Origin of the sequence: Ideonella sp. (assembly GCF_036277275.1) — a bacterium.
Lineage (GTDB): Bacteria > Pseudomonadota > Gammaproteobacteria > Burkholderiales > Burkholderiaceae_C > Ideonella.
In genome coordinates, this window is the sequence record NZ_DASUNH010000003.1 from 1 (window position 1) to 55,688 (window position 55,688).

General features: G+C 67.4%; 54 protein-coding genes, 4 tRNA genes and 1 pseudogene. 18 read left to right on the forward strand and 41 right to left on the reverse strand.

Translation table 11 applies throughout. The features are described 5' to 3' along the window. From VFY73_RS00345 to trpE, 19 genes and pseudogenes are all read right to left on the reverse strand, one after another. Positions 1-1,502, reverse strand: a pseudogene (locus VFY73_RS00345) (DNA-directed RNA polymerase subunit beta'); the annotation flags it as partial. An 80-nt stretch (positions 1,503-1,582) separates the two neighbouring features. Further along, positions 1,583-5,704: a DNA-directed RNA polymerase subunit beta gene (rpoB, locus tag VFY73_RS00350; RefSeq protein WP_329715909.1), complete on the reverse strand. Its 4,122-nt coding sequence runs from the start codon at positions 5,702-5,704 to the stop codon at positions 1,583-1,585. A 277-nt stretch (positions 5,705-5,981) separates the two neighbouring features. Continuing rightward, positions 5,982-6,359 (reverse strand): 50S ribosomal protein L7/L12, encoded by a 378-nt coding sequence (gene rplL, locus VFY73_RS00355; protein WP_329715910.1) that lies wholly within the window; start codon positions 6,357-6,359, stop codon positions 5,982-5,984. A 56-nt stretch (positions 6,360-6,415) separates the two neighbouring features. Then, the gene (gene rplJ / locus VFY73_RS00360) at positions 6,416-6,943 is read right to left on the reverse strand and encodes a 50S ribosomal protein L10 (RefSeq protein WP_329715911.1); all 528 of its coding nucleotides are present in this window, start codon (positions 6,941-6,943) and stop codon (positions 6,416-6,418) included. Positions 6,944-7,254: 311 nt separating this feature from the next. Next, the gene (rplA, locus tag VFY73_RS00365; RefSeq protein ID WP_329715912.1) at positions 7,255-7,965 is read right to left on the reverse strand and encodes a 50S ribosomal protein L1; all 711 of its coding nucleotides are present in this window, start codon (positions 7,963-7,965) and stop codon (positions 7,255-7,257) included. Then, positions 7,965-8,396 (reverse strand): 50S ribosomal protein L11, encoded by a 432-nt coding sequence (gene rplK / locus VFY73_RS00370; protein ID WP_329715913.1) that lies wholly within the window; start codon positions 8,394-8,396, stop codon positions 7,965-7,967. Before rplK ends, rplA begins: the two co-directional genes overlap by 1 nt. 160 nt (positions 8,397-8,556) lie before the next feature. After that, the gene (gene nusG, locus VFY73_RS00375) at positions 8,557-9,138 is read right to left on the reverse strand and encodes a transcription termination/antitermination protein NusG (RefSeq protein WP_329715914.1); all 582 of its coding nucleotides are present in this window, start codon (positions 9,136-9,138) and stop codon (positions 8,557-8,559) included. Positions 9,139-9,167: 29 nt separating this feature from the next. Then, positions 9,168-9,554, reverse strand: coding sequence for a preprotein translocase subunit SecE (gene secE / locus VFY73_RS00380; RefSeq protein WP_329715915.1), 387 nt, complete (start codon positions 9,552-9,554; stop codon positions 9,168-9,170). Positions 9,555-9,789: 235 nt separating this feature from the next. Then, a tRNA-Trp gene (locus VFY73_RS00385) sits at positions 9,790-9,865 on the reverse strand. A 34-nt stretch (positions 9,866-9,899) separates the two neighbouring features. Further along, positions 9,900-11,090, reverse strand: a complete 1,191-nt coding sequence (gene tuf, locus VFY73_RS00390) for an elongation factor Tu (RefSeq protein ID WP_329715916.1) — start codon at positions 11,088-11,090, stop codon at positions 9,900-9,902. 52 nt (positions 11,091-11,142) lie between these two features. Next, positions 11,143-11,217 (reverse strand) — tRNA-Thr (locus VFY73_RS00395). 91 nt (positions 11,218-11,308) lie between these two features. Then, positions 11,309-11,382: transfer RNA gene (locus VFY73_RS00400), tRNA-Gly, on the reverse strand. 86 nt (positions 11,383-11,468) lie between these two features. Next, positions 11,469-11,554 (reverse strand) — tRNA-Tyr (locus VFY73_RS00405). Positions 11,555-11,607: 53 nt separating this feature from the next. Further along, entirely contained in the window at positions 11,608-12,363 is a 756-nt protein-coding gene (locus VFY73_RS00410) for a uracil-DNA glycosylase (RefSeq protein ID WP_329715917.1), read from the reverse strand. Between the two features lies 1 nt (position 12,364). Then, positions 12,365-13,162, reverse strand: coding sequence for an indole-3-glycerol phosphate synthase TrpC (gene trpC / locus VFY73_RS00415; protein ID WP_329715918.1), 798 nt, complete (start codon positions 13,160-13,162; stop codon positions 12,365-12,367). Next, entirely contained in the window at positions 13,159-14,196 is a 1,038-nt protein-coding gene (gene trpD / locus VFY73_RS00420; protein WP_329715919.1) for an anthranilate phosphoribosyltransferase, read from the reverse strand. Before trpD ends, trpC begins: the two co-directional genes overlap by 4 nt. A gap of 5 nt (positions 14,197-14,201) precedes the next feature. Further along, complete coding sequence (ltaE, locus tag VFY73_RS00425; RefSeq protein WP_329715920.1) at positions 14,202-15,269, reverse strand: low-specificity L-threonine aldolase; 1,068 nt, start codon at positions 15,267-15,269, stop codon at positions 14,202-14,204. Further along, the gene (locus VFY73_RS00430; RefSeq protein ID WP_329715921.1) at positions 15,266-15,865 is read right to left on the reverse strand and encodes an aminodeoxychorismate/anthranilate synthase component II; all 600 of its coding nucleotides are present in this window, start codon (positions 15,863-15,865) and stop codon (positions 15,266-15,268) included. Before VFY73_RS00430 ends, ltaE begins: the two co-directional genes overlap by 4 nt. A gap of 1 nt (position 15,866) precedes the next feature. Beyond that, positions 15,867-17,342, reverse strand: coding sequence for an anthranilate synthase component I (gene trpE, locus VFY73_RS00435; protein WP_329715922.1), 1,476 nt, complete (start codon positions 17,340-17,342; stop codon positions 15,867-15,869). Positions 17,343-17,777: 435 nt separating this feature from the next. Here trpE and VFY73_RS00440 point away from each other — a divergent pair, with 435 nt between their 5' ends. Together VFY73_RS00440 and VFY73_RS00445 are read left to right on the forward strand one after the other, a co-directional pair. Next, positions 17,778-18,368, forward strand: coding sequence for a chalcone isomerase family protein (locus VFY73_RS00440; RefSeq protein WP_329715923.1), 591 nt, complete (start codon positions 17,778-17,780; stop codon positions 18,366-18,368). A gap of 175 nt (positions 18,369-18,543) precedes the next feature. Continuing rightward, positions 18,544-19,341, forward strand: coding sequence for a TonB family protein (locus VFY73_RS00445; RefSeq protein ID WP_329715924.1), 798 nt, complete (start codon positions 18,544-18,546; stop codon positions 19,339-19,341). A gap of 23 nt (positions 19,342-19,364) precedes the next feature. Here the strand turns inward: VFY73_RS00445 and gph are convergent, their stop codons facing one another. Together gph and rpe are read right to left on the reverse strand one after the other, a co-directional pair. After that, positions 19,365-20,042: a phosphoglycolate phosphatase gene (gene gph, locus VFY73_RS00450; RefSeq protein WP_329715925.1), complete on the reverse strand. Its 678-nt coding sequence runs from the start codon at positions 20,040-20,042 to the stop codon at positions 19,365-19,367. Further along, positions 20,039-20,722, reverse strand: a complete 684-nt coding sequence (gene rpe / locus VFY73_RS00455; RefSeq protein ID WP_329715926.1) for a ribulose-phosphate 3-epimerase — start codon at positions 20,720-20,722, stop codon at positions 20,039-20,041. The genes gph and rpe overlap by 4 nt, the downstream gene beginning before the upstream one ends. Positions 20,723-20,793: 71 nt before the next feature. Here rpe and apaG point away from each other — a divergent pair, with 71 nt between their 5' ends. Continuing rightward, positions 20,794-21,168 carry a Co2+/Mg2+ efflux protein ApaG gene (apaG, locus tag VFY73_RS00460; protein ID WP_329715927.1) on the forward strand — a complete coding sequence of 125 codons (375 nt, stop codon included), beginning with the start codon at positions 20,794-20,796 and terminating at the stop codon, positions 21,166-21,168. Continuing rightward, a complete protein-coding gene (locus VFY73_RS00465; protein ID WP_329715928.1) occupies positions 21,168-23,234 on the forward strand; it encodes a site-specific recombinase in 2,067 nt (688 codons plus the stop codon). The genes apaG and VFY73_RS00465 overlap by 1 nt, the downstream gene beginning before the upstream one ends. On the opposite strand, the gene VFY73_RS00470 is transcribed toward VFY73_RS00465, so the two are convergent. Next, positions 23,235-23,384, reverse strand: a complete 150-nt coding sequence (locus VFY73_RS00470) for a hypothetical protein (RefSeq protein ID WP_329715929.1) — start codon at positions 23,382-23,384, stop codon at positions 23,235-23,237. It abuts the gene before it with no gap. Here VFY73_RS00470 and VFY73_RS00475 point away from each other — a divergent pair. Further along, complete coding sequence (locus VFY73_RS00475) at positions 23,383-24,609, forward strand: murein transglycosylase A (protein WP_329715930.1); 1,227 nt, start codon at positions 23,383-23,385, stop codon at positions 24,607-24,609. The two genes, VFY73_RS00470 and VFY73_RS00475, sit on opposite strands and share 2 nt — an antisense overlap. Positions 24,610-24,727: 118 nt before the next feature. Here VFY73_RS00475 and VFY73_RS00480 read toward each other — a convergent pair whose 3' ends face one another. The 8 genes from VFY73_RS00480 to VFY73_RS00515 form a co-directional block, all read right to left on the reverse strand. Next, the gene (locus VFY73_RS00480; protein WP_329715931.1) at positions 24,728-25,339 is read right to left on the reverse strand and encodes a hypothetical protein; all 612 of its coding nucleotides are present in this window, start codon (positions 25,337-25,339) and stop codon (positions 24,728-24,730) included. After that, the gene (locus VFY73_RS00485) at positions 25,336-25,809 is read right to left on the reverse strand and encodes a BON domain-containing protein (protein ID WP_329715932.1); all 474 of its coding nucleotides are present in this window, start codon (positions 25,807-25,809) and stop codon (positions 25,336-25,338) included. Before VFY73_RS00485 ends, VFY73_RS00480 begins: the two co-directional genes overlap by 4 nt. Before the next feature lie 33 nt (positions 25,810-25,842). Continuing rightward, positions 25,843-26,625: an ABC transporter ATP-binding protein gene (locus VFY73_RS00490; protein WP_329715933.1), complete on the reverse strand. Its 783-nt coding sequence runs from the start codon at positions 26,623-26,625 to the stop codon at positions 25,843-25,845. A gap of 6 nt (positions 26,626-26,631) precedes the next feature. Then, positions 26,632-27,768 (reverse strand): succinylglutamate desuccinylase/aspartoacylase family protein, encoded by a 1,137-nt coding sequence (locus VFY73_RS00495; protein ID WP_329715934.1) that lies wholly within the window; start codon positions 27,766-27,768, stop codon positions 26,632-26,634. Positions 27,769-27,780: 12 nt separating this feature from the next. Beyond that, on the reverse strand, positions 27,781-28,470 hold the full coding sequence (locus VFY73_RS00500) for an ABC transporter permease (RefSeq protein ID WP_329715935.1): 690 nt from the start codon (positions 28,468-28,470) through the stop codon (positions 27,781-27,783). Positions 28,471-28,485: 15 nt separating this feature from the next. After that, positions 28,486-29,172 (reverse strand): ABC transporter permease, encoded by a 687-nt coding sequence (locus VFY73_RS00505; RefSeq protein ID WP_329715936.1) that lies wholly within the window; start codon positions 29,170-29,172, stop codon positions 28,486-28,488. A gap of 59 nt (positions 29,173-29,231) precedes the next feature. Further along, the gene (locus tag VFY73_RS00510) at positions 29,232-30,029 is read right to left on the reverse strand and encodes an ABC transporter substrate-binding protein (RefSeq protein ID WP_329715937.1); all 798 of its coding nucleotides are present in this window, start codon (positions 30,027-30,029) and stop codon (positions 29,232-29,234) included. Positions 30,030-30,100: 71 nt separating this feature from the next. Continuing rightward, positions 30,101-31,507, reverse strand: coding sequence for a cyanophycinase (locus VFY73_RS00515; protein WP_329715938.1), 1,407 nt, complete (start codon positions 31,505-31,507; stop codon positions 30,101-30,103). Positions 31,508-31,770: 263 nt separating this feature from the next. On the opposite strand from VFY73_RS00515, the gene VFY73_RS00520 reads away from it, so the two are divergent. From VFY73_RS00520 to VFY73_RS00530, 3 genes are read left to right on the forward strand one after another with little or no spacing between them, the layout of a single operon-like run. Next, positions 31,771-34,599, forward strand: coding sequence for a TonB-dependent receptor (locus VFY73_RS00520; protein ID WP_329715939.1), 2,829 nt, complete (start codon positions 31,771-31,773; stop codon positions 34,597-34,599). Positions 34,600-34,635: 36 nt separating this feature from the next. Next, positions 34,636-35,310, forward strand: coding sequence for a pyridoxamine 5'-phosphate oxidase family protein (locus VFY73_RS00525; protein ID WP_414654352.1), 675 nt, complete (start codon positions 34,636-34,638; stop codon positions 35,308-35,310). A 20-nt stretch (positions 35,311-35,330) separates the two neighbouring features. Continuing rightward, complete coding sequence (locus VFY73_RS00530; protein WP_329715941.1) at positions 35,331-36,242, forward strand: AraC family transcriptional regulator; 912 nt, start codon at positions 35,331-35,333, stop codon at positions 36,240-36,242. Here the strand turns inward: VFY73_RS00530 and VFY73_RS00535 are convergent. Then, positions 36,178-37,089 carry a LysR family transcriptional regulator ArgP gene (locus tag VFY73_RS00535; RefSeq protein WP_329715942.1) on the reverse strand — a complete coding sequence of 304 codons (912 nt, stop codon included), beginning with the start codon at positions 37,087-37,089 and terminating at the stop codon, positions 36,178-36,180. The two genes, VFY73_RS00530 and VFY73_RS00535, sit on opposite strands and share 65 nt — an antisense overlap. Before the next feature lie 151 nt (positions 37,090-37,240). Between VFY73_RS00535 and VFY73_RS00540 the strand changes: the two genes are divergently transcribed. From VFY73_RS00540 to VFY73_RS00565, 6 genes are all read left to right on the forward strand, one after another. Then, positions 37,241-37,894 carry a LysE/ArgO family amino acid transporter gene (locus VFY73_RS00540; protein WP_329715943.1) on the forward strand — a complete coding sequence of 218 codons (654 nt, stop codon included), beginning with the start codon at positions 37,241-37,243 and terminating at the stop codon, positions 37,892-37,894. Between the two features lie 55 nt (positions 37,895-37,949). Then, positions 37,950-38,918 carry a DMT family transporter gene (locus VFY73_RS00545; RefSeq protein WP_329715944.1) on the forward strand — a complete coding sequence of 323 codons (969 nt, stop codon included), beginning with the start codon at positions 37,950-37,952 and terminating at the stop codon, positions 38,916-38,918. 93 nt (positions 38,919-39,011) lie between these two features. After that, entirely contained in the window at positions 39,012-39,518 is a 507-nt protein-coding gene (locus VFY73_RS00550; RefSeq protein WP_329715945.1) for a hypothetical protein, read from the forward strand. Between the two features lies 1 nt (position 39,519). Further along, positions 39,520-40,194 (forward strand): PspA/IM30 family protein, encoded by a 675-nt coding sequence (locus VFY73_RS00555; RefSeq protein ID WP_329715946.1) that lies wholly within the window; start codon positions 39,520-39,522, stop codon positions 40,192-40,194. 13 nt (positions 40,195-40,207) lie between these two features. Continuing rightward, positions 40,208-40,843 (forward strand): YqiJ family protein, encoded by a 636-nt coding sequence (locus VFY73_RS00560; protein WP_329715947.1) that lies wholly within the window; start codon positions 40,208-40,210, stop codon positions 40,841-40,843. Positions 40,844-40,883: 40 nt separating this feature from the next. Beyond that, positions 40,884-42,581 (forward strand): flotillin family protein, encoded by a 1,698-nt coding sequence (locus VFY73_RS00565; protein ID WP_329715948.1) that lies wholly within the window; start codon positions 40,884-40,886, stop codon positions 42,579-42,581. 7 nt (positions 42,582-42,588) lie between these two features. Here VFY73_RS00565 and VFY73_RS00570 read toward each other — a convergent pair whose 3' ends face one another. Continuing rightward, positions 42,589-42,936 (reverse strand): diguanylate cyclase, encoded by a 348-nt coding sequence (locus tag VFY73_RS00570; RefSeq protein ID WP_329715949.1) that lies wholly within the window; start codon positions 42,934-42,936, stop codon positions 42,589-42,591. Between the two features lie 173 nt (positions 42,937-43,109). Here VFY73_RS00570 and VFY73_RS00575 point away from each other — a divergent pair, with 173 nt between their 5' ends. After that, the gene (locus VFY73_RS00575; protein ID WP_329715950.1) at positions 43,110-44,381 is read left to right on the forward strand and encodes an amino acid deaminase; all 1,272 of its coding nucleotides are present in this window, start codon (positions 43,110-43,112) and stop codon (positions 44,379-44,381) included. A 38-nt stretch (positions 44,382-44,419) separates the two neighbouring features. Here VFY73_RS00575 and VFY73_RS00580 read toward each other — a convergent pair whose 3' ends face one another. The 5 genes from VFY73_RS00580 to alaC all read right to left on the reverse strand — a co-directional run bounded on the left by VFY73_RS00580 (position 44,420) and on the right by alaC (position 49,576). Then, positions 44,420-46,063 (reverse strand): right-handed parallel beta-helix repeat-containing protein, encoded by a 1,644-nt coding sequence (locus tag VFY73_RS00580; RefSeq protein WP_329715951.1) that lies wholly within the window; start codon positions 46,061-46,063, stop codon positions 44,420-44,422. Between the two features lie 93 nt (positions 46,064-46,156). Next, a complete protein-coding gene (locus VFY73_RS00585) occupies positions 46,157-46,933 on the reverse strand; it encodes an expansin EXLX1 family cellulose-binding protein (protein WP_329715952.1) in 777 nt (258 codons plus the stop codon). A gap of 195 nt (positions 46,934-47,128) precedes the next feature. Continuing rightward, complete coding sequence (locus VFY73_RS00590) at positions 47,129-47,782, reverse strand: hypothetical protein (RefSeq protein ID WP_329715953.1); 654 nt, start codon at positions 47,780-47,782, stop codon at positions 47,129-47,131. 118 nt (positions 47,783-47,900) lie between these two features. Then, positions 47,901-48,356, reverse strand: coding sequence for a TIGR02594 family protein (locus VFY73_RS00595; protein ID WP_329715954.1), 456 nt, complete (start codon positions 48,354-48,356; stop codon positions 47,901-47,903). A gap of 11 nt (positions 48,357-48,367) precedes the next feature. Beyond that, a complete protein-coding gene (alaC, locus tag VFY73_RS00600; RefSeq protein ID WP_329715955.1) occupies positions 48,368-49,576 on the reverse strand; it encodes an alanine transaminase in 1,209 nt (402 codons plus the stop codon). 219 nt (positions 49,577-49,795) lie between these two features. On the opposite strand from alaC, the gene VFY73_RS00605 reads away from it, so the two are divergent. From VFY73_RS00605 to VFY73_RS00615, 3 genes are read left to right on the forward strand one after another with little or no spacing between them, the layout of a single operon-like run. Next, entirely contained in the window at positions 49,796-50,098 is a 303-nt protein-coding gene (locus VFY73_RS00605) for a DUF2892 domain-containing protein (protein ID WP_329715956.1), read from the forward strand. Continuing rightward, positions 50,098-50,625, forward strand: a complete 528-nt coding sequence (locus VFY73_RS00610; RefSeq protein WP_329715957.1) for an RNA polymerase sigma factor — start codon at positions 50,098-50,100, stop codon at positions 50,623-50,625. Before VFY73_RS00605 ends, VFY73_RS00610 begins: the two co-directional genes overlap by 1 nt. Positions 50,626-50,641: 16 nt before the next feature. Next, a complete protein-coding gene (locus VFY73_RS00615; RefSeq protein ID WP_329715958.1) occupies positions 50,642-51,394 on the forward strand; it encodes a 5'-methylthioadenosine/adenosylhomocysteine nucleosidase in 753 nt (250 codons plus the stop codon). A gap of 59 nt (positions 51,395-51,453) precedes the next feature. On the opposite strand, the gene VFY73_RS00620 is transcribed toward VFY73_RS00615, so the two are convergent. The 4 genes from VFY73_RS00620 to VFY73_RS00635 all read right to left on the reverse strand — a co-directional run bounded on the left by VFY73_RS00620 (position 51,454) and on the right by VFY73_RS00635 (position 55,491). Continuing rightward, positions 51,454-52,317 (reverse strand): hypothetical protein, encoded by an 864-nt coding sequence (locus VFY73_RS00620; protein WP_329715959.1) that lies wholly within the window; start codon positions 52,315-52,317, stop codon positions 51,454-51,456. A gap of 26 nt (positions 52,318-52,343) precedes the next feature. Then, entirely contained in the window at positions 52,344-52,787 is a 444-nt protein-coding gene (locus VFY73_RS00625; protein ID WP_329715960.1) for a hypothetical protein, read from the reverse strand. A 45-nt stretch (positions 52,788-52,832) separates the two neighbouring features. After that, positions 52,833-54,632 carry an ATP-binding protein gene (locus VFY73_RS00630; RefSeq protein ID WP_329715961.1) on the reverse strand — a complete coding sequence of 600 codons (1,800 nt, stop codon included), beginning with the start codon at positions 54,630-54,632 and terminating at the stop codon, positions 52,833-52,835. Between the two features lie 145 nt (positions 54,633-54,777). Beyond that, positions 54,778-55,491 carry a PspA/IM30 family protein gene (locus VFY73_RS00635; protein ID WP_329715962.1) on the reverse strand — a complete coding sequence of 238 codons (714 nt, stop codon included), beginning with the start codon at positions 55,489-55,491 and terminating at the stop codon, positions 54,778-54,780. Between the last annotated feature and the right edge of the window lie 197 nt (positions 55,492-55,688).

The following is a 55,688-nucleotide window of genomic DNA, read 5'->3' on the forward strand; positions in this document are numbered from 1 at the left end:
GACGGCACGATCGACGGCTCGCCCGAGGCCGGGAAGAGCACGTTGTTCGAGGCCAGCATCAAGGTGCGGGCTTCCATCTGCGCTTCGATCGACAGCGGCACGTGGACAGCCATCTGGTCACCGTCGAAGTCGGCGTTGAACGCCGCGCAGACCAGCGGGTGCAGCTGGATCGCCTTGCCTTCGATCAGCACCGGCTCGAACGCCTGGATGCCCAGGCGGTGCAGCGTCGGCGCGCGGTTCAGCATGACCGGGTGTTCCTTGATGACTTCCTCAAGGATGTCCCAGACCACTGGTGTGCCCGATTCCACTTCCTTCTTTGCCGCCTTGATGGTGGTGGCGATGCCCATCGCCTCCAGGCGCGAGAAGATGAAGGGCTTGAACAGCTCCAGCGCCATCAGCTTGGGCAGGCCGCACTGGTGCAGCTTGAGCGTCGGGCCCACGGTGATGACCGAACGGCCCGAGTAGTCGACGCGCTTGCCCAGCAGGTTCTGGCGGAAACGGCCGCTCTTGCCCTTGATCATGTCGGCCAGCGACTTCAGCGCGCGCTTGTTCGCGCCGGTCATGGCCTTGCCGCGGCGGCCGTTGTCCAGCAGCGAGTCGACGGCCTCCTGCAGCATGCGCTTTTCGTTGCGCACGATGATTTCGGGGGCCTTCAGCTCCAGCAGACGGGCCAACCGGTTGTTCCGGTTGATGACGCGGCGGTACAGGTCGTTCAGGTCGGAGGTCGCGAAGCGGCCACCGTCCAGCGGCACCAGCGGGCGCAGGTCCGGCGGCAGCACCGGCAGCACGTCCATCACCATCCAGTGCGGCTTGATGCCCGACTTCTTGAAGGCCTCCATCACCTTCAGGCGCTTGGAGTTCTTCTTGACCTTCAGCTCCGAGCCGGTCATGTCGCCGCGCAGCTTCTCGATCTCGATGTCGAGGTCCATCTCCTCGAGCAGCTTCTTGATGCCCTCGGCACCCATCAGCGCGATGAACTCGTCACCGAATTCGGTGCGCTTGGCCTCGTAGTCGTCCTCGCTCATGATCGAGAACTTCTTCAGCGGCGTCATGCCCGGGTCGACGACCACGTAGGCTTCGAAGTACAGCACGCGCTCGATGTCGCGCAGCGTCATGTCGAGCACCAGGCCCAGGCGCGACGGCAGCGACTTCAGGAACCAGATGTGCGCGCACGGCGCGGCCAGGTCGATGTGGCCCATGCGCTCGCGGCGCACCTTGGTCTGGGTCACTTCGACGCCGCACTTCTCGCAGATCACACCGCGGTGCTTCAGGCGCTTGTACTTGCCGCACAGGCACTCGTAGTCCTTGATCGGACCGAAGATCTTGGCGCAGAACAGGCCATCACGTTCCGGCTTGAACGTCCGGTAGTTGATGGTTTCCGGCTTCTTCACCTCACCGAAGGACCACGACCGGATCTTCTCCGGAGACGCGAGGCCGATCTTGATGGCATCGAAATGCTCATCGGGGGTGAATTGCTTGAAAAGGTCCAGCAAGCCCTTCATGCATCTCTCCTAATAACTCGGTAACTATGTCGATACGGCGAACTTCACGGCAGGCCGCCCACGCGGGGCGACCGGGCCGATCAGTTCTTTTCCAACTCGATGTCGATACCGAGCGATCGAATTTCCTTGACCAGCACGTTGAACGACTCCGGCATGCCGGCGTCGATGGCGTGCTCGCCCTTGACGATGTTCTCGTACACCTTGGTGCGGCCGTTCACATCGTCGGACTTGACGGTCAGCATTTCCTGCAGCACGTAGCTCGCGCCATACGCTTCCAGGGCCCAGACTTCCATCTCACCGAAACGCTGACCACCGAACTGCGCCTTGCCGCCCAGCGGTTGCTGGGTGACGAGCGAGTACGGACCGGTCGAGCGGGCGTGCATCTTGTCGTCCACCAGGTGGTGCAGCTTCAGCACGTGCATGTAGCCCACGGTCACCGGACGCTCGAAAGCCTCGCCGGTGCGGCCGTCGTGCAGCGTGGCCTGGGTCCGCGTCGCGGTCAGGCCCTTGCGGGCGGCGATGTCGTCCGGGTAGGCCAGCCTCAGCATGCCGCGGATTTCTTCTTCCGCCGCACCGTCGAACACCGGCGTCGCGAAGGGCACGCCCTTCGACAATTCCTGAGCCATCTCGACCACTTCCTTGTCGGTCAAGTCACCCAGGCGTTCGGACTTGCCGCCGGACTTGTTGTAGAGCTCGTCCATGAACTTGCGCAGCTCGGCCACCGCCGATTGCTGCTGCAGCATGTCGCCCAGACGCTGGCCGATGCCCTTGCCGGCCCAGCCCAGGTGCACTTCGAGCACCTGCCCCACGTTCATGCGCGAAGGCACGCCCAGCGGGTTCAGCACGATGTCGCACGGCGTGCCATCGGCCATGTAGGGCATGTCTTCGATCGGGACGATCTTGGACACCACACCCTTGTTGCCGTGGCGGCCGGCCATCTTGTCGCCAGGCTGCAGGCGGCGCTTGACGGCCAGGTAGACCTTGACCATCTTCAGCACGCCGGCCTCGAGCTCGTCGCCCTGGGTCAGCTTCTTGCGCTTTTCTTCGAACGCAAGGTCGAAGCCGTGGCGGGTCTGCTCGAGCGAGTTCTTGATCGATTCGAGCTGGTTGGCCACTTCGTCTTCGGCCGGGCGCACGTCGAACCAGTGGTACTTGTCGATCGACGACAGGTAGGCCTTGTCGATCACGGTGCCCTTGGCGATCTTCTGCGGGCCGCCGTTGGCGACCTTGCCGTTCAGCAGCTTCTCGATCCGGTCGAAGGCGTCGGCCTCGACGATGCGCAGCTGGTCGTTCAGGTCCAGGCGGAAGCGCTTGAGCTCATCGTCGATGATCTGCTGGGCGCGCTTGTCGCGCTGGATGCCTTCACGGGTGAAGACCTGCACGTCGATGACGGTGCCCGAGGTGCCCTGGTCGACACGCAGCGAGGTGTCCTTCACGTCGGAGGCCTTCTCGCCGAAGATCGCGCGCAGCAGCTTTTCTTCCGGCGTCAGCGTCGTCTCGCCCTTGGGCGTGACCTTGCCGACCAGCACGTCGCCGGGGTTCACCTCGGCGCCGATATAGACGATGCCCGACTCGTCCAGGCGAGCCAGTTGCTGCTCGGACAGGTTCGGGATGTCGCGCGTGATTTCCTCGGCACCCAGCTTGGTGTCGCGCGCCTTGACCACGAGTTCCTCGATGTGGATCGAGGTGTAGCGGTCTTCGGCGACGACGCGTTCGCTGATCAGGATCGAGTCTTCGAAGTTGTAGCCGTTCCACGGCATGAACGCGACCAGCATGTTCTGGCCGAGCGCGAGCTCGCCCAGGTCGGTCGACGCACCGTCGGCCACCACGTCACCCGACGCCACCTTGTCGCCACGCTTGACGATGGCGCGCTGGTGGATGTTGGTGTTCTGGTTCGAACGCTGGTACTTGATCAGGTTGTAGATGTCGACGCCGACTTCGCCGGCGACGGTTTCGTCGTCGTTGACGCGGATCACCACGCGGTTGGTGTCGACATAGTCGACCACGCCGCCGCGGCGTGCCGTCACCACCGTGCCCGAGTCGACCGCGGCGACGCGCTCGACGCCGGTGCCGACCAGCGCCTTTTCGGGGCGCAGCGTCGGCACGGCCTGACGCTGCATGTTGGCGCCCATCAGCGCGCGGTTCGCATCGTCGTGCTCCAGGAACGGCACCAGCGAGGCCGCGACCGACACGATCTGCGTCGGCGCCACGTCCATGTACTGGATGCGTTCCGGCGAGGTCAGCACCGATTCGCCGTTCTCACGGGCCGACACCAGCTCGTCGATCAGCGCACCGTCGGCGCCCAGCGACGCGTTCGCCTGTGCGATGACGTACTTGCCTTCCTCGATCGCCGACAGGTAGTCGATCTGCATCGTCACCTTGCCGTCGGCCACGCGACGGTACGGCGTCTCGAGGAAGCCGTACTCGTTCAACTGCGCGTACAGCGCCAGCGAGTTGATCAGGCCGATGTTCGGGCCTTCCGGCGTTTCGATCGGGCAGACGCGGCCGTAGTGGGTCGGGTGCACGTCGCGCACTTCGAAGCCGGCACGCTCGCGGGTCAGACCACCCGGGCCCAGGGCCGAGACGCGACGCTTGTGCGTGATCTCGGACAGCGGGTTGGTCTGGTCCATGAACTGCGACAGCTGCGACGCACCGAAGAACTCCTTCAGCGCCGCAGAGATCGGCTTGGAGTTGATCAGGTCGTGCGGCATCAGCGCTTCGGTCTCGGCCTGGCCGAGGCGCTCCTTGACGGCCTTCTCGATACGAGCCAGGCCCGAGCGGTACTGGTTCTCGGCCAGTTCGCCGACGCAACGCACGCGGCGGTTGCCCAGGTGGTCGATGTCATCAACTTCGCCGCGGCCGTTGCGCAGCTCGACGAGGATCTTCACCACGTCGAGGATGTCCTCGTTGGACAGCGTCATCGGGCCTTCCGGCACGTCGCGGCCCACGCGGGCGTTGAACTTCATCCGGCCGACGCGCGACAGGTCGTAGGTGTCCGGGTTGTAGAACAGGCGGCCGAACAGCGCCTCGACGGCGTCTTCGGTCGGCGGCTCGCCGGGGCGCATCATGCGGTAGATCGCCACGCGCGCGGCCAACTGGTCGGCTGTCTCGTCCAGGCTCAGCGTCTGGCTGATGTAGGCGCCTTGGTCGAGTTCATTCGTGAACAGGCATGGCAGGTCCTTGATGCCAGCCGCGCGCAGCTTCTTCAGCAGCGCTTCGGTCAGCTCGTCGTTGGCCTTGGCGATGATCTCACCCGTGTCCGGGTCGACCATGTTGCGCGCGACGATGCGGCCGATCAGGAAGTCTTCCGGCACCGAGATATGGTTGGTGCCCGATTGCTCGAGCTGACGGGCGTGGCGCGCGGTGATGCGCTTGTCCTTCTCGACGACGACATTGCCCGACTTGTCGGTGATGTCGAAGCGGGCGACTTCGCCCTTCAGGCGCTCGGGCACGAACTCCAGCTGGGCGCCGGTGTCCATCAACCGGAACATGTCGTTGCTGAAGAAATGCGCGAGGATCGCTTCCGGGTTCAAGCCGATGGCCTTCAGCAGGATCGTCACCGGCATCTTGCGGCGGCGATCGACGCGGAAGTACAGCACGTCCTTCGGATCGAACTCGAAGTCCAGCCACGAGCCACGGTAGGGGATGATCCGGGCCGAGAACAGCAGCTTGCCCGACGAGTGCGTCTTGCCCTTGTCGTGCTCGAAAAACACGCCAGGCGAGCGGTGCAGCTGGCTGACGATGACACGCTCGGTGCCGTTGACGATGAACGAGCCGTAGTCGGTCATGAGCGGAACTTCGCCCATGTAGACCTCTTGCTCCTTGATCTCCTTGACGACCTTCGCCGGGTGCGATTCGCGGTCGTAGATGATCATCTGCAGCTTCGCGCGCACGGCGGCGGCGTAGGTCAGGCCACGCTGCTGGCACTCGCGCGTGTCGAACGCGGGGCGAGCAATGTTGAACTCGATGAACTTCATCTCCACGAACCCGTTGTGCGAAACAATCGGGAACGCGGACAGGAAGGCCGCTTGCAGCCCTTCGGGCTTGCGCTGTTGCGGCGGCACATCCTTTTGAAGGAAGGCGACATAGGATTCCCGCTGCATGGTCAGCAGATACGGGACGTTGAGAACGCTCTCACGCTTACCAAAGCTCTTGCGGATCCGCTTGCGCTCGGTATAGCTGTAGGGGGTTGCTTGCGCCATTGAAGACTCCGTGGTGAGGGTGCGCGCCGGCCGGTTGCACGCACCTCCTCGGGACGACTGGCTCTCGCAGGCCTTGCGCCTGAAAGCTTGGTGGCTGGCCACTACCAGCCGCTGGCGGACAACCCCGGCATTGCACCGGAGCCCGACCAAACCTGTTCTTCTGCAGTCGGATCAGAGAACACTGCCAAGCGTCAGGCCCGAAAGCCCCCGCTTGGCGCTGCTCTCCGGGGCACGGCCTCTTCTTTGCAGAGGGGCCATGCCACGAAGGGAAAGCGGCTTACTTCAGCTCGGCCTTGGCGCCGGCTTCGACCAGCTTCTTGACGGCGGCTTCGGCGTCGGCCTTGGCGATGGCTTCCTTGACGTTCTTCGGAGCGCCGTCGACCAGATCCTTGGCTTCCTTCAGGCCCAGGCCCGTCAGTTCGCGCACGGCCTTGATCACGCCGACCTTGTTCGCGCCGGCTTCCAGCAGCACGACGTTGAATTCGGTCTTCTCTTCAACGGCCGCAGCAGCAGCGCCGCCGCCACCTTGGGCCGGAGCGGCCATCGACGCGGCGGACACGCCGAACTTCTCTTCGATCGCCTTGACCAGGTCGTTCAGTTCCATGACGGACATGCTGTCCAGGGCGGTCAGGAAGGCGTCTTTATCGAATGCCATTTGAGTTACCTCGATGATTTCAGTGATTCAGTGATGTGGATGGAAGACGTGGCCGATCAGGCGGCAGCGGCTTCGGCGGGGGCAGCCGCTTCGGCGCCGCCACCCTTCTTCTCGGCCAGCGCGGCCAGCACGGCGGCGGTGCGCTGCACCGGCGACTTCAGCAAGCCAGCGATCTGCGACAGCAGCACTTCCTTGCTGGGAATCGCAGCCAGGGCCTTGACGCCATTGACGTCCAGGACCTTGCCGGCGTAGGCGCCAGCCTTGATGACCAGCTTGTCGTTGCTTTTGGCAAAGTCGGCGATGACTTTGGCCGCGGCGACGGCGTCTTCGGAAAAGCCGTAGATCAGCGGGCCGACCATGCTCTCCGACGCGACCTCGAACGGCGTGCCGGCAACGGCGCGACGGGCCAGGGTGTTCTTCAGCACGTGAAGGTACACACCCTTGGACCGCGCATCGACGCGCAGCTTGTTCAAGTTCTCGACGGTGAGGCCACGGTACTCGGCCATCGCCAGGGTCTGGGACTTGGCAGCTTGCGCCGACACGCCCTCGATCACGGCCGCCTTCTCGTTGCGGTTGAGACTCAAGGTCTACTCCTCACAGTGACGTGCCGAACAGGCCGAACGGCCCACCCGGCACAACGGGTTGCAGCGACCTTGCCGATTCCGAACGATGCTCCATGCACAACACACAAAACCTCTTTCGTCACGGCGGGGACGCCATCTGCGCTGGCGAAGACCGGAATCCTCATTAAGACGCCTCGACCGAAGTCGCGGCATCGCCAGCGGTCTTGGATGGCCCGCCGCTCGCTCCCGTGGGAGCGGGCGGCAGCCCACCAATTCATCGGGCTTGTCGGCGCGTCAAGACAATCGCGCCAGCCCTTTGTTCAATGTCCGGCTCAGGCGGCGGCGGGTGCCAGCGTCACCGAAGCGATTTCGACACGAGCGCCGATGCCCATCGTCGACGAAACAGCGACCTTGCGCAGGTAGATGCCCTTGCTCGACGCCGGCTTGTGCTTGTTCAGCGCTTCCAGCAGAGCGGCAAGGTTGCCGATCAGCTTGGCGTCGTCGAACGAGCGGCGACCGATCGTGCCGTGGATGATGCCGGCCTTGTCGACGCGGAACTGCACCTGGCCGGCCTTGGCGTTCTTCACCGCGGTAGCCACATCGGGCGTCACGGTGCCGACCTTCGGGTTCGGCATCAGGCCGCGCGGGCCCAGGATCTGGCCCAGCGTACCAACCACGCGCATCGTGTCCGGCGAAGCGATCACGACGTCGAAGTTGATGTTGCCGGCCTTGACCTGTTCGGCCAGGTCTTCCATGCCGACCACGTCGGCGCCGGCGGCTTTGGCTTCTTCAGCCTTGGCGCCTTGGGCGAACACGGCCACGCGCTTGGTCTTGCCGGTGCCGTTGGGCAGCACGACGGCGCCACGAACGACCTGGTCCGACTTCTTCGCATCGATGCCCAATTGCACGGCCACGTCGATGGATTCATCGAACTTGGCGGTGGCGCAGCTCTTGACGAGCGTCAGCGCGTCGGCGATCGGGTACAGCTTCAGGCTGTCGACCTTGCCCTGCAGGGCTTTGGCTTTCTTGGTCAGCTTGGCCATCACACGCCCTCCACGATCACGCCCATCGAACGGGCGGAACCGGCAATGATCTTCACCGCGCCATCGAGGTCAGCGGCGTTCAGGTCCTTCATCTTGGCCTTGGCGATGTCTTCCAGCTGAGCGCGGGTGATCTTGCCGACCTTGTTCAGGTGCGCCTTGTCCGAGCCCTTGCCCAGACCGATGGCCTTCTTGATCAGCACGGTCGCCGGCGGCGACTTCATGATGAAGGTGAAGGACTTGTCGGCGTAGGCCGTGATCACCACCGGCAGCATCAGGCCGGGTTCCATCCCTTGAGTCTGCGCGTTGAACGACTTGCAGAACTCCATGATGTTCAGGCCACGCTGACCCAGCGCGGGGCCGATCGGGGGCGACGGGTTGGCCTTGCCGGCCGGGACTTGCAGCTTGATAAAGCCGACGATTTTCTTTGCCATGATGGCTCCTCGAGTTCCAACGCTTCAGCAGGACATGCCCGCCTCGGCTCCTCGTCAAACGACCCGCTGTTGAAGCCTGCAAGCGCCGGGTCGGACACGCTTGCGGCGGAAACCTTCTGCCGTCAGGCCCGTAGGGCCTTCCGGCGAGAGGTGCGGTTCATCACACCTTCTCGACCTGCGAGAAATCCAGCTCGACCGGCGTCGCGCGGCCGAAGATGGTGACCGACACGCGGACCTTGGACTTCTCGTAGTTGACTTCCTCGATCGCGCCATTGAAATCGGTGAACGGACCTTCCTTGACCCGCACCAGTTCGCCGACCACCCACTCGACCTTGGGCCGGGGCTTCTCGATGCCTTCTTGCATCTGGTTGACGATCTTCATCACCTCGGCTTCCGAGATCGGGGCCGGGCGATTGCGCGCGCCGCCGACGAAGCCGGTGACCTTGCTGGTGTGCTTGACCAGGTGCCAGGTCTCGTCGTCCATCAGCATCTCGACCAGCACGTAGCCGGGGAAGAAGCGCCGCTCGGTGACGGCCTTTTTGCCGTTCTTCAGCTCGACGACTTCTTCGGTCGGCACCAGGATGCGACCGAACTTGGCCTGCATGCCGGCGCGGTCGATGCGCTCGCGCAGATTGCGCTCGACGGCCTTTTCCATGCCGGAGTAGGCGTGCACGACATACCAGCGCAGGCCGCTCGGGGCGGCGGCGCCGGTGTTCGCATCGGTGGCGGCGTGTTCGCTCATGCTTTTGTGACCCTCGTTCAGTTCGGCGTTCAGCGCTTCCAGCCCAGGATCAGGTCGTACAGCACCCATTCCAGGGTCTTGTCGGTGACCCACAGGAACAGCGCCATCACGACGACGAAGGCAAACACGTAGCCGGTCATCTGCCCGGCTTCCTTGCGGGTCGGCCAGACGACCTTCTTGACCTCGCGAACCGACTCGCGGCCGTAGGCGATCAGCTGGCGCCCGCTTTCGGAGCTGAAGTACACGCCCACCGCGGCACCGAGGCCGATCAGCAGCACGACCACGCGCAGCCACATGTCCTTCTGACCCAGCAGGTAGAAGGCCACCAGCGAGCCGATGAGCAGCGCCGCCGCGGCCGCCAGCTTGGCCTTGTCGGCCCCGGTAGTCACGGTTTGCACTTGAGGTTGGGTGGACATTGCTTTCACTTCGAACAGATCCGTTTATGGGCCCTGGGTTCACCCCGCGGCAAACGGGCCACCTTGGCACCGTTGATCGCGGCAGCCCCATCAGCAGCAAAGCCCGCTTAGGCGGTGGATCGCCTGCGGGCTGGCTTTTGGGGCCGGTTGCGTTGCGCCTTGACTTCGTGTTCTTGGCGCTTCGCTTGCAGTGTCAAACCGCGGTGATCGCCTCGTCAGGCATTCACACCGGGCTTGGCAGGGGCAGTAGGAATCGAACCTACAACCTTCGGTTTTGGAGACCGACGCTCTGCCAATTGAGCTATACCCCTCGGGCCTTTCCTTGAGTTCGTTGGCGTTGCTGACTTATTCGATGATCTTGGCCACGACGCCGGCGCCGACGGTGCGGCCACCTTCACGGATGGCGAAGCGCAGGCCTTCTTCCATCGCGATCGGGGCGATCAGCTTGACGGTGATGCTGACGTTGTCGCCCGGCATGACCATTTCCTTGTCCTTCGGCAGCTCGACCGCGCCGGTCACGTCCGTCGTGCGGAAGTAGAACTGCGGGCGGTAGTTGTTGAAGAACGGCGTGTGGCGGCCGCCTTCTTCCTTCGACAGAACATACACCTCGGCGGTGAAGTGCGTGTGCGGCTTGATCGAGCCCGGCTTGCACAGCACCTGGCCGCGCTCGACGTCTTCACGCTTGGTGCCGCGCAGCAGGATGCCCACGTTGTCGCCGGCCTGGCCCTGGTCCAGCAGCTTGCGGAACATTTCCACGCCGGTACAGGTGGTCTTCTGGGTCGCCTTGATGCCGACGATTTCGATTTCTTCGCCGACCTTGACCACGCCGCGCTCGATACGACCGGTCACGACGGTGCCGCGGCCGGAGATCGAGAACACGTCTTCGACGGGCATCAGGAAGGTGCCGTCGATGGCACGCTCAGGCGTCGGGATGTAGCTGTCCAGCGCATCGGCCAAGCGCATGATGGCTTGCTCGCCCAGGTCGCCCTTGTCGCCTTCCATCGCCAGCTTGGCCGAACCCTTGATGATCGGGGTGTCGTCGCCGGGGAAGTCGTACTTCGACAGCAGCTCGCGCACTTCCATTTCGACGAGCTCGAGCAGCTCGGCGTCGTCGACCATGTCGCACTTGTTCAGGAAGACGATGATGTAGGGCACGCCAACCTGGCGGGCCAGCAGGATGTGCTCGCGGGTCTGCGGCATCGGGCCGTCAGCGGCCGAGCACACCAGGATCGCGCCGTCCATCTGGGCAGCGCCGGTGATCATGTTCTTGACGTAGTCGGCGTGGCCCGGGCAGTCCACGTGCGCGTAGTGGCGGTTGGCCGTTTCGTACTCGACGTGCGCAGTGTTGATCGTGATGCCGCGTGCCTTTTCTTCCGGCGCCGCATCGATCTGGTCGTAGGCCTTGGCTTCACCGCCGAACTTGGTCGACAGCACCGTCGTGATCGCCGCCGTCAGCGTCGTCTTGCCATGGTCCACGTGACCAATCGTGCCCACGTTCACGTGCGGCTTGGTCCGTTCAAACTTGCCCTTTGCCATCTTGCGCTCCTGAGGCGTTCGAAATCAAAAACTGACTACACCGGTGAGGTGGTGGTGCCCATGGCGCGGATCGAACGCGCGACCTCTCCCTTACCAAGGGAGTGCTCTACCACTGAGCCACATGGGCATCGACACAGGATTGGGCGCATCGAACATCCACCCAGGCCTGTGGCGACATCACCGCCACTCAACCGTTGCCAACCTGAAGCCTTCTTCACTGGAGCGGGAGACGGGAATCGAACCCGCGTCATTAGCTTGGAAGGCTAAGGTTCTACCATTGAACTACTCCCGCCCGGCACGCCTGCCCAAGCCCATTCGCCTGGGTCAGCAACCGTCCGAGCCATCATCCAGGACTCGTTCTTCAAATTAGGTTCGCTGTGGTGGAGGAGGCTGGATTCGAACCAGCGTAGGCGTAAGCCAACAGATTTACAGTCTGCCCCCTTTAGCCACTCGGGCACCCCTCCGCAGCGAGCCTGAGAGTATAGCACGCTTCATGTGACGCGCGCGAGTCGCCCTTTCAGCTCGATTGGGCCGCGCCGTCAGCGCTTGACGCCAGCCAGTCGACTTCTATGCCTGCAGAGCGCAACGCACCCCAATGCCCACAACCGATGAAGGGCTGCGGCGGCCGGCGGGCGGACAGCGGCGACGGGTGGTTGGCACACAACAGCAGATGCCGGCCCGGCGCGACCCGTTCGATCAAGGGCGCCTTGGCCTGGGCATGGGCGCCCCACAACAGAAACGCCACCCGGCGCGGCTGCCGCGCCACCGCCTCGATCAAGGCGTCGGTCAACGCCTCCCAGCCGCGCTTGGCATGGCTGGCGGGCTGACCGTCCTCGACGGTCAGGCTGGTATTCAGCAGCAGCACGCCTTGACGGGCCCAATGGCCGAGGTGACCGTCGCGTGGCAAGGCATCGCCAAACTCCCGCTGCAGCTCGACGAAGATGTTGCGCAGGCTGGGCGGCAGCTTGACGCCCGGAGGGACCGAGAATGCCAAACCCTCGGCCTGGCCGGGGCCGTGGTACGGATCCTGCCCCAGGATCACGACACGCACGGAAGCCAACGGCGTCAGCGCCAGGGCCCGCAACGGGTCGGCCGGGTAGATCGTGGCACCGGTTTGTCGACGCTGCTCGACATGGGCGATCAGCGCGTGACCCGCCTGGCTGGCGCGCCAGACGTCGACCACCGGCCGCCAGTCGGCCGGAGCCTCGTCCAGCAACGCCGGCAGCGGGGTGCGCAGCCGGTTGTCTGCCGCGGCGGCGTCGAACAGGCCCATATCAGCCGAACAGCGATTGCAATGCCTGGCCCGGCTCCGGCGCACGCATGAAAGCCTCGCCGACCAGGAAGGCATGGACGCCCGCTGCCCGCATGCGCTGCACGTCCGCTGGCGCCAGGATCCCCGACTCGGTGACCAACAGCCGATCCGCCGGCACCTGGCCCAGCAGGCCCAAGGTCGTGTCCAGCGTGACCTCGAAGCTGCGCAAATCGCGGTTGTTGATGCCGACCAGCGGCGTTTTCAACCGCAGCGCACGCTCCAGCTCGTCGCCATCGTGCACTTCGACCAGCACGTCCAGGCCCAGTGCGAACGCCGCCGCTTCCAGGTCGGCCATCCGAGTGTCGTCCAGGCAGGCCGCGATCAGCAGGATGCAGTCGGCCCCCATCGCCCGCGCCTCGACCACCTGGTACTCGTCGACCATGAAGTCCTTGCGCAACACCGGCAACGCGCAGGCCCCGCGGGCCTGCTGCAGATAGGCCGCACAGCCCTGGAAGAACGGCTCGTCGGTCAGCACGCTCAGACAGGCCGCTCCATGGCGCTCGTAGCTGGCGGCGATCTCGGCCGGCACGAAGTGCTCGCGCAGCACGCCCTTGCTCGGACTGGCCTTCTTGACCTCGGCGATCACGGCGGGTGCTTGAGCCGCGAGCCTGGCCCGCAGCGCCGCCGCAAATCCACGCGTGTCGTGCCGCGCCTCAGCTTCGGCGCGCAGCGTCGCCAGCGGCCGCGCCGCCTGCGCCTTGGCCACTTCGTCGTGCTTGACTTCGACGATGCGGCGCAGGATGTCCGGAACCGCGCTCATGTCGCCGGCCGGAACCGGTTGGTCACCGCGACGAACTGGCTCAGCTTGGCCTCGGCCGCGCCGCTGGCCACCGCTTCGCGGGCACGCTTGACGCCTTCGGCCACCGAGCCGGCGACATTGGCGCAGTACAGCGCCGCGCCGGCGTTCAACAGCACGATGTCGCGCACCGGGCCGTCCTCGTTGGCCAAGGCGCGCTGGATGCACTGCACCGACTCCTGCTGGTTGGCGACCCTCAGCACCCGCGAGTCATAAACCGGCAGGCCGAAGTCGCTTGGATGCACGATGTACTCCTTGACCTCGCCGTTCTTGAGCTCACCGACCATCGTTTCGCCCGACAGCGAGATCTCATCCATGCCGTTCATGCCGTAGACGACCATCACGTGCTCGGAGCCCAGGCGCTGCAGCACGCGGACCTGGATGCCGACCAGATCGGGGTGGAACACGCCCATCAGCTGGTTCGGCGCGCCGGCCGGGTTCGTCAGTGGCCCGAGGATGTTGAAAATCGTGCGCACACCCAGTTCCTTGCGCACCGGACCCGCATGCTTCATCGATGCATGGTGGTTGGGCGCAAACATGAACGCAATGCCCGATTCTTCGAGGCAGCTCGCGACCTGTTCGGCATCCAGGCCGATGTAGGCCCCCATCGCCTCCAGCACGTCCGCGCTGCCCGAACTGGACGACACGCTGCGTCCGCCGTGCTTGGCGATGCGCGCACCGCCCGCTGCGGCGACGATCATCGACGCGGTCGAGATGTTGAAGGTGTGGGCCGCGTCGCCGCCGGTGCCGCACAGGTCGACCAGGTGGGTCTTGTCCGCCACCACGACCGGCGTCGCGAACTCGCGCATCACCTGGGCTGCGGCCGCGATCTCGCCAATCGTTTCCTTCTTGACCCGCAGGCCGATCGCCAACGCGGCAATCATCACCGGCGACATCTCGCCGCTCATGATGCGGCGCATCAGCGCCAGCATCTCGTCGTGAAAGATCTCGCGGTGTTCGATGACGCGCACGAGCGCGTCGGTGTTGCTGATGCTCATGGTCGTCAAGCCGGGGTGGAGAAGAACTCGCGGACGGCCGCGATGGCGGTGTCGATGCCGGCGGCATCCACGTCGAGGTGGGTCACGAACCGCAGGCCGATCAGGCCGGTGGCCAGCACGCCGCGGGCCTTCAAATGCGCCAGCAGCGCCGCGCCGCGGCCATCGGCCACCTGGGCGAAGACGATGTTGGTCTGCGGAGGCGTCACAGTCAGCCCGGTGATGCCGGCCATGCCCTCGGCCAGGCGGCGCGCCAGCGCATGGTCATCGGCCAGCCGCTCGACGTGGTGCGTCAGCGCGTGGTCCGCCGCAGCCGCAAGAAGACCAACCTGGCGCATGCCGCCACCGGCCATCTTGCGCACCCGGTGGGCTCGCGCGATCAGCTCGCGCGAGCCGCACAGCGCCGAGCCGATCGGTGCGCCCAGGCCTTTGCTGAAGCAGACCGAGACGCTGTCGAAATGGCGGGTGATCTCTCGCGCCGGCACCTTCGACGCGACGGCGGCGTTGAACAGCCGCGCGCCGTCGAGGTGCGTCGCCAGACCGCGCGTTCTGGCCAGCGCCGTGGCCGCCTCGATGTAGCCCAGCGGCAGCGCATTGCCGTTCCAGGTGTTCTCCAGGCACAGCAGCCGGCTCTTCGCGAAGTGGCAATCATCGGGCTTGATCGCGGCCTCGATGTCGGCCAACAGCAGCGTGCCGTCGGGCTGGTTCGGCAACGGCTGCGGCTGGCAGCTGCCGAGCACGGCGGCACCGCCACCTTCGTAGCGGTAGGTGTGCGCCATCTGGCCGACGATGTATTCGTCGCCGCGGCCACAGTGCGCCATCAGGCCGCACAGGTTGCTCTGCGTGCCAGTGGGCATGAACAGCGCCGCCTCGAAGCCCAGCATCGCAGCAATGCGTTCCTGCAATGCGTTGACGGTCGGGTCGTCGCCGAACACGTCATCACCCAGTGGGGCGGCCATCATCGCCTCGCGCATCGCTGGTGTCGGCTGCGTGACGGTGTCGCTGCGCAGGTCGACAACACGCGATCCCGCCGGGGCGCCGTCGCGCCCGCCCGTTCCGTAGGCCACCGTGGTCATGCGTGCACCTCCTGGCGGCTCATCGTGATGAAGTTGCGCAGCATCGCGTGGCCGTGCTCGGAAAGAATCGACTCGGGGTGGAACTGCACACCTTCGAGCGGCGTGACTGTGGCGGCCAGTTCGCTGTGGCGCACGCCCATGACCTCGCCGTCCTCACTGGTCGAGGTCACTTCCAGCACCTTGGGCATCGTCTCGCGTTCGATCGCCAGCGAGTGGTAGCGGATCACCGAGAACTCGGTCGGCAGATCGCGGTAGACGCCCTTGCCGTCGGTGGTGATGCGGCTGGCCTTGCCGTGCATCTGCACCTGGGCGCGGACGACCTTGCCGCCGAGCGCCGCGCCGATGCTCTGATGGCCCAGGCACACGCCCAGGATCGGCAGCTTGCCGATGAAGGCTTGGATCGCCGGCACGCAAATGCCGGCCTCGGCCGGCGAGCAGGGCCCAGGCGACAGCACCAGCTGGTCCGGCCGCATCGCGCCGATGTCCTCGAGCGTGATCTCGTCGTTGCGGAAGACCCGCACCTCCTGGCCCAGCTCTCCGAAGTACTGCACCAGGTTGAAGGTGAAGGAATCGTAGTTGTCGATCATCAAGAGCATGTCAAAAGCCCTCCTCGACCAGCTCGGCCGCGCGGATCACCGCCCGCGCCTTGGCCTCGGTCTCTTTCCACTCCAGCTCGGGCACCGAATCGGCCACGATGCCGGCGGCCGCCTGCACGTACAAGGTGTTGTCCTTGACGATGCCGGTGCGGATCGCGATCGCCACGTCCATGTCGCCGGCGAAGCTCAGGTAGCCACAGGCGCCGCCATAGATGCCGCGCTTGACCGGCTCCAGCTCGTCGATGATCTCCATCGCGCGGACCTTCGGCGCGCCGGTCAGCGTGCCGGCCGGGAAGGTGGCACGCAGCACATCGAGGTTGCTGACGCCTTCCTTCAGCAGCCCTTCGACGTTGCTGACGATGTGCATCACGTGCGAGTAGCGCTCGACGACGAAGGCCTCGGTGACCTTGACACTGCCGGTCTTGGCGATGCGGCCGATGTCGTTGCGCGCCAAATCGATCAGCATCAGGTGCTCGGCACGCTCCTTTGGATCGGCGCTGAGCTCGGCCTCCAGCGCCTTGTCCTGCTCGGGCGTCGCGCCGCGCGGGCGGGTACCGGCGAGCGGACGAATCGTGATCTTGTCGCCTTCGGGCGTGTGTTCGTGCCGGACCAGGATCTCCGGCGACGCGCCGACGATCTGGAAGTCGCCCATGTCGTAGAAATACATGTACGGCGACGGGTTCAGCGAGCGCAGCGCACGGTAAAGGCTGAGTGGCGACTCGGTGTAGCGCTTCTTCAGGCGCTGGCCGATCTGGACCTGCATCATGTCGCCGGCCGCGATGTAGTCCTTGCTCTTCAGCACCGCAGCGATGTAGTCGTCCTTGGCGAACTCGCGCTCCACCGCGTGGGCCGGGCCGCGCCGCACCGCAGGCGCGGTGACGCTGTACTTCAGCTTGTCGGCCAGCTCGGCCAGGCGCTTCTTGGCCTTGAAATAGGCTTCGGGCTGGGCCGGATCGGCGTAGACGATCAGGTAGAGCCGGCCCGACAGGTTGTCGATGACCGCCAGCTCCTCGGTCTGGAGCAGCAGGATATCGGGCGTGCCGATGCCGCCGGGCTTGTGGGTCGCCGCGAGCTTGGGCTCGATGTAGCGAACAGCGTCGTAGCCGAAGTAACCCGCCAGCCCGCCGCAGAAGCGGGGCAGCCCTGGCCGCAACGCGACCTTGAAGCGCTTCTGGTACTCGGCGATGAAATCGAGCGGGTTGCCCTCGTGCGCCTCGACGACCTGGCCGTCGGTCACGATTTCGGTCTTGAACCCGGTCGCCCGCAACAGCGTGCGGGCCGGCAGGCCGATGAAGGAATAACGGCCGAAACGTTCGCCGCCAACCACCGATTCAAGCAGGAAACCATACTTCTGTCCGCCGGCCAGTTTCAGGTAGAGCGACAGCGGGGTTTCGAGGTCGGCGAAGGCTTCGGTGACGAGTGCGACGCGGTTGTGGCCCTGGGCGGCCAAGCTCTGGAATTCGAGTTCAGTGATCACTTTGGACGGATCCTTCCGGGGGCCCGCCCCGGTTTCGCGAGCGCGAAAACTCAGGCAAGGCGGCGGGCCGGGTCTGGCGGGATGGCCGGGCTGCGTTCAGCTCGCACCACCGGGGGAACCGGGGCACCGCGGGTCGATTGAAGACCGGCAGACGGCGCCATCGGCAAATGGGTTACGCAGGCCAGCGACGCCAGGGCCAAGCTCCCCGGTCGTGCGACCACGCCATCCATTTGCGCGAAGTGAACATGATGTGGAAAGTGTAGCAGTCGTCCGTGTTTTTTCGGGTTCCGACGCATGGACATCGTCGTAACACTGATTCACACTTTGCCGCCTCATCCAGGGGTTCGTACGTGTTTTGAGGGTGCCCCTGCGAACAAGACAATAGGAAAGGTCGTGCCCATGTGGCGTCGTTTGGGTTCGAGCGCTCTGCTCGGAATGATGGTTTCTTTGGCGTGCTTGCCGGCCGCGAAGGCCGATACCGTCGACGTGGGCGGTTTCAAATATGAAACCGTCGAACAGGTCGGTGGCAGCAAGCTGCAACTCAACGGCGCGGGCGTTCGCTACAAGGCCATTTTCAAGGTCTATACCGCCGGGCTGTACCTGCCAGCCAAGATGAACTCCGCCGAGCAGATCTACGCCGCCACCAATGCACCGCGGCGCGTGCACATCGTGATGCTGCGAGAGATCGACGGCAACGAGTTGGGCAAGCTGTTCACCCAGGGCATGGAGAAGAACTCCCCGCGCGAGATCTTCGCCAAGTCGATCAACGGCACGATCAAGATGGCCGACCTGTTCTCCAAGCGCAAGAAGCTGGCGTCGGGCGAGTCGTTCACGGTCGACTGGCTGCCGGGCACCGGCACGGTGATCTCGGTCAATGGCAAGGTCGAGTTGGAACCCATCAAGGAGCCCGAGTTCTATACCGCGCTGCTCAGCCTTTGGTTGGGGCCCTCGCCCGCCGATAACCTGCTGAAAGACGCACTGCTGGGCAAGGCCCGCAGCACCGGCCGGGGTGGCAACGATCAGTGAGTGAACGTTTCTTGCTTGTGTCCGCACACCTGCGCGGTCGGTGTGGACGCTTCCGTTTCGCGATTGGTAAGTGGTTGTTGAAGTAGCGGGCGGGCGCGTGATCCGCGTCTGTCCGAGTCGTAATCGCCGGGGCGCGCCCGCCATCGTGGGCGCCCGGCTTCTCGTGATGACGCCGATGACGTACCTTGTCCGACGCCTGACGTCCGCCAGTGGCTCCGTGGGCCTGGCGGCCCTGCTGTTACAGCCGCTGCTGGCCGTGGGCCAGGCGGTACCGCCGGCACCCGCAGCTTCGGCCGCCGATCCGAGCGTCAGCGAACGCGTGAAGAAGGACGCGGCCGGCCCGCTGTACTGGATTCGCCTGAACGCGCAGAAGACCGACCCGGGCCCGGCCAAACCGGCACCGCGCATCGTCGAAGTCAAGCCGGCAGTCGCCGCCGCGCCAAGGTCTGCGCCGAGCCCGACCGCCGCTCAGTCGGCCAGCACGGTGGTCGCCAACAATGCAGGCAGCAATGCACCGGCAAGCACCGGCGCCCGGCTGCAGGCCGCCGACACGGCCAGCAGTGCCCCGATCGAAGCCACCGCCATCCTGGTTGCCCCGGCGCCGCTGTCGGTTGGCGGCTCGACGGCCAGTGTTGCTGGCAGCGCCGGCTTGGCTGCGCCTTCGGGCGCGGCGGCCGCCACCGAAGCGGCGCGCGCCGCCACGGTCGAGGAGCCGGACGATCAACCGCTGGCCCTGGTGCAGGCAGGGGAGCCCGAGTTCCCTGCCATCGTCATGCGCCGCCTGCGCAAGGGCAACGTGCAGGTGCGCTTCGAGGTGCAGCCGGACGGTAGCGTCGCCAACGCCACGGTCGTGCAGACCTCGAACCGAAACTTGAACGAAGCCGCCCTCGAAGCGGTGGCGGCCTGGCGCTTCCAGCCGGTGCGCACGCCCCGCAGTGCGGTGGTGGACCTGGGCTTCGACCTGGACGGCTGAGGCCCGCGGGCGCTGATCGGCGCCTAAGGCCAGGTCGGCACCAGGGCCGACAGCGTGATCTCGTCCAGCCGGTCGACGACCCGGTCGGCACCGGCCGATTCCGCCGGCTCGCCGTGGTTGTAGCCATAACGCACCAGCACCACCGGGCAGCCGGCACCGCGCGCGGCCTGCACGTCGTTGCGCGAGTCGCCGACCATCAGGGTGCGGCTCGGAACCGATCCGAGGGCCTCGCAGGCCTTGCGCAGTGGCAACGGGTCGGGCTTCTTGCGCTCGAACGAATCGCCACCGAAACAATGCTCGAACAGCTCCGACAGGCCCTTGTGGCGCAGCAGTTCGCAGGCAAAGGCGACCGGCTTGTTGGTCAGGCAGGCCAGGCGAAGACCGGCTGAGCGCAGCTGCGCCAGACCCTCGGGCACACCCGGATAAATGGCCGAATGCCGGCCGTTGACGGCTTCGTAATGGTGCTGGTAGCGGACCCAGGCCGGTGCGTACAGCTCCGGTGCACCCCCGGCCTCGGCCAGGGTCTCGCGGATCAAGTGCTCAGAGCCCTGCCCGACGGTGCGCTCGATGAAGGGGCGGCCGACAGCGGGCAACCCGAGGTCGGCCAACATGCGCGCCAACGCGACCTCGAAGTCACCGACCGTGTCGACCAGCGTGCCGTCGAGATCGATCATCGCGGCGTCATAGAGCAATCCGCTCATCGAGCCAGCTCGGCCCGCATCGCGTCGATGACCTGCTTGTAGTCCTTCTGGCCGAAGATCGCGCTGCCGGCAACGAAGGTGTCGGCGCCCGCGTCGGCCACCCGGCGGATGTTGTCGACCTTGATGCCGCCGTCGACCTCGAGCCGGATGTCACGGCCGGTCGCTTCGATCAGCTTGCGCACCTTCTCGGTCTTGCGCAGCGCGCTGTCGATGAAACTCTGGCCCCCGAAGCCGGGGTTGACGCTCATTATCAGCACCAGGTCGACCTTGTCGATCACCCAGTCGAGCACGTCGACCGGCGTCGCCGGGTTGAACACCAGCCCGGCTTGCGCGCCCTCGGCCTTGATCAGCTGCAGCGTCCTGTCGACGTGGGTGCTGGCGTCGGGGTGAAAGCTCACCAGGTCGGCGCCGGCCTTGGCGAACGCCTGCGCCAGCGCATCCACCGGCTGCACCATCAGGTGCACATCGATCGGCGCCTTGCTGCCATCAGGCTTGATCGCATGGGGCTTCAGCGCCTGACAGACCATCGGGCCGAAGGTCAGGTTCGGCACGTAGTGGTTGTCCATCACGTCGAAGTGGATCCAGTCGGCCCCGGCGGCAAGCACGTCGCGCACCTCCTCGCCCAGGCGGGCGAAATCGGCCGAAAGAATGCTGGGCGCAATGCGGTAGGTTCGGCTCATGGCGGGCGCAGGCTCGGACGCAAAAGGGCAATTTTAGGAGGCGGGCTGAACGGACTTTCTAGAATGCGCCCATGAGCACCCCGAAATTCACCGTCTCGGTGGTCACGCAGTACCTGCCCGAACAGTCATCGAGCGCCGATGACGTGTTCGCCTTTGCCTACACCATCACCATCCGCAACGAAGGTCAGGTCACCGGCCAGTTGATCGCCCGCCACTGGGTCATCACCGACAGCAGCGGCCGGGTCGAAGAAGTGCGCGGCCTGGCGGTCGTCGGCCACCAGCCGGTACTCAAGCCCGGCGAACAGTTCGAGTACACCAGCTGGACGCGCATCGCCACGCCACGCGGCCGCATGCACGGCACCTTCTTCTGCATCACCGACGACGCGCACTGGTTCGATACCCCTGTGCCCGCATTCGAGCTGTCGCAAGCCCAAGCCCTGCATTGATGACGCGTTGGGATCTGAGCGCGCTGCTCAATGCGGCCGACCCGCGAGCGCCGGCGGCCGAGCAGCACCTGTGGCTGGTGCGCTGGTTGCAGTGGTTGCGCTCACCGGGGCCGACCAGCGCCGGTGACAGCCCGGGCACCACGCCCGACCCGGCCACCCCGTGGCCGGTGCAGCGCCTGCGCCTGTTCATCGACGTGGTCGAGCGCCACCCCGAGCACCGCGAGCGGGTCGGCGCCCTGTGGCGCACAATCTTCGCCCGGCTCGATGCGACCGGCCTGCTGGCCGATTTCGGCTTTGCGCCGCGCCACGGCTTCGTCAGCGAGCTGGCCGAGCGCCTGCGCCTGACCTGCCTGCCCGGCACGCCGCAGACCACCGACCTGGGTGCGCTGTTCCCGCAGCTGTTCAGCGGCCCGGCCGATGCCGATTGGGTTGCGGCGATCGACGCCGCCACCTTCGGACGCCTGCTGGCGCTGGCCCTGCCCGCCGTCCCGTTGGGCGAAGAGCCCTGGCGGGCGCCGATGGTCGAGTCGATCCAGTTGCTGGCCAGCCAGATCCGCGCGTCCGGCCTGTCGGGTCCGATGCGGTTGCGGATGGACGAGGCGTTGCTGGCCGACCGGCCGTTCCACCAGGTCGTGCAGGCGGCGGAGGCGCTGCGTGCCGGCCACCGCGACGGCGACGACGACAGCGCCCGGCTGCAGCAGGCCAGCTACCTGCGTGCAGTGCTCGACGCCTGCCGCGAAGCCGCGGCCAGCGTGCGGGGCCACCTGGACGAGCACGGCGTTTCGGTCGACCTGGTGTTCCAGGTCGAACAGTTGCGCGAACGGGGCGAGCGCATCGAAGCCTTGCTGGCCTGCCTGGTCAGCGACCTGGCGGCCGACACGGCGGTCGACACCCCATCCGCCGGGCCACGCGGCGCGGCCGAGCTGCGGCACCTGCTGGCCGGGCTGGTGCGCTGCGCGACCGAACGGCGCGGGCTGGCCCGGCTGTTCGGCCACCACTACGCGCTGCTGGCGCGCAAGGTCACCGAGCGCAGCGCCGAAACCGGTGAGCACTACATCACCCGCGACCGGGCCGAGTACCGCACGATGCTGGCCCAGGCCACCGGCGGTGGTGCGGTCATCGGCGTCACCGCGCTGCTGAAATTCGCGCTCGGTGCGCTGGCGCTGTCGGCTTTCTGGGCCGGGTTTGCCGCCAGCACCAACTATGCGCTCAGCTTCGTGTTGATCTACCTGCTGCACTGGGCGGTGGCGACCAAACAGCCAGCGATGACCGCGCCGGCAATGGCCGCCAAACTCGAAGGCGTGTCGGCCAGCGACGAAGCGGTCGAGGGCTTCGTCGACGAAGTCGCCAACCTGCTGCGCTCTCAGGTGGCCGGCATCGCCGGCAACCTGGCCGGCGTGGTGCCGGTGGTGCTGGCAGCGCAGGGCCTGGCCTGGTGGGCAGTCGGCGCACCGCTGGTCGACGAGAAGCAGGCCCACTACGTGCTGCATTCGCTGCACCTGCTGGGCCCGACGTTGTTCTATGCCGCCTTCACCGGCGTGCTGCTGTTCGCCGCGAGCCTGATCGCCGGCTGGGTCGAGAACTGGTTCGTCTTCCACCGGCTGGACAGCGCCATCGCCTGGAACCCGCGCATCCGCGACCGGCTCGGGGCAGAGCGCGCGCAGCGCTGGGCAGCCTGGTGGCGACACCACATTTCGGGGCTTGCGGCCAATGTGTCGCTGGGCTTCATGCTGGGGCTGGTGCCGGTGCTGTGCGCCTTCTTCGGCTTGGCCGTCGAGGTGCGCCACGTCACGCTGTCGATGGGCCAGCTGGCGGCGGCGCTGGGCGCGCTGGGGCCGGCGTTGCTGCAGGAGCCGGCGTTCTGGTGGTGCCTGGTGTCGATCCCGCTGATCGGCCTGCTGAACCTCGGCGTCAGCTTCACGCTGGCCTTCAAGGTCGCGCTGGCCTCGCGCGGGCTGCGGCTGCACGATCGCGGGCGCCTGTACGCGGCGCTGCGGCGACGCTGGCGCCGCGCGCCGGCGAGCTTCCTGCTGCCGCCGGCCGAAACGCAGCCCGCGTCGCCGTGATCAATCCGGATCGTTCTTGCCCGATGCGTCGTGCCGGCCCTGCTCCCTGTCGTTCGGCTCACCGCCGCGCCGGCCCGAGAACATCGTCCACCAGACGATGAAAACCAGCAACCCGCCGGCAGCCAGCGCTTCGAAGATCAACCAAGCCATGTCCACTTTCCTGCGCCGTGACGGCGTCCGCCGCCGATTGTCGGCCCGAGCCCTCACCTCGATGCTGGTGGCCGCGCTGCTGGCATCGTGTTCGTTGATGCAACGCCAACCGCCAGTGCCGGTGGAAGACCGCGGGGCCGCGCCCGGCGCTCCCGGCGCGCCGGCGGCAGCGGCTTCAGCCGCAAGCGCGCCAGTGCCGGCTCCGCCGGGCACGCTGGAGCGCGCCCGCGCCCGCTGGGTGCCCGCCAGTTTCGCCGAGCTGCCCGGCTGGGGCCAGGACCGTGTGGCCGAGCTGTGGCCCGCGCTGCGCCTGAGTTGCGGCACCAACGGTACGGCGGCGCTGGCCGAGGGCTGGGCCACCATCTGCGCGCAATCGCGCCAGTTCTTCCCAGCCGACGATAACCAGGCCCGGCAGTGGCTGGAGCAGCGCTTCAAGGTCTACCGCGTCGAATCGCCCGAGGGCGATCCGGCCGGTCTGGTCACCGGCTACTTCGAGCCGCTGGTCGAAGCCAGCCGCAAACCCACGCGCAGCCGCAAGGTGGCGCTGTTCGGCCCCCCCGCCGACCTGGGCGTGCGCAAGCCCTACTGGACGAGGCAGGAGCTGGAGACATTGCCGGCCGCACAAGCCGGCCTGAAGGGGCGCGAGATCGCCTATGTCGAAGACCCGCTCGACGCGTTGGTGCTGCAGGTACAGGGCTCGGGCCGGCTGAGGGTGGTCGAGCCCGACGGCAGCGTGCGGCTACAGCGCCTGGCGTTTGCGGCCCACAACGACCAGCCCTACCGCTCGATTGGTCGCTGGCTGATCGACCAGGGCGAGCTGGTCGCCGGCGAGGCCAGCTGGCCGGCAATCAAGGATTGGATGAAACGCAATCCCCGGCGCACCAACGAGGTGCTGTGGCAGAACCCGCGCACCGTGTTCTTCCGCGAAGAGCCGTTGCCCGACCCGGCCCTGGGCCCCAAGGGCGCCCAGGGCGTGCCGCTGACGCCCGGCCGCTCGATCGCGGTCGACCCGCTGTCGGTGCCGTATGGCACACCGGTCTGGCTCGATGCGACCGAGCCGCTGTCGAGCAAGCCGCTGCAGCGGTTGGTAATGGCCCAGGACACCGGCGGCGCGATCGTCGGGGCTGTCCGGGCCGACTACTTCTGGGGCTGGGGCGACGAGGCCGAAGCGCAGGCGGGCCGGATGAAGCAGCCGCTCAGAGCCTGGGTTCTGTGGCCGCGGTGATAGGGCCCCCACGGCCCTCCCGGGCCTGCCCCCCAGGGGGGCTCGCGCAGCGGACCGGCGAAGCCGGATCCGCGCACGCCACTTGGAGGGCCCGAGCTGCGCCGGGCCGGAACAGCCACTAAGGCAATCGGTTAAGGCGAAGTTGCAGAGCTTGGCCGGTGCCGTCAGGTGCGGTCCAGTGGCCGACTTCCTGCCATTGGTCGAGGGGCAGCAGCAGGTCGCCGTCGAGTTGTTGGGCCGCATCGCCGCGGGTGCCGTCGACGATGTCGGACACCGGCTGTTCGAAGCGGAAGCTGAGCTGAGCCTGCGCGGAGCCACCGGGCCACTGCACCTGCACCCACAGCACATCGCGGCGAGCGTGGCGGTGGGTGCGGCTGTCGAGACCTTGCCCGAGCGCGGTCCAGATCCAGTCGGGCGGCGCGGAGGTGTCGTCGCGGCGCAGCGCGATCTGCGCCTGGCCACCGTTGCGCACAATGAGTCGCGGTGCGGATGGCTCGGGGGTGCTGGTGCGGGTGGTCTGCGAGCCCGCCGTGGTCGTTGCGGGGCCGTTGGTCGACACGGTGACCGAGCCGGGGGTGACAGTCGGCACGGGCGGCGAGGGCCACGGGGTCAGGCGCCATTGGAGGCTGAAGTTGACGGCGGGCGGTGGTGGGCTGGCCGCTTGAGTGCCGGCCGCGATCGACAACCCAACCAACAGCAGCGCCCGGCGCGCGGTTCCGCCTTCATTCATGGCACGACCTTCAGTTCGTTGACGACCCCTTCGACATCATCGATGCCGCGCACCAGCGATTCCAGCGCTTGCGACTCGGCTTCGCTCCCGACGCAGCCCTGCAGCCAGATCCAACGCCGCTGCCCCCACGCCCAGACGCTGGTCGTGCCGCTGAAGCGGCCATCAGCGTCGACCGCCTTCTGCACGCGCGGCATGAGTTCCTTGTCGTACAGGTAGCTGTTGGGCAGGCGGCAGCGGCCGGCGCGAAAACAGCTGGTGCCCCGTTCGATGCGGCCGTGCGCCTGGGCCCTCGCCTCAGCTTCGGTCAGCAACGGGCCTTCGGGCACCGGGCAAGCCGGCAAGGCCCGCGTCAGCTGGACGAACGGGTCGTCGAAGACATTGCGGCGCAGCTCGTCGGCGTCAGCGCTGGCAGGGCACGCGTGGCCCCACAAGACAGCGGCAAGTGACAGCAGAAGGCAGGTTCGGCGCATGCACCGAATGATGCCGCCGAGTGGCGCCGGCCGCTACTTCAAGCCGCCGGACAGGAACTGCTTCAAGCGCTCGCTGGTCGGCTTGACCAGCACTTCGCGCGGCACGCCCTGTTCTTCGATCAAGCCCTGGTGCAGGAAGATCGCGTGGTTGGCCACCTCGCGTGCGAACTCCATCTCGTGCGTCACGACCAGCATCGTGCGCCCCTCGGCAGCCAGGCCCCGCATCACCTTCAGCACCTCGCCGACCAGTTCAGGGTCGAGGGCCGAGGTCGGCTCGTCGAACAGCATCACTTCGGGGTCCACGGCCAGCGCGCGGGCAATCGCAACCCGCTGCTGCTCGCCACCGGACAGTTGCGCCGGATAGTTGTTTTCTCGGTGCGACAGGCCGACGCGGGCCAGTAGCGCGCGCGCCTTCTCGCGCGCCTCGTCCGGCTTCTGGCCGAGCACGTGGATCGGCGCCTCGGTGACGTTCTCGATCGCGGTGCGGTGCTGCCACAGGTTGAAGCTCTGGAACACGAAGGCCAGCCGCGAGCGCCAGCGGCGCAGCTGGTGGGTGTCGGCCGCCGTCAGGCTGCCGTCGCGGTCGCGCTTCAACGCCAGCGTCTCGGTGCCCAGCTGCAGCGTGCCCTCGTGCGGCTGCTCGAGCAGGTTCAGGCAGCGCAGCAGCGTGCTCTTGCCCGAGCCGCTGGCGCCGATGATCGCCATCACGTCACCGGGCTTGGCCCTCAGCGAGACACCGCGCAGCACCTCGCGGTCGCCGAAGCGTTTGTGCAGGTTGTCGACGACGAGGCCGAGGTGGGAAACAGGTGAAGTCATGGTGGGTCAGGCCGACAGCAACGAGCCCTGGCGCAGCGCCTCGCGCCCAGCGACCTTGCCGATCGGCATGCCAGCCACGGCGAAACGTTTGCGCTCGCGGGCGAAGAACAGGCCGTCGACCGGGCTGGCCAGCACGCTCGCCGCACCGCTGATCGGGTCGATGATCTCGGCCAGCGGCTCGCCGGTGCGCACGCGCTGGCCGACCTCGCACAGGAACACCAGCACGCCGCCGTGGGGCGCGTGCAGCGGCATCGAGCCGGCCAGTGGTGTCGGCTCGCAGACCGAGGGTGGCAGCGCCGGCGCCGGGTCGAGCTGGATCGCGCCGCGGTGGTGCAGATAGACCAGGATCGCGTCGGCGTCGCGCGCGGCCAGCTCGTGCGTCACGTCGCCTTCGCCGCGCAGCTCGATTGTCGCGGCCAGGCAGGCCGGCGGCACCGGCTTGGCCGGGCCCAGACGCTCGGCCAGATCGGGCCACAGCATCGAGCAGGCTTCGTCGAACGGGTCACCGCCAGAGCGGCCGGCCAGCAGCGCCACCTCGGCCCCCAGGCAACGCGTCAACAACTCGCCGCCCGCGGCCCAGCCGGCATGCGTGCTGTACAGGTGCAGCAAGGCCTCACCGTCGCAGTGCAAGTCCAGCACCACGTCGGCATCCACCGCCAGGCCCAGCAGCGTGCGGCGCAGGTGTTCGAGCGAGGTGGTCGCGGGCAGTGCCGCCACGGCGCCACGCAACGCCGCCCGCACCAGGGCCACGTTGGTCTGCGCGTCGGCCCCCAGTTGGTCGCCGCAGCGCTCGAGCACGGCCGCGGTCAGGTCGGTGAACTGGCGGTTGAAGTTCTCGCCACTGCCCCATTCGAAGCGACCCTGCGGCGAACGCAGCATCCACTGGCCCAGCCCCAGGGGGTTGGCCGCCGGCACCAGCACGACCTCGCCGGCGACGCGGCCGGCCGCGTCCAGCGCCGCCAGGCGGCTGCGCAAGTGGTGGGCGACCAGCATGCCGGGCACCTCGTCGGCATGCAGCGAAGCCTGGATGTAGACCTTCGGGCCGGTGCCGGGCCGGCCATGCGAAGTGCCGTAATGGAGGCTGATCAGTTCGTGGCGGGCGCCGGGGGCGGCCGGCAGCAGCGGGTGGTGTTCAGTGCGCATGGAGCGAAACAGTTAGGACCGCGCGGTCAGCGGGGTCAGCCAGCGGGCCTCGGCGGCGCGAAACAGCGCCACCAGCACGAAGGTCAGCAGCAGGTAGCAGACGCCGGCCGTGATGAAGGCCTCGAACGGCATGTAGAAGCGCGAGTTGACCTCGCGCGCGGCACCGGTCAGGTCGAACAACGTGACCGTGCTGGCCAGCGAAGTGGCGTGCAGCATCAGCACGACCTCGTTGCCATAGGCCGGCAGGGCGCGGCGAAACGCCGAAGGCAGGATGATGCGGCGAAAGGTCGTCCAGCGCGACATGCCGAGCGCCTTGGCCGCCTCGACCTCGCCGCCGGGCACCGCACGCATCGCACCGTAGAGGATCTCGGTGGTGTAGGCGCCGGTGTTCAGCACGAAGGCCGTGACCGCGCAGAACCAGGCCGAACGCAGCAACGGCCACAGGGCGCTGTCACGCACGACCTCGAATTGCGCCAGCCCGTAGTACAGCAGGAAGACCTGCACCAGCAGCGGCGTGCCGCGCATCACATAGGTGAAGGCCCAGACGGGCCGCCAGGCCCACGGCGACGGCAGGCTGCGCAGCATCGCCAGCGGCATCGCCAGCGCCAACCCGAAGGCCAGCGACAAGACCAGCAGCGCCAGCGTCACCAGGGCCCCGTGGCCATACAGCGGAAGGCTGTCGAGGATGACGTCGAAGTCCATGGCGCCGGCTCCCCGTCAGACCGCGACCTGGCGAACGCCGATCGCCAGCTTGCGCTGCAGCATCGCGAAGCCCCACTCGGACACGCTGGTGAACAGCAGGTACATGCCGCCCGCGGCGAGGTAGAACATGAACGGCTCGCGCGTCGCGCCCGCCGCCTGGCCGGCACGGTTCATCAGATCGGACAGCCCGATCACCGAGACGATCGCGGTGCTCTTGACCATCACCAGCCAGTTGTTCGACAGGCCCGGCAGTGCATGGCGCAGCATCTGCGGCCCGACCACGCGCCACAGCACCTGCCACGGCGTCATGCCGAAAGCCAGTGCCGCCTCCCTCTGCCCCGCGGGCACGGCCAGGAACGCGCCACGCAAGACTTCGGTGATGTAGGCGCCGAAGATGAAACCGATCGTCAGCACGCCGGCGACGAAGGGGTCGATGTCGACATAGCCCCAGCCGAGGCGGTCACCGATGTGGTTGACCAGCACCTGGCCGCCGTAGAACACGGTCAGCATCATCACCAGGTCCGGCACGCCGCGGATCAGCGTGGTGTAGGTCTGGGCAAGCCAGCGCAGCGGCCGCACACGCGACAGCTTCGCGATCGCGCCCAGCAACCCCAGCAGCATCGCGATCGCCAACGACGCGAACGCGACTGCCAGCGTCAGCAGCGAGCCCTCCAACAGGCTCGCGCCATAGCCATGCAACATCCCCTTTAACCCCTCTTCGGCCCTTGTTCTTCAGCACCCGGCTCTGCCGTCATACGGCCTCACTGGCCGTAGACGTCGAAGGCGAAGTACTTGTCCTGGATCTTCTTGTAGGTGCCATTGGCGCGGATCGCGGCGATCGCGGCGTTGAGCTTCTGCTGCAGCGCCGTGTCGCCCTTGCGCACGGCGATGCCGGCGCCGATGCCGAAGATCTTCGGGTCGTCGATCGGGGCGCCGACGCGCGCGAAGCCCTTGCCCGCGGGCGTCTTCATGAAGCCGAGGTCGGCAGCGACCGAATCGCACAGCACCGCATCGACGCGGCCGGCGGCCAGATCGAGGAAGACCTCGTCCTGCTTCGCGTAGCGCACGATCTCGCTGTCCTTGAAGTGCTGGGTCGCGAAGCGGTCGTGCGTCGTCGTGCGCTGCACGGCGATCTTCTTGCCCTTCCAGGCCGCAGCCGACTGGTCGGCGGGGGTGCCCGTCTTGGCGACCAGCCAGGCGGGCGTGTTGGAGTACTTGTTGGTGAACAGCACCGACTTCTGCCGCTCTTCGGTGATCGACATCTGGGCCACGATCGCGTCGAACTTGCGCGCCTGCAGCGCGGGGATCATGCCGTCCCATTCCTGGCTGACCAGCGTGCACTCCGCCTTCATCTCGGTGCACAGCGCATTGGCGATGTCGATGTCGAAGCCCTTGATCTTGCCGTCGGTGCCGACCTCGGAGAACGGCGGGTAGGCGCCCTCGACGGCAATGCGGACCTTCTTCCAGTCCGGCGCCTGCGCCTGCGCGGCGGCGGGGCCGGCGATGGACAACAACGCGGCCAATGCGGCGACGACGACGGTAGTGCGGCGAAGGATCATGGTCAATCTCTCCTAGCTAACTCGGCTATACAGCGGCTCGATGGGCCGCATCAACGAACAAGCGCTCGTGCTCAGCGCGTCCAGGGGGAAAACAGCGGGCGGCTGATGCGCACCGGGGCAATGTCCAGGTACAGGCTGGCCACCGAGTATTCATCGCTGCCGGACTCGTCAGAGTACCAGCCCATGCTGTCCTTGCCCTTGTAGACCCTGAAGGAAAACCCCAGGTCGGCGAGCGGCTCGCTGGCCGGCGCCTTCGGGTCGAAGCTCAGGCCGCGTACTTCCTTCTGGTTGCTGTCGATCAGGAAGCCCATCGCGTTGCTCAGCGTCGAATCGCTCAGCATGTCGATGTAGAACGGCTCGTTGGTGTACTCAGGCTTGTAGTTGGGTGAGTTCGGGTCGAGGAACTGGCCGCGCCGCTTGCGCTCGGACGGCTCGATGCGGCGCAGCCCGAGGTCGAAATGGTCGCCTCTGTCCAGGTAGGTGAGGCGGGCTCCGGTGAGGTTCAGCGCACCGATGTTGGTGTCGATCTTCACGTCGTTCAGGTCGATCAGCAACGCGCCCTTGCCACCGATCACCTCGACCTGGTCGCCCTGCACGATCGCGGCGCTGTTCTCCTCGATGCCCAGGCCCAGCTTGTAGCCCTTGGCCAGCATCAACGGGATCATCCGGCCGAAGCGGCCGCGCTTCAAGAAGTGCTGATCGACGAACAGATTCGGGCCGACGAAGCCGAGGCCGTGATCGACCTCCTTGCCTTCGCGAAGCTGGCCCTTCATCACGTTGATGACGCTGAGTGCGTCGCGGAACATCACGGTCGACATGATCGCCGCGCCGGCCGAGGTGCCGGCCACGACGCCGCCGCGGCGGTAGACATCCCAGATCACGTTCAGCATCGGCGTGTTGTGGCCGCCGGGCTTGAAGGTGTCGACGATGCGCTCTTGCGCCCCGCCGGTGAAGAACACCCCGTTGGCGTTGCGCACCAGCTCAAGCAGCTGTGGGTCACGCACCGCACGGTCCAGGTCGACCCATTTGAGCTGCGGCGCGACCGGCATCGACTCTGCCACCGCACCGCGCTTTTCGAGCAGCTCGGACGCCCGGCGGCCGGCCCTGTCCGGCGTTTCGGACGCGGTGCCGAAGACCACCCAGCGCGCGCCCTTGCCGCCGGACAGCTCAACCATGCGCGACCAGACCTCGTCGTTGTCGGCCTTCAGTGCGCCGCCGATGATGACCGCGTAGCCCTTGACCGGCTCGCCGACCTTGGTCTCGCGGGCGCCAAAGGCAGCCCGGGAACCGGCGCTGGGCGCCCCGCTTGGCACTGCGCTCGGCACCGCACTCGACACTGCCGCAGGGGCAGACGCCGGGGCAGATGCGGGCGGTGGCGATGGCGAGGGGGTGGTGACGGCCCGATCCTGGGCGCTCGCGGAGCCCACCGGGCCCGCCACGGCGACGGCAGCGACCAGCGCTGCAACAAGTTTTTTCAAGCTTCGATTCATGACAGGCAATATGTTCTCGGCTCCCCGGGGGCATCTTGGCATCGGCCGCCACCCCCATCCACCAAGAACTGGGGATGGACTCGTTCTTGCATTGGACCGTGGCCGCAAGCCACGCCGCGATGATGCCCGCAGTTGCGCCCTTGCCACGACTGCGACTGTGTTGTTTTGCGAAGCATCGCAGGCTCCATAGACTGCATTCGCCCCATCAGTTCCCTCACATCAGTTCCCTCACTATTGTCGAAAGCGACCCGATGAGCTCAGCCTCCCGCCACGCCCACCCCGCCTTGCACCTGTTGGCGAAGGTGGCACTGTTGGCCCTCGCCGCGCCCCTGGCCGCCAACGGCCAGACCCCCGTGGCGGATGACGCAGGCGCGGTGCCGAAGCCGGCGCGGGTGGAGATCACCGGGTCACTGATCAAGCGGATCGATGGCGAAGGCGCACTGCCGGTACAGACCATCACCCGCGAAGAGATCGACAAGCTGGGCGTGACGACGGCGGCCGAATTGATGGGCAAGCTGACCGCCAGCTCGAACGGGCTGACCGACGGCGCGAGTATCAACGTCGGCGGCTACGACCAGAAGGGGTTCAATTCAGCCAACCTGCGCGGCATCGGCACCTCGTCGACGCTGGTCTTGCTGAACGGCCGCCGGATGGCGAACTTCGCGTCGCCTGGCGACGATGCCGGGGTTGACTTGAACAACATTCCCGCCGCGGCGATTCGAAGGGTCGAGGTGTTGCTGGACGGCGCCTCGGCTCTCTACGGCACCGACGCGATCGGCGGGGTGATCAACTTCATCACACGCAGCGATTTCCAGGGGGCGGAGCTGAACGCCTATGGCGGCGCGACTCAAGAAGGTGGAGCTGGCAAGACGGCGTTATCGGTCGCTGCTGGCTACGGCGAGCTGGGCCGGCAGGGATTCAATGTGTTCGGCGTGTTGGACTTCCAGCGCACGGAATCACTGCGCACCTCGCAACGCGACTTCATCAAGGACCTGCGGGTGCCCGAGCGACTGCCACACCTGCTGTCCGGCTACACCAGCCCAGCGAACGTCGTGCTCACGTCGGAGCAGCTGAGTGTCTTGCAGGACCAGGACTTCCAGATCGGAGACCACGTGGTGAGCAGTCCGGTGATCAACACCAGTGCGCCGAACTGCAACCCGCCGGCGACCCTGTACCTGCCCAACGGCATCGGCGGTGCCGATGCCTGCACCTACGACTACATGCGGGACACCGAGCTGTATCCCAAGTCTGAAAAGTTGAGCCTGCTGACGCGCGCCGCCGTGGATCTCGGCGGATCTCATCAGCTCTACGGCGAGCTGGCGCTCAGCCGCGCAAAGACCTACTACGTCGGCTCCGCGGCACGGGCCAGCTCCCGCACCGAGCTCGACTACCGCTTGGTGCCCGGCTTGGAAGACGTCGGTTTCGACCAGATCGCCTGGGACCCCGACGAGGACGACGATCCCAAGCTCGTCGGCGTCCATGCGCGGCTGCCCGAAGCCGGCAACCGGACCAGTGAGCTCACCAGCACCGGTCTTCGCTTCGTGCTGGGATTGTCCGGCGAGGCATGGGGCTGGGATTACGACGTGGGCCTGAACCACAGCGTGAACCGCGTCGACGACAAGGACACGCACGGCTACCTGCTCTACGACCGCCTGAACGAAGCGATCCAGAACGGCGACGTCGACCTCTTCGGCCTCGACCCCGCCCGCAACAAGGCCTTCTACGACACGATCCAGGTCAACGACACCGTGCGCCGCTCACGTGGTGCGATGGATTCGATTGACTTCAAGGCCTCGCGCGCGCTGGCCACGTTGGCCGGTGGTGACCTGGCGCTCGGTGTGGGCGGGGAGTTCAGGCGCGAAGAGACGCGCTACAAGCCGTCCGATCTGTACGCCAGCGACAACATCAACAACGACGACGTGGCAGGTGAGATCGAACCGACGCGGCACAGTCGCAAGGTGGCCGCTGCATTCGCCGAGCTGGTCGCGCCACTGACCAAGGAATGGACCGTGCAGCTCGCGGTTCGACATGACAAGTACCAGGGTGTAGGCAGCACGACCAATCCGAAGATTGGCACCATGTACCAACCCATCGCCGAGCTGAAGCTGCGCGGTTCCGCCGGCACCGGCTTCCGTGCGCCATCGATTTCCGACCTTTACCGACCCACCGTCCTGAGCGCGACGTCAACGCTGCCCGACCCGGTGTGCATGGCGGAAAACGACAACGACCTGACGTACTGCGCCTGGAACTGGGAAACCCATCGCTACAGCAACCCCGATCTGAAACCGGAGCGATCGCGCCAGTTCTCGCTGGGCGCTGTCTTGCAGCCCAGCCGACAGCTGAGCCTGAGCGTCGACTACTGGAACATCCGCCGCTCGGACCTGATCAGCGAACTCGGCGACGACGTGATCCTGTCGCAGGCTGACAAGTACGCTGACCTGATCCACCGCTACCGGGACCCCCGCAATGGCAACGTCGACTTCATCGACACCTGCGGCGAAGAACCCGACCCGGAGGACAGCGAGATCTGCTACATCGAACTCCGCAAGGAAAACCGCGGTGCATCCAAGTCCTCCGGACTGGACATCGTGGTCGACTGGAGCGGCATCAAGACTGCGGCCGGAGAGTTCGGCGTGCGTCTGGCCGGCACCTACACGCTCGAATCCAAGCAGCAGCCCGGTGACGGTGACCCCTTCGTCAGCAATCTGGGCAAGTTCGTCACCGATGGTGTGGTCCAGCGCTGGCGGCACCAGTTGAGCCTGGACTGGACCTACGGAGACTTCGGCGCGACCTTGTCGAACACCTACTACTCCGGCTACGAAGACCAGAACTCTGCGATCGACACCGAGACGGGCAACGTTGTCGGCAAGAACCACGTCAAGGCCTACTCGCTGTGGGACGTGTCCGGCGCCTGGGCCATCGACAAGTCGTTGAAGTTGCGGGCGGGCATCCGCAACCTGTTCGACACGCCGCCGCCGTTCTCGAACCAGGCCTACTATTTCATATCGGGTTATGACCCGAGCTACACCGACCCGCGCGGGCGCTTCTTCTACGCCAGCGTGCAGTACAACTTCAAGTAAGAGTGGCAACCATTGGCCATGCCCTATCCTCAGGGCATGGTTGACGACGACAAGGTTTCTTCCCGGGTGTCGCTGGCTGCCCTCGCAGCGGACACCTCGCACGACCTCGCCAGCGAATCGGCGCTGCGCGGCCTCTACAGCGCCGGCCCCGGCGACACCTCGCTGGCCAAGGTCTGCGACCATGTGCACCCGCTGTACCGGCCGTACATCGAGGACTCGCCGTTCGCGGTGTTGGCCACCCGCGGGCCGCACGGGCTGGACACCTCGCCGCGCGGTGACGCCCCCGGCTTCATCACGATCGCCGACGACAAGACGCTGCTGCTGCCCGACCGGCGCGGCAACCAACGCATCGACAGCCTGCGCAACATCGTGCACGACCCGCAGGTGGCGCTGCTGTTCCTGGTCCCCGGCGTCGGCGAGACGCTGCGCGTCAATGGCACGGCGCGCATCTCGGCGGCGCCGGCCTTGTGCGAACGATTCAATGTCGATGGCAAGTCACCGGCCACGGTGCTGGTGATCCATGTCACCAGCGTGTTCTTCCAGTGCGCCCGCGCGATCAAGCGCTCGCACCTGTGGGACCCGTCGCACCATGTCGAGCGCAGCACGCTGCCGTCGCCTGGCACGATCCTCGAAACCCTGAGCCGCGCGAGCATCGATGGGGCCGACTATGACGCGGCGCTGCAGGCGTGCCAGGCCGCGACGCTGTACTGAGCGTTGACGCCAACACCACCATGCAAGGCGTGCCCGAACACTTCGACCAGCCGCAGGACCGGGCCGAGTTCCGCCGCGCGACCGGGCATGAGGGCGTCGAGCTGTACCGCGCGCACATCGTGCACCACCAATTCGCGCCGCACATCCACGACGGCTACGGCCTCGGTGTGATCGAGGCCGGCCAGGAACGCTTCGACTACCGCGGCCGCGAGCACCTGGCCCCGGCCGGCGCGATCGTGCTGATGCAGCCGGGCGAGCTGCACACCGGTGGTCCGGCCTCACCCCAGGGTTGGCGCTACCGCATGCTCTACCTCGACGAGGCAGTGCTGGCCGCTCACCTCGGTGGCGCGCCCACCTGGCGCTTCGACAGTGCGGTCTGGTCCGGCGACACGGCCCGCGCCGCGGCGATGGTGCAAGCGATGGCCGCGCTGTGGCAGGCCGAATCGGCGCCGGCGTCCGACACCGCGTTGGCCGACGTGCTGGCCTTGCTCGCGCCGCTGGCCGCTGACCACCAGGCGCCGGCCTGCGCCGTGCCGGTTGGCGGGCGGCCGTTCCAGCGCGTCGTCGACGCGCTGCACGCCGACCTGCCACGCGAGTGGCGACTGGCCGAGCTGTCCGCGCTCGCGGGCCTGAGCCCGTTCCATTTCCAGCGCGCCTTCAAGGCCGCCTACGGCATCAGCCCGCACCAGTGGCGCATCGCGTTGCGCGTGGCCGAGGCCAAGCGGCTGCTGGCGCGTGGCGTGCCGGCGGCCGAGGCGGCGGCCGCGGTCGGCTTGGTCGATCAAGCGCACCTGACGCGCCGCTTTGCCGGCATGTACGGCGTGACGCCGGCGCGCTATCAAAGACAGCTGCGCACCAGCGTGCCGGTCAGCGCACGGGCTCGTCCAGAGGTTCCAGCACTGCGGCCGCGGCCTTCTGCACCGCACGGCTGAGCGCCTCCAACACCATCGGGCTGCGACGCCGGTGCTGCCAGTACAGCGGCACCGCCAGCGTCTGGCCCGGCACCAGCTCGACCAGCTCGCCGCGGTCCAGCATCGGCTGCACCATCGCCTGCATGTTCATGCCCCAACCGAGGCCGGCCAGACAACCGTCGACGAAAGCCTGCGTCGATGGCAACCAGTGCGTCGGCGCCGGCTGGTCGTGCCCCAGCACCTGATCGATCCATTGGTCCTGCAGGCGGTCGCGCCGGTTGAAGGTCAAGGTCGGCGCCTGGGCCAGAGACCCCGCGTCGACGCCGTCGGCGAAGTGGTGCTGCATGAACGCCGGGCTGGCGGTCGCGCAGTAGCGCAGGCGGCCGAGCGGCACGCTGCGGCAGCCGGGCACGGCCTGCGCGAGCGCCGTCACGGCAGCGACCACCTCGCCGCTGCGCAACCATTCGGCGGTGTGTTCCTGGTCGTCCAGGCTCAGGTCGAGCAGCAAGGGCGCGTCGGCGGTGGCTTCGGCCGCGGCGGCGATGAACCAGCTCGCCAGGCTGTCGGCGTTCACCGCCACCGGCAGCGTCACACGGCCCTGCACGCCCTGCGCCAGCACTGGCAGCTCGCCGAGCAGCTCGTGTTCGAGCAGGCCGACCTGTTCGGCATGGCGGGCCAGCGCGCGGCCGGCCGGTGTCGCGCGTGTCGGGTTCGAGCGCACGACCAGCACCTGGCCCAGCCGCTCTTCGAGCAGGCGCACACGCTGCGACACGGCCGACGGGGTCAGGTGCAGCGCCCGCGCGGCGCGCTCGAAGCTGCCTTCGCGCAGCACCGCGGCCAGGGCGTCGATCAGGGCGTAGTCCAACATGTCACCATGCCCCCAGGTCCGGGCAACGCCCGGCCCACCCCCCGAGGGGGTTCAAGACCCTCGGGAGCGGCCCTTCGTGTCTTGAGATCCGCTTCATCTGCTGAAGAAAGTCTAACTGGCGGTTTGCGCTGGCGGCCGGCAAGCTGCGCGCATGCTCGATGACACCTCACTCCCCCCCACCTCACTGCTCGACCCCGCCCTGCAGGGCCTGGCGCTGACCTTCGGCCTGATCGTCGCGATCGGCGCGCAGAACGCGTTCGTGCTGCGCCAGGGCCTGCGGCGCGAACATGTCGGGACCATCGTCGCCTTCTGCACGCTGGCCGACGCGGTGCTGATGGCCGCCGGCGTCGCCGGGTTGGCGAGCCTGATCGGTGCACAGCCCGGGTTGGCCCGCCTGCTGGCGGGCGGCGGCGCGCTGTTCCTGCTCGGCTACGGGCTGCGTGCGCTGTGGCACGCCCGCGCCCCAGGCGCGCTGCAGGCCACCACCAGCGCGGGCCTGGGCCGCCGGCAGGCGCTGGTGCAGGTGGCCGGCTTCACGCTGTTGAACCCGCACGTCTACCTCGACTCGGTGCTGCTGATCGGCACGATCGGCGCGCAGCACAGCGGTGCCCCCGCCCGGGCCGCGTTCGTCGGCGGCTGCGTGATCGCCAGCGCGCTGTGGTTCACCGCACTGGGCTACGGCGCACGCAAGCTGGCGCCGCTGTTCGCCCGCCCACAGGCCTGGCAGGTGCTCGACGCGCTGGTCGGTCTGACGATGCTGGTGCTGGCCTGGAAGGTGGCCCCTCTGGCCCTGGCCCCGCACTGATCGACAGCAACGCGGTACAAGACCGGCCGCTCCCGGCCCGGGCATCATCGGCGCCATGGGAATCGGAGTGTTGTTCGCGCTGGCCGCCGGCCTGATGTGGGGCCTGGTGTTCGTCGGGCCGTTGATGCTGGCCGACTACCCGGCCGTGATGCTGTCGTTCGGCCGTTACCTTGCCTTCGGCCTGATCGCGCTGCCGCTGGCCTGGCTGGACCGCGTCAACCTGCGGCAATTGAGCCGCGCCGACTGGATCGAGGCGATGAAGCTGGCGCTCGTCGGCAACGTCGTCTACTACCTGTTCCTGTCGTCGGCGATCCAGCGCGCCGGCGCACCACTGCCGACGATGATCATCGGCACGCTGCCGGTCGTCATCGCCACCTGCGCCAACGTGCGCAACGCCGCGCGCGACGGCCACCTGCCGTGGCGCCGGCTCGCCCCGTCGCTGGGCCTGATTGCGCTGGGCATCGGGTTGGTCAACCAGGCCGAGTGGACCGCGCTGCGCGCTGACCCCGACGCGGACGTCGGCCGCTATGCGCTCGGCGCCGTGCTGGCGGTGGGCGCGGTGATCTGCTGGACCTGGTACCCGCTGCGCAATGCCGACTGGCTGCGCGCCCACCCGGACCGCAGCCCGCGCAGCTGGGCCACCGCGCAAGGCGTGGCGACGCTGCCGCTGGCCATCGTCGGCTACACGTTGACCTGGGTCGTCTTCGGCGTCACCGATGCGCCGTGGGCCATGCCCTTCGGTCCGCGTCCCGAAGCCTTCGTCACGCTGATGCTCGCGATCGGCCTGCTGTCGTCGTGGCTCGGCACGCTGTGCTGGAACGAGGCCAGCCAGCGCCTGCCGACCAACCTGGCCGGCCAGCTGATCGTCTTCGAGACGCTGGCGGCACTGGCCTATGCCTTCGTGCTGCGAGGCCACGGGCCCACGCCCACGACGGTCGCCGGCATCGTGCTGCTGATCGCCGGCGTCGCCTGGGCGCTGCGGGTCGAGCCAGAGCCAGTGGTTGCCGAGGGGCACACGACCTGATTTCAGACGCCGGCGGCGGCTTCGCGTTCATGTGTTGACAAGCGAATCCGTTTGAATACACTTGTGTTCAAAGGAACACGAGGGCATTCATTCATGGTCAGCACCGCTGTCTCGATGGAGCCGCTGTCCGCACGCATCCCGAGTGACCTCTACCTGTGGCTGGCCCAGCTGCAGGTCGAAGGGGCCACCACCAACAGCGACAAGCTGCGCGTGCTGCTCGGTCAACTCAAGCGCCAACACGATGGCGCATTCGATTTCGTCGCCGCCCATGCCTGGTCGCGCGACCTGGTCGGCCGGCTGCGTGATGCTTTGGTGCGCGTCGAGGGCACGACCGGCCGCCATTCCGAGGTGCTCAACGCGGTGCTCGACCACCTGGCCACCTCGCTGGCACTGGCGATCAGCCAGACGCCGAGCAACGAGCAACAGGCCGCCCAGCTCGAGGATGCGCTGGTGCGCCGCGCCTTCGCGCTGGCCGAGGCACTGCTGCGCCAAGGCCTGACCGACGCGGCCGCCGCCTACGACCCGGCAGTGGTGAAACGGCACATGGCCGCTACCATCCAGCTCGCCTCGACCCTGCAGACCTTGACGAAAGGAGCCTGACATGGCTGATTCACTGAAGACACGGGTGGGCCGCGTGATCACCGGCGGCGTGCATGCGCTGCTGGACCGGCTGGAAGACCAGGCGCCTGAGGCGATGATGGAACAGGCCATCCGCGAGGCCGATGGCGTCATCACCGACGTGCGGCACGAGCTGGGCACGACCTCGGCCAACCGCCACCTGGCCCAGCAGCAGCACCTGAACCTGAACCGCCAGCACGAGGCCTTGAGCGAACAGCTCGGGCAGGCGCTGGCGCAGCAGCGCGAGGACTTGGCGCGCACCGCCGTGGCCCGCCAGCTCGACATCGAAGCCCAGCTGCCGGTGCTCGAATCGACACTGGCCGAGTTCGCCCGCCAAGAGACCGAGCTGCGCGGTTATGTCGAGGCGCTGCTGGCCAAGCGACGCGAGATGGACACCGCGCTGGCCGAGTTCCGCAAGAGCCGCCTCGCAGCGCAGGCCAGCATCGCGCCGGGCCGCCCGGCCGGCGCCGGCTCGGCAGACGTGCGCATGGCCGCGGCCACCGGCGCGTTCGACCGCGTGCACCAGCGTCAGACGGGCCTGGCCGCGACCAGCGTAGGCGCCACGCTGCAGCAAGCTGCACAGCTGAAGGAACTGGACGACCTGGTGCGCCAGAGCAGGATCGAGGAACGTCTGGCGCAGTGGAAGGCCCAGCAGTGAAAGCATCGACGCCGTGAGCCTGTTCATCACCGCCGAAACGCTGCCGTTCGGCATCGCCTTCGCACTGATCATCGCGCTGGCGCTGATCGAGGGCCTGGGCATGCTGGTGTCGCTGAGCCCCAGCACGTTGCTCGACCACCTGGTGCCGGCCGTTGACGCGACCGATGTCGACACCGGGCTGGACCGGGTGCTCGGCTGGCTGCACCTGGGGCGCGTGCCGTCGCTGGTGTTGCTGGTGCTGTTTCTCTCCGGCTACGCGCTGTTCGGCTACAGCCTGCAGGCAGTCGTGCACGGGTTGTTCGGCGTCTACCTGCCGGCTTGGATCGCCGGGCTGCTCGCCGTGCCGCCGGGCCTGGTCACCGTACGCAGCCTCGGTGCGCTGCTGGCGCACCTGGTGCCGCGCGACGAGACCAGCGCCGTCAGCGAGCAATCGCTGATCGGCCGCACCGGTGTGATCAGCGGTGGCGCGGCCCGACGCGGGCTGGCCGGGCAGGCCCGCGTGCGCGACAGCCACGGCCGCAGCCACTACCTGATGGTCGAGCCCGACGTCGACGACGAGGTGTTCGACGATGGCATTGAGGTGCTGATCGTGCGCAAGGTAGGCAGCTTCTACCGCTGCATCCGCAACCCGTACCCGACGGTGCTTTGAGTCTCGAGTTTCGTTGTTGTTGAGAGGGAGGAGATTGACGATGGACAACCTGATCCAGCTGGGCGGCCTGGCCGGCCTGATCCTGATTGCGCTGCTGACGATCGGCGTGATCTTCGCGCGGCTGTACAAGCGCTCGACGAAGGAGATGGCCTTCGTGCGCACCGGCCTCGGCGGCCAGAAGGTGATCATGGACGGCGGCGCGATCGTGCTGCCGGTCTTCCATGAGCGCGTGCTGGTCAACATGAACACGCTCAAGCTCGAGGTGATGCGCCGCGAGCGCGAAAGCCTGATCACGAAAGACCGCATGCGTGTCGACGTGACCGCAGCGTTCTTCGTGCGCGTGAAGCAGACCGAAGAGGCTGTCAGCACCGCCGCGCAGACGCTGGGCGCCCGCACGCTGAGCCCAAACGAGCTGAAGGCGCTGGTCGAAGACAAGTTCGTCGACTCGCTGCGCGCGACCGCCGCGACGATGACGATCCAGGAGCTGCAGGACAAGCGGCGCGATTTCGTGCAGGCCGTGCAAAACGCCGTCGCCGAAGACCTGGAGAAGAACGGCCTGGAGCTGGAATCGGTCTCGCTGACCAGCCTGGACCAGACCGACAAGCAGTTCTTCAACCCCAACAACGCCTTCGACGCCGAGGGCCTGACGCGGCTGACCGAGCAGACCGAAGCGCGCCGCAAGCAGCGCAACGACGTCGAGCAGGACACCGAGGTGCAGGTGCGCACCAAGAACCTCGAAGCCTCGCGCCAGAAACTCTCGATCGAGAAGGACCAGGAGTTCGCGACGCTGACCCAGAAGCGCGACATCGAAACCGCACGGGCCGAGCAGACCGCGCAGATCTCGATGCAGCAGGCCGAGCGCAGCCGCGAGGCCGAGGCCGCCAAGATCGAGGCCGAGCGCCAAGTGAGCCAGAAGCGCATCGAGGCCGACCGCGAGATCCGCTCGGCCGAGATCGAGAAGAACCTCGCCGTGCAGACACGCGAAATCGACCTGGAGCGCAAGACCGAAGTACAACGCGCCGACCAGCGCAAGCAGGTCGAGATGGCCCGGCAGGACACGCAGATCGCGATCGCCAACAAGTCGCGCGAGCAGTCCGAAGCCGACGCCGCCGCCAACCTGGCGCGCGCCGAAGTGGCCAAGACCGAAGAAGGCGTGACCACCTCACGCCAGGTCGCGGTGGCTCAGCGCGACAAGGCGATCCAGCTGATCGAAGCCTCGAAGGAAGCCGAGCAGAACGCGATCGCGGTGACCGTGGCCGCGACGGCCGAGAAGAACGCCGCGCTGGACCGCGCCGAAGCGATCACGATCGAGGCCAAGGCCAAGCAGGCCGCGTCGCTCGCCGAGGCCGAGGGCAAGCGCGCAATCAACGAGGCGTTGAACACTTTGTCCGCTGCGCAGATCGATCTGCAGGTGCGCACCCAGCTGCTGCAGCAACTGCCGCTGATCATCCAGCAGGCAGTCAAGCCGATGGAGAAGATCGACTCGATCCGCATCTTCCAGGTCAGCGGCATGCCCGGCGCGCCGGGTGGCGAAGGCGGCTCGGCTGGTGCGGGCGGCGCGAACGGCGCGACCTTTCCAGAGCAGGTCATGAACTCCGCGCTGCAGTACCAGCTGGCCAAGCCGATCGTCGATGCGGTGATGAAGGACGCGGGTCTGTCGAACGAAGGCATCACCGGCGTCGCGCACGCGCTGTCGGGCATGCTGAAGCCGCCGGCCACACCGGACCCGGCGCACTGACACCGGCTCAGCCGGCCGCGACCACCCGGCTACGGCCGGCGAGCTTGGCGGCGCAGAGCCGCTTGTCGGTCTGCGTCAGCAGCGCCTGCGGGTCGGCCGCTTCGGTGGCGCCGGCCACACCCAGGCTGGCGGTCACGCGCAGATCTGGCGAGACGCTGGACCAGCCGTGGTCGGCCACGGCCTGGCGCACCCGTTCGGCCACGTCGGCGGCCGCGTCACGCGAGGTGCCGGCCGGCGCGAGCACGAACTCTTCGGCGCCGTGGCGTACCGCGCGATCGTGGCCGCGGCAGCCTTCGCCCAGCAATATCGCCAAAGTGGTCCAGGTGCAGCAGCACCAGCGCCAACGCCAGTGCACGCACGATCTCGACGCGCTGGATCAGCTGTTGGTCCAGGGACCTCGATGTTGTTGCTCATCGGCGCGTGGCGGCACGAGACCACCACCAAATGACCAGGTTAGGGGCCTTGAGTCTGCCAGCCAAGCCAGACTAGGGGTGGGTTGGCCCGGAAAGGCTGTGGTCGAATCGCCGGATGAACAGCCTCCTCGATCCCTTGCTCGACCCGCTCTTCAAAGGTTACCCGGCCAACGTGCCGGCGCTGCGCCGCTCGCAGATCGGCGAGCAGGGCTGGCATGTGCTGGCCGACCAGCTGCCACTGCCGCTGGCCGTGGTCCACCGCGACGCGCTGACGCACAACCTGAGCTGGATGCAGCGCTTGGTGGCCGAGGCCGGTATCGCGCTGGCACCGCACGGAAAGACGACGATGTCGCCGCAACTGTTCCAGGCGCAGATGGCCGCCGGCGCCTGGGGGATCACCTTCGCCAACGTGCACCAGCTGGCGATCGGCGTGGCCTCCGGTGTACGGCGAGCGGTGATCGCGAACCAGCTGGTGCAGACGCCGGAGCTGGCCGCCCTGGCGGCGCTGCAGCGGCAAACCCCCGACCTGCGCGTGGCCTTCCTGGTCGATTCGGCCGAGCAGCTGGCGCGCATCGAGCAGGCCGACCAGTCGCTTGCCTTCGAGGTGCTGGTCGAGTTGGGTCTGCCGGGCGGCCGCACCGGCGTGCGCACCGACGAAGAGGCGCTGGCGCTGGCGCGGCGGCTGCACGCCAGCGCCAGCGTTCGGCTGGTGGGTGTCGAGGTCTACGAGGGCCTGTGGGCCAAGGGCGAAGACACCGAGGACGCGGCGCTGGTCAACGGGCTGATGCAGCGACTGCACCGCTTCGTCGCCGCCTGCGACGCCGAGAAGCTGTTCGACACCGGCGAGATCATCGTCAGCGCCGGCGGCTCGGCGGTGTTCGATCTGGTCGCGCGCGGGCTGCGCTCGAGCCCGTCACCGCGGCCGATCCAGCCGCTGCTGCGCTCCGGCTGCTATGTGACGCACGACGACGGTGCGTACCACCGTTATGCGCAGGTGGTGAACCGCCGCCTGGGCTGCAGCGACGCGAGCGGCCTGCGCGCCGCGCTGGAGGTCTGGACCGTCGTGCAATCGTGCCCCGAGCCGGGCTTGGCGATCCTGAATGCCGGCAAGCGCGACGTCTCGGCCGACTGGGGGCTGCCGGTGCCAACCAAGCTCGCCCGCGCCGGTGAGCGCAGCGCCGCCGCCGCACCGGCCGGCTGGACGATCGACAAGCTCAACGACCAGCACGCCTACCTGCGGCTGAACGACGCCGGCGTCGCGCTGCAGGTCGGCGACCGCGTGGCGCTCGGTATTTCACACCCCTGCACCACCTTCGACAAGTGGCGCTGGATGGCGGTGGTCGACGAAGACTACCGCGTCGTCGACGCGATCACGACGCACTTCTGACGTGGCGGTGGCGCCGGTCGCCGCCTGACGCAGCAGCGTCACATCGGCTGCAGGCCCAGCGCCTCGTAGCGCGTACCGGGCTTCACCCGCACGTCGTCGACGAACGGCGGCAGCGGCTTCCACGTGTCCGGGTGCTCGGGTGGCACCCGGCCGGCCGGGCACGGGTTCAGTTTGCAGCGATAGGGCGAGCCGAGGTGCGTGACGATGAAACCCTGGGCGTAGGTTACCGGCTGGTCGTCGCCCAATGAGGCCACGTCGGTCCACATCTCGAGCCGCAGGTAGTCGAAGCCGGAGGCCAGCCCGGCATCGACAAAGCTCACCGGCTTCGCGTCGACCCGCTTGTTGCGCACGCCGGTCACGTTGCCGTTGGTGCCGAGCCCGGTCGGCAGCAGGTTCGAAAACTTCTCCGGCCCGGTCCACTCGGTGTTGGCGAAACGGATCGGCGACGTGGTGTTCATCACCCGCAGCAGGTGGTCGTAGGGCACCGCGTCGGGGTAGACCTGGTCGCGCTCGAAGCGCCAGTGACGCCAGGTGTTGCCGGTGAAGCGGAAGTCGATCCCCGGGATCGCCGTCGTGTTCAGGTACATGCCCATGCTGCGCGTGTCCGAGAAGTAGTTGTTCTCGAAGCGCACGCCACGGTTCCCGCCGGTCGCATCGCCCGCCACCGGCTCCATGAACATCGACACGAGGTTGCTCGCCGCGCCGATGAAGATGTTGTTGCGCACCCGCAGCTCGCCCTCACGCATCCCAATCTGCAGGTTGCCGTCCTGGAACGGCTGGAAGGCCGCGCGCCAATCGATCGCCGCCGGGCCGAAGACGTTGTGGTGCACGTCCGTCAGGCCCTTCAGCTGGCTGATCTGGATCGCCTCGGTGCCGGTGCGCAGCACGCGGTTGTTGAAGATCTTCCAGTTGCGGATCGCATGCTGCGGCTGGCCGCTGCGGCTGCCGATGTACATGCCCTCGCTGCCGGTGTCGTGGATGTACATGTCGTGCACCGCCACATCGGCCATCGTCGCGGTGCCGTCGTTGTCGGTCTTGGCCAGCAGGCCAGCGAAACCCAGGCGCGTGATTTCGATGTACTCGAGCTCGAACGCCGTCGCGCGGCCGCCGATGGCCAGGCCCGACACGCTGTCGACCGAGTGCTCGTCGTCGACCAGGATGCCGTAGCGGCCCTGGCTGTTCGCGAAGGCGCCGCCGCGGTGGCCCGGGTAGGCCGCATCGCCGGTCAGCGAGATCGGGTCGTAGCGCCCGGTCAGCACCCAGTTCGAGCCGCCGGCGAGCTTGAGCAGGTAGTAGTGGCCGAGCCCACCAACACGCACCTGGCCACCCTGGTTGGTGATGACCAGTCGCCGGTCGGGGCTGCGCTGCGGCAGGTTGCCGATGTAGATGAACTTGAAGTGGCCGGGGCGCAGGTACAGCCGGTCGAGGTTCGCCCAGTCCACGTCGGGGAACGTGGCCTGGATGTCGGCGAGGTAGATCGTGGTGTCGGTGATCTTGCCGGGCAGGCTCGCCGGCAGCGTGAACGTCAGGCTCGGGACGCCATAGACGCCATCGACCGGGGGCCAGTCGGCGGCTGATGCCGCTCGGGGCAACAGCAGCGCCAACACACAGGCCAGGCCGATCATCCAACCCGCCGCCCAACGCCTTACGGCCCCGTCACCGGGTACGCCACGTGTCTTCATCGCATGCTCCCTGCTCGGCCGGCGTCGAACAAGGCGGGCCGACGCGGCGCCGGCCGCAGCCGCATCGGCCCAGCGTGGATCAATCAGCCCACGTCAATCGGCAGCGTCGTCGACATCGAGGGCCGACTGTTCGGCCAGCGCCCTTCCCAACAGCGAATCGCCCTCGGCTGCACCGGGCCGCTGCGGGAACTGCTTGGTCGTCGTGATCACCTGGCCCGGCGACAGCGCGACGTTGTTGACCTTGACCACCTGGCCGTATACGTCGGTCAGCCTGAAGTCGTAAGGCCCTACCCCCATGCCACCCGGCGGAATGAACACGTTGTACAGCTCACGCGGCGCTGCCTGGTAGGGTTGGCCGCTGCCGGTGACGCGCCAGGCCAGCTTGGCCACCGGGTAGCGGTGGTCACGCACCTGCACCGAGGTCCACCACTGGCTCGACCCCGGGTCGAAATACAGCGACAGTGTCGGCGGTGTGCAGGCCACGTACTTCCAGCGGATCGGGATGCGGCCCTGCCACAGCTCGGCGATCTGTGCGAACGCCTCCTGGTCCAGATCGACATCGCCCGGCGCGCACTCGGGGCAACGGTCGTCGATGCGCACCTGCACCGACTTGCCGTTGGCCGGGTTGGTGACCTGGATGCACCCGCCGCAGGCCTTCGCGCCGGCGTAGTCGGTGTGGTTCATCGCCGCGGTCAGGATCGTCGGCGGCGGAAAGCTGCAATTGCCGCCCTCGGTGTACTGGTAGAAGGTGCCCTCGCCTTCGTGCACCGTCTTCCAGCCGCCGGTCGCCTGCTGCTGGGCATTCGCGCCCACAGCCGCCAACGCCAGCGCGATGCCGACCCAGATCGTCCAGATCCTCTTCCCGCCCATGCTCGCCTCCTCGTGTGGTTGCGAAGCGATTGTGCGAAGCGACGCGGCGGCTGTGTGCAAGCGCTGCCAGCCAGAGCGCAAGAAAGCGCGTCCAGATGTATCAGCAACGCCTCGGCCTGTTGGCGCTACGCCTCCTGCAGGCAGATGGTTGGTGAGGTGGTGAGCAATCGTGTCGCGCTGGCGCGCATCGGCGACTCATCGAGTGTCTTTGTTCCCGATGGCCTTGCAGTGATTCGAAATGCGCGTCCAGCGTTGCACGGCTTCGATTTCGGGCTCATTGGAAGCAGATGCACCCCCGCCACGGATGGCAGCGATCTGCTGGCGCAATGCTGCAGCTTCTTCAGGTGGCGCCACCCGGGCTTGGGCTTCCATCTTCTCGATGACCGGCGCCATCGCCTGGGCCACCTGGGCAGGCATGGGCTGTGGTCCGGTCGGCGCGGGCTTGCTCTTGAGTGTCTTCTCCCACACGTCCGGGCCGATCTTTCGCAGCGAGATCTGCTGCGCTCGGCCTTCGCAGGTGAACGAAGCCGTCAGCGAGTCGCCCTGCGTTTCGCTCTTGGCCCGGCAGTTGCCGGTGGCGATGGAAGCGGCCGGGCCTTGGCATTCCTCGTGCGGACCATCGCCCGGATACACCGTGACCACCGGCTGAGGGGCCGAGGGCGACTTGGTGGTCACCGTGACCCGGCCGGTGGCGCCATCGGTCTGCTCGAGTTTCTCCATCACCCCCATCGGGGTCACCCAGCGCGTGGTGGATGTCAAGTCGACCCGGTACAGCCCGGGTGGCGGAATCGCCTGGGCCAGGCACGACATGGAGGGGGCGAACAGAAGGCAGGCCAGGGACCAGGCCATGGGTACGGGTTTCATCTCGAGGGCCGGAGGTTCTCAGATCAGCGTCGCGCATCGTTCGTACGCCTGATCCGTCTTGTGGAACGCGCGATGCTGCCAACATCGCGGGGCCTGCGCAAATTCAGATCTGGGGGGATGTGCCTGCGGTGTGTGCCGCCGGCCACCGATACGCCAGCACGCATTCGACCGGATAAGCGTTCTCGCAAACCGAGCCGAGCTGGTTGCCGCCCAACAGCCAGACCTGTTGCGCATCGTGCCGCAGGTAGAAGCCGACATGGCCCTTCCAGCTGTCAGGGGCCTCGCGCCAGAGCACGACGATGCAGCCGGGCCGCGGTGTGTCGATCGCTTGGCCCCAGTCCAGCCACGAACGGGCGAGCGCTACACCGGTGCCCGCCAAGCCAGCCTGGCCCAAGCACCAGTGGACGAACGACGAGCACCACGAGACCTTGTCGTCGTAGCCAGCGATGATGGTGCCGGCGTGGTACGCGGTGATGCGTGGATTGCACTGGCCCTCGGGCCAGGCCACCACGCCCTGCTCGGCGCGCGCGGCTGCCATCCACGGTGGGTCCGCGTGCATGGCGTGCCGGCTCAGCCCGTCACGCCATCGGCGCGGAACATCGCCTTGATCCCGCGCACGGCCTGGCGGATGCGGCTCTCGTTCTCGATCAGCGCGAAGCGCACATGGTCGTCTCCGTGGTCGCCGAAGCCGATGCCGGGGCTCACACACACCTTGGCTTTCTCGAGCAACTGCTTGGCGAACTCGAGCGAGCCCAGCTGCGCATAGGCCGGCGGAATCTTGGCCCAGATGTACATCGAGGCCTTGGGCAGCTCGACCGCCCAGCCGGCCTCGGCCAGGCCCTTGGCCAGCACGTCGCGCCGCTTCTGGTAGCTCGCCGCGATGTCCTTCACACATTGCTGGTCGCCCTCAAGCGCGGCGATAGCGGCCACCTGCAGCGGCGTGAAGGTGCCGTAGTCGTGGTAACTCTTGATGCGCGCCAGCGCGGCCACCAGGTCCGGGTTGCCGACCATGAAACCGACGCGCCAGCCGGCCATGTTGTAGCTCTTGCTCAGCGTGAAGAACTCGACCGCGATGTCCTTCGCACCGGGCACCTGCATGATGCTGGGCGCCTTGAAGCCGTCGTAGACGATGTCGGCGTAGGCCAGGTCGTGCACGACGAAGATGTCGTGCTTCTTCGCCAATGCGATGACCTTGTGGAAGAAGTCGAGCTCGACGCACTGCGCGGTCGGGTTGCTCGGGAAACCCAGCACCATCATCTTCGGCTTCGGGTAGCTGCCGCGGATCGTGCGTTCCAGCTCGGCGAAGAAGTCGACGCCGGGGACATTGGGCACCGAGCGGATGTCGGCGCCGGCGATCACCGCGCCATAGATGTGGATCGGGTAGCTGGGGTCGGGCACCAGCACGGTGTCGCCACGGTCCAGCGTCGCGAGCATCAGGTGCGCCAGGCCCTCTTTCGAGCCGATCGTGACGATCGCTTCGCGCTCGGGATCGATCTCGACGTGGTAGCGGTCGCGGTACCAGTGGCTGATTGCGCGCCGTAGCCGCGGGATGCCCTTGCTCGCCGAATAGCCGTGCGTGTCCGGCCGCTGCGCGACCTCGACCAGCTTGGCCACGATGTGCGGCGGCGTCGCCCCATCGGGGTTGCCCATGCTGAGGTCGATGATGTCTTCGCCGCGGCGGCGCGCCGCGAGCTTCAGCTCGGCGGTGATGTTGAAGACGTAAGGGGGCAGGCGATCGATGCGCGCAAAGCGGCGCTGACCGGAAGAGCCGGTGGCCATGGAGTGTGTACCTTTTCGACGTAAGCGCCCGGAACCGTCCGAGCGACGAGGGCCGGCGCTTTGCGCACCGACGCGGCCATCGTATGCGATTCGCGCCGTCGGCGACACTGGGTGCATGTCGCATGCGACCAACGATTCGCGGATGGACTGGCTGACCCAATGGCGCGCATGCTGGCCGGAACGACCACACCGCCCCGGGCGGCTCGAAGGTTTTTTTTGATGGACCGCGAATCCAACGTCACCGCTGCCGCCTCTTGTTCATCAGGCCTGCCATGGTGGCGCGCCGTTGAACCGATGACGAAAGGTGGAACGAGCATGTGGTATGTGAAGAATGTGCCGAATGGCGAACGGGTGGCGCGGGTGCTGTGCGGGGCGACGGGTGCAGCGGTGGCGTTCGTGTTGTTGTCCGGCCCGTGGGCCTGGCTCGCCGCCGCAGCGGCGGGGGGGCTCACGGTGTCGGGCTTGGTCGGCTTCTGCCCAATGTGCGCGATGGTCGGGCGGAAACTGCCTCGCGGCGGTTGATGGCGATGGGCTTCGCGATCGAGCAACACGCCCCCTTGCTGGCCGCCGCCCACGGCGGCGACGGCCAGGCGATGGAAACGCTGCTGCGTCTGGCACGGCCCGACGTGCGGCGCTACGCGCAGCGCCATTGCCTGATCAGCGACGTCGACGACGCGGTGCAGGAGGCGCTGTGGGTGATGGCGCGCAAGCTGCACCAGCTGCGTGCCTTGGCGGCGCTGTCCGGCTGGCTGCTGCGCACGGTGCAGCGCGAATGCCGGCGCCTGGGCCGCATCGCGCTTCGCTACGACCCGTACGACGAGGCCGCAGTCGACGCCTGGCTGGCCCGGCACAACGACGATGCGTTGCGCCATGAACTGGCCTCTGCCATCGAGTCGCTGCCGCCTCACTACCGCGAGGTCTTGCTGCTGCGCGACTTCGAAGAGCTGACGATCGCCGAGATCGCCGCGCGTGTCGGCGACAGCACGGCCGCGGTGAAAAGCCGGTTGCACCGGGCGCGGACTTTGGCGCGCGAGTACCTGCTGGCCTGACGCCACAATCCGCCCCATGACCCGCACAGCCCTGATTGCCGCGATGCATGAGGAATTGGCCGCGTTGCTGCCGGCGATCGAGGACGCCCGCATCGAGCGCCGTGGCGGGCGCGAGTTCTGGCTCGGCCGCCTGGAGGGGCAGGAGGTGGTCGCGGTGCGCTCAGGCATCGGCAAAGTCGCCGCGGCCATCACCGCCACTTTGTTGTTGGACCACTACCAGGCGGCGCGGGTGCTGTTTCTCGGCGTGGCCGGGGGCATCGGCGCTGGTGTGCAGGTGGGTGACGTGGTGGTGGCCGATGCGCTGCTGCAGCACGACATGGACGCATCGCCGCTGTTCCCGCGCCACGAAGTGCCGCTGACCGGATTGGCGCGCTTTCCGGCCGACGCCGCATTCAGCGACCGGGTCGCGCGCGGCGCCGAAGCGGCCGTCGCCCGGCACGCTGAAGCCGCCGCGCTGCTCGGCCATGGCACGCGCGTGCACCGCGGCCTGATCGTCAGCGGCGACCGTTTTGTCGCCACCGCCGCCGAGAGTGAAGCGCTGCGCCTGGCCTTGCCCGACGCGCTGGCGGTGGAAATGGAAGGGGCCGCCGTGGCGCAAGCCTGCCATGCCTTTGGGATGCCGTTGGCCGTGGTGCGCAGCATCTCGGACCGGGCCGACGACGACGCCCACGTCGACTTCGGCAGCTTCCTGACCCGGGTTGCCGGCCCTCTCGGGTTGGCGATCGTGCAGCAGGCCTTGGCACCGGTGGCCGCGGCAGCCGGGCGTTGAGCCAGCCCCCACCCGCCCACCACCCCGCTGCCGACGCAGCGGGCAGCACGGTCGACTGGTCAACCCGCCGCGCTGATGCCGAAGAAGCGAGCGTGGTCGCGCTCGAAGGCGCAGAACCCGTTCTGCAAGGCCCGCACCGCGGTGGCGGTATCGCCGCCGACCAGGAAGCGCAAGGCGTTGTGTGCGCCTTCGAGCGCGTAGTCGAAGTGGTCGGCCTCGACCGCGCCGCCGTGCCCGCTGTGCACGCCGACCCAGGCGTAGCAGCGGTGGGTGCCGCCGGCCAGGTGCACGGTGCTGCGCATCAGGTGCTGCACCAGATCGTTGTGGTGCTTGCGCAGGTGTTCGTCGATCAGTGAGAACTCCTGGTCGGCCAACAGCTCCGAGCCGAGGTGGTAGCCGATGGCCCAGAAGGCTTGCGCCGCGCGGCCCTCGGCCGCCGCCGGTTGACCGGTGTAGCCGACCAGCACGTTGTCATTGACCGTCACCAGCTCCGCCGGCTCGTCTTCTTCGAGCGCGGCGTCGCTGAGGCCGAGGTGATCTTTCATGCTGATCAACGCCGCCTGCGCCATGCAGCGGTGGCTGTCGCGGGCCGGGTTGATGTGGTCGTCGTACTCGTCGCGGGCAGCGTCGAAGAAGTAGCTCGCGATGTAGTTGCTGCGATCAGCCACCGCGCGCGGAAAGCCTTCTTCGCGGAACAGGCTGCGGCTGCCGCCCAACAGGCTGGACAACGCCGAGACACCATTGGCGAAATGGCCGTTCCACGATGCGTAGTGCACGAAGAATCGCAGCAGCTGCGGGCCATCGGTCAGCTGCGCCAGGCGATCGCGCACCCGCTGGCGCGCGGCGTCGAAATCGACCAGCGCACGCAGCGTCGCTTCGCTGACCAGCGCGGCCGGCGCTGTGGGGTCGGGTGCTTCAGCCATGGCTGCTCCTGCGTTTCGTCATGCGGTCACAGCGTCTTCGACAAGGCCGCCACCGACTCCGCGTCGGGCAGGTGCGCGAGCGAGCCGATCAGCGTGTCCTTGACCTGCTGAAGCAGCTCGGCGGCCCGCGCCTCGGCCACGCCGGATTGCTTGGCCAGGTCGAGCACCAGCGCGCGTTCGCCGTCGCTCATGTGGCCGTCGGCATAGGCGGTCATGAAGCACATCAGCACCAGCTGCTCGGCAAAGTCGGCGCCACCGCCGGCAGCGGCCAGCAGCTGGTTGGCCTGCGCGTGGGTGTGGCCGACCTGGTCGAAGGCGGGCATGCCTGCGGTCGCCGACTCCTCGTAGAAGGTGCGGATCAGCTGTTCTTCGGCCGGCTGGACGCCGTCGACATGGGCCACCGCCAGCATCGCGGCCACCAGGGCCGTCACTTGGGCGGGCGTCATCGTGTCATTGGGTTGGGTGCTCATTGGCAGCTCCTTGGGATCTGGGGGATTCTTGGGGGGATTGGCGGGTCAACGACCGAGCGCACGCTGGCGCGCGCCGCGCAGTCGGGTCTGGATGTCCTCGATGGACAGGCTCTGGAAGCGGGCCGGCAACAGCGAGCGCCGCGAGGTTTCGGACACCGCGAGCAGCTCCATGAAGTCGATCATGTCGCGCTCCTGCGGCGGCATGAAATCGTCCTTGGCGCGTTGCAGCGCGTCGAGCAGGCTCAAGGCCGGCTCGCGTTCGCGGAACTCCAACCCCAGCAGCGTCAATGCCTCGAGGTCGGCGTTCGAGTAGCCTCCGAGCGACTCGCACAACGCGGTGACGCCGGCCACGTCACAGGCCAGCGCCGCGTCGAAGCGCCGCACCACTGCCTGCACCACCGCCGCGCGATCGGCCGCGGTATCGGCGTAGAAGAACGGGATCTTGCGGTCCATCCGGCCGGGGCGCTTGATGTCGGTGTCGAGCTTGTCGGGCCGGTTGGTCAACATCACGAACAGCACCTGGCCGCGGTTCTCGGTGTCGGACATGAACTCCTTCAGCCGCGCGATCACGCGCGAGCTGGTGCCCTCGTCGCCGCCCTCGCCGCCCGCGTTGCCGAAGCTGCGGTCGCCTTCGTCGATCAGCACCGCGATCGGGCCCATCGCCTTGACGGTGGCGAGCACGCGTTCGAGGTTCTTCTCGGTCGAGCCGACCCACTTGGAGCGGAAGTTCTTCAGCGCCACCGCCGACAGCCCGGCCTCCTTCAGGAAGGCCTTGATGACGAAGGTCTTGCCGGCGCCCATCGGACCGACGGCCAGCAGGCCCATCGGCGTCAGCTTGCTGTCGCCTTCGCGCAGCGAGCGCGCGATCTCCAGCAGCTCGCCGGTGATGTGCTGGCAGCCGCCGACCGCCGACAGGCCGTGCTTGGGTTCGACGAACTCGATCAGCCCGGCGCACTCTTTCTCGATCAGCTCGCGCTTGCGGGCCTGGATCAGGCGCAGCACGTCTTCGTCGAGGTCGGCCGATGGCACGCTGCGGGTCGGTTCGACCAGCTTGACGATCTCGTCGGCGGTCATGCCGGCGGTGATGCCGGCAAAACGCTTCGCGCGCTCGGCCGCGTCGGGTGAGCCGGCCAGCAACTGCCCAATCAGCGCCTCGCGCTCGGCCTCGCCCATCGCGCTGTTGCCGCTGGCGCGCATCAGGCTCTCGACCTGCACCGCGCGCAGCCCGGCCAGGCGCTCTGCATAACGTGCCACCTGGGCATCAGACAGCTTGGGGCCCAGGTGGCGCACGATCTGAGCACGCGCCGCCTCGTCCGGCATCGGCACCTCGATCGCCGCCACCTTCGGGTTGTTCAACAGGCTCTGGTTCAGCGAGCCCAGCGTCTCGACGACGATGAAGGTGATGTTGTCGGACGAGTTCAGCTGCCGGTCCAGCGACCAGCGGTGAAACAGGTTGCCGACCTTGCGGTCTTCGGACGAGACGAAGCCCGCGTCTTCTCCGGGCATCAGCGCGTCGGCATACGGCACGTAGACGGCCGTGCCGTGGCTTTGCCGCAGGTGGCGCTCGAGGCTGTGCAGCTGGGCCATCAGGTCGCCCGCCTTGTCGAGCTCGACCGTGCCCTTCAGGCACTGCACACCGAACTCGGCCGAGACCTCGACCACCGTCGGTTTGGTCTCCTGCACGAACGGGCCCGTCAGGAAGGCCTTCAGGTCGACGAACTGGCCTCCGATCAGGAAGCTGTCGAAAACGTTGCGGTACAGCACGAAGGTGGACGCTTCGCCGGCGAGGTACTTCTCGCGCAGCTCACGCGCCCAGGCCGGCAGCTCGCGAGTTGAGCCAGTCATTGGTGCAGTCATCTCACGGCTCCACAGGCACACGGCTTCGCAAGGGGCCCACCAAACCAAGGGATTTGCGCGGATCCGGCTCTGCCGGGCCGCTGCAAAAGCCCCCGTGGGGGGCAGCGACCGGAAGGGAGCGTGGGGGCTCCATTCACAGGCTCTTGCCGCCGCCGCCCGCGGTGTTGGCCTCCATCGCCTTCTTCATCTGCTCCAGCTGCGCGCGGGCGGTGACCGAACCGGCGCTGCGGTTGAGCGACTTCAGGCGCTGGTCCAGGTCAGACTCCCGCAGCTCGCTGCCCAGCTTGGCCTCGGCGACGCGGCCCTTGATGTGCTCGCGCACGCCCGCCAGTGCCTGCACCTCGGCATCGATCGACAGGCCGTCGAGCGACTCCTGAATGTGCAGCCGCGCCTGGGCGCTCTGGAACTTGGCGATCATCCGGTCCTTCTCGCCCTTCAGGCGATCGATCTCGCTCTTCATGTCGAGCAGCGAGGCCTTGGCCTCCTCGGCGTCCTTGTCGGCTTCGACGAAGTCGGCGTCCAGGCCCTGGATGCTTTCGTCCAGCGCGTTCTTCTTCTGGATCAGCACCAGCGCCAGGTCATCCTGGTTGGTCGCCAGCGCGGCATTCAGCTGCGACGCCACCTTGGCCAGCTCGGCCTTGGCCGACTGGAGCTGGTTTTCCAGGTCGAGCCGGCGCGCGATGATGCGGCCCGAGGCCTGCTTCAGCTTGCTGTACTTCTCGGTCATCGACGCGATCGAGTTCTGGTACGCGATTTCCGGGTGTTCCTTCTCGATGTCGGTCACCCACAGCGCCACGAAACCCGTCCACAGGTTCCACAGGCGGCTGACGATTGCGTTGTTGGCCATGGTGTCTTACTCGCTTCCTCTGCTTGTCTGCACATCACCGCCCGAAAGAGCGGCACCTTGTTGTCAATGATCGGTCAACTCAGAGCCTGGGGGTTTTTCGCGCGTGCCCGAGCAGCGCGTCAAAGGGCGCCCAATCGAGGCGCAAAGCACAGCCATAGCTCGGGCCATGGCGCGCATTTGCAACGACGAGGGGTGAC

Coding starts and splice junctions, on each gene's coding strand:
- rpoB (WP_329715909.1), bottom strand. CDS start 5,704: ATGGCGCAAGCAACCCCCTACAGCTATACCGAGCGCAAGCGGATCCGC.
- rplL (WP_329715910.1), bottom strand. CDS start 6,359: ATGGCATTCGATAAAGACGCCTTCCTGACCGCCCTGGACAGCATGTCC.
- rplA (WP_329715912.1), bottom strand. CDS start 7,965: ATGGCCAAGCTGACCAAGAAAGCCAAAGCCCTGCAGGGCAAGGTCGAC.
- rplK (WP_329715913.1), bottom strand. CDS start 8,396: ATGGCAAAGAAAATCGTCGGCTTTATCAAGCTGCAAGTCCCGGCCGGC.
- nusG (WP_329715914.1), bottom strand. CDS start 9,138: ATGAGCGAACACGCCGCCACCGATGCGAACACCGGCGCCGCCGCCCCG.
- secE (WP_329715915.1), bottom strand. CDS start 9,554: ATGTCCACCCAACCTCAAGTGCAAACCGTGACTACCGGGGCCGACAAG.
- tuf (WP_329715916.1), bottom strand. CDS start 11,090: ATGGCAAAGGGCAAGTTTGAACGGACCAAGCCGCACGTGAACGTGGGC.
- VFY73_RS00410 (WP_329715917.1), bottom strand. CDS start 12,363: ATGGGCCTGTTCGACGCCGCCGCGGCAGACAACCGGCTGCGCACCCCG.
- trpC (WP_329715918.1), bottom strand. CDS start 13,162: ATGAGCGCGGTTCCGGACATCCTGCGCCGCATCGTCGAAGTCAAGCAC.
- trpD (WP_329715919.1), bottom strand. CDS start 14,196: ATGAGCATCAGCAACACCGACGCGCTCGTGCGCGTCATCGAACACCGC.
- ltaE (WP_329715920.1), bottom strand. CDS start 15,269: ATGACCACGGTGGCCTACGGAACGGGCGGGCGCGACGGCGCCCCGGCG.
- VFY73_RS00430 (WP_329715921.1), bottom strand. CDS start 15,865: ATGCTCTTGATGATCGACAACTACGATTCCTTCACCTTCAACCTGGTG.
- VFY73_RS00440 (WP_329715923.1), top strand. CDS start 17,778: ATGATGGTTTCTTTGGCGTGCTTGCCGGCCGCGAAGGCCGATACCGTC.
- VFY73_RS00445 (WP_329715924.1), top strand. CDS start 18,544: ATGACGTACCTTGTCCGACGCCTGACGTCCGCCAGTGGCTCCGTGGGC.
- gph (WP_329715925.1), bottom strand. CDS start 20,042: ATGAGCGGATTGCTCTATGACGCCGCGATGATCGATCTCGACGGCACG.
- rpe (WP_329715926.1), bottom strand. CDS start 20,722: ATGAGCCGAACCTACCGCATTGCGCCCAGCATTCTTTCGGCCGATTTC.
- apaG (WP_329715927.1), top strand. CDS start 20,794: ATGAGCACCCCGAAATTCACCGTCTCGGTGGTCACGCAGTACCTGCCC.
- VFY73_RS00465 (WP_329715928.1), top strand. CDS start 21,168: ATGACGCGTTGGGATCTGAGCGCGCTGCTCAATGCGGCCGACCCGCGA.
- VFY73_RS00475 (WP_329715930.1), top strand. CDS start 23,383: ATGTCCACTTTCCTGCGCCGTGACGGCGTCCGCCGCCGATTGTCGGCC.
- VFY73_RS00470 (WP_329715929.1), bottom strand. CDS start 23,384: ATGGCTTGGTTGATCTTCGAAGCGCTGGCTGCCGGCGGGTTGCTGGTT.
- VFY73_RS00480 (WP_329715931.1), bottom strand. CDS start 25,339: ATGAATGAAGGCGGAACCGCGCGCCGGGCGCTGCTGTTGGTTGGGTTG.
- VFY73_RS00485 (WP_329715932.1), bottom strand. CDS start 25,809: ATGCGCCGAACCTGCCTTCTGCTGTCACTTGCCGCTGTCTTGTGGGGC.
- VFY73_RS00490 (WP_329715933.1), bottom strand. CDS start 26,625: ATGACTTCACCTGTTTCCCACCTCGGCCTCGTCGTCGACAACCTGCAC.
- VFY73_RS00495 (WP_329715934.1), bottom strand. CDS start 27,768: ATGCGCACTGAACACCACCCGCTGCTGCCGGCCGCCCCCGGCGCCCGC.
- VFY73_RS00500 (WP_329715935.1), bottom strand. CDS start 28,470: ATGGACTTCGACGTCATCCTCGACAGCCTTCCGCTGTATGGCCACGGG.
- VFY73_RS00505 (WP_329715936.1), bottom strand. CDS start 29,172: ATGTTGCATGGCTATGGCGCGAGCCTGTTGGAGGGCTCGCTGCTGACG.
- VFY73_RS00510 (WP_329715937.1), bottom strand. CDS start 30,029: ATGATCCTTCGCCGCACTACCGTCGTCGTCGCCGCATTGGCCGCGTTG.
- VFY73_RS00520 (WP_329715939.1), top strand. CDS start 31,771: ATGAGCTCAGCCTCCCGCCACGCCCACCCCGCCTTGCACCTGTTGGCG.
- VFY73_RS00525 (WP_414654352.1), top strand. CDS start 34,636: ATGGTTGACGACGACAAGGTTTCTTCCCGGGTGTCGCTGGCTGCCCTC.
- VFY73_RS00530 (WP_329715941.1), top strand. CDS start 35,331: ATGCAAGGCGTGCCCGAACACTTCGACCAGCCGCAGGACCGGGCCGAG.
- VFY73_RS00535 (WP_329715942.1), bottom strand. CDS start 37,089: ATGTTGGACTACGCCCTGATCGACGCCCTGGCCGCGGTGCTGCGCGAA.
- VFY73_RS00540 (WP_329715943.1), top strand. CDS start 37,241: ATGCTCGATGACACCTCACTCCCCCCCACCTCACTGCTCGACCCCGCC.
- VFY73_RS00545 (WP_329715944.1), top strand. CDS start 37,950: ATGGGAATCGGAGTGTTGTTCGCGCTGGCCGCCGGCCTGATGTGGGGC.
- VFY73_RS00550 (WP_329715945.1), top strand. CDS start 39,012: ATGGTCAGCACCGCTGTCTCGATGGAGCCGCTGTCCGCACGCATCCCG.
- VFY73_RS00555 (WP_329715946.1), top strand. CDS start 39,520: ATGGCTGATTCACTGAAGACACGGGTGGGCCGCGTGATCACCGGCGGC.
- VFY73_RS00565 (WP_329715948.1), top strand. CDS start 40,884: ATGGACAACCTGATCCAGCTGGGCGGCCTGGCCGGCCTGATCCTGATT.
- VFY73_RS00575 (WP_329715950.1), top strand. CDS start 43,110: ATGAACAGCCTCCTCGATCCCTTGCTCGACCCGCTCTTCAAAGGTTAC.
- VFY73_RS00580 (WP_329715951.1), bottom strand. CDS start 46,063: ATGAAGACACGTGGCGTACCCGGTGACGGGGCCGTAAGGCGTTGGGCG.
- VFY73_RS00585 (WP_329715952.1), bottom strand. CDS start 46,933: ATGGGCGGGAAGAGGATCTGGACGATCTGGGTCGGCATCGCGCTGGCG.
- VFY73_RS00590 (WP_329715953.1), bottom strand. CDS start 47,782: ATGGCCTGGTCCCTGGCCTGCCTTCTGTTCGCCCCCTCCATGTCGTGC.
- VFY73_RS00595 (WP_329715954.1), bottom strand. CDS start 48,356: ATGCACGCGGACCCACCGTGGATGGCAGCCGCGCGCGCCGAGCAGGGC.
- alaC (WP_329715955.1), bottom strand. CDS start 49,576: ATGGCCACCGGCTCTTCCGGTCAGCGCCGCTTTGCGCGCATCGATCGC.
- VFY73_RS00605 (WP_329715956.1), top strand. CDS start 49,796: ATGGACCGCGAATCCAACGTCACCGCTGCCGCCTCTTGTTCATCAGGC.
- VFY73_RS00610 (WP_329715957.1), top strand. CDS start 50,098: ATGGCGATGGGCTTCGCGATCGAGCAACACGCCCCCTTGCTGGCCGCC.
- VFY73_RS00615 (WP_329715958.1), top strand. CDS start 50,642: ATGACCCGCACAGCCCTGATTGCCGCGATGCATGAGGAATTGGCCGCG.
- VFY73_RS00620 (WP_329715959.1), bottom strand. CDS start 52,317: ATGGCTGAAGCACCCGACCCCACAGCGCCGGCCGCGCTGGTCAGCGAA.
- VFY73_RS00625 (WP_329715960.1), bottom strand. CDS start 52,787: ATGAGCACCCAACCCAATGACACGATGACGCCCGCCCAAGTGACGGCC.
- VFY73_RS00630 (WP_329715961.1), bottom strand. CDS start 54,632: ATGACTGGCTCAACTCGCGAGCTGCCGGCCTGGGCGCGTGAGCTGCGC.
- VFY73_RS00635 (WP_329715962.1), bottom strand. CDS start 55,491: ATGGCCAACAACGCAATCGTCAGCCGCCTGTGGAACCTGTGGACGGGT.